Origin of the sequence: Thalassotalea sp. G20_0 (assembly GCF_017744175.1) — a bacterium.
Lineage (GTDB): Bacteria > Pseudomonadota > Gammaproteobacteria > Pseudomonadales > Endozoicomonadaceae > Endozoicomonas.
This window is the reverse complement of record NZ_JAGHQV010000024.1, coordinates 1-57,671: the sequence shown is the minus strand read 5'-3', so window position 1 is coordinate 57,671 and position 57,671 is coordinate 1. Positions and strand designations below refer to the sequence as shown.

Sequence of the window (57,671 nt, the reverse complement as noted above, 5' to 3'; positions counted from 1 at the left end):
GAATCTGGCTCTTTAACCATTGCCTGCAAAATAATCAGTACCCTGCTTTGCCTGGTAATTGGTCCTTCAACCTATGCGTCGGGACTTCCAGCGTATCCTAATGCCCGTATTGAGCTTGCCATCGATGAGAATCGACAGAACCACCCGATCATTACCAACCGGATGAAGCGGGTCAACGGCGTTGTTACCTCGGATGGCGCTCAGTGGCTTGACGGACACCTGATCAGGGACCTCTACTTTCTGCCGCCCGGGCACAGCAGCAATCAAGGCTATGAATTTTATGTCAGCCTGTTGCAAGGGGAGGGTATTGAGACGCTGTTTGAATGCCGCAGTTTTTCCTGTGGTGCCAGTAATTTCTGGGCTAACGATGTCTTCGATATTTCCACGCTCTATGGTCAGGATAAGGAACAAGCGTTTTATATTGGGAAAAAGCTGAACACTTTCTATACGATCTACGCGGTGCGCCGGGGCAATGGACGCATTTATACATTGGTGGATATCTTTAAGCCCCATGACTATGAGATGGAGCGTACAATCGAACAGGATGCTGGCAACAATGTCTTCAGGCTGGAATCCGGTAAATCCGGGATTGAAAAAAGTTCTGATCTGGCCTCATTTGTTACAAATATGAACATTGACTCATCAATGAATGCACTGCTTATCATTCACAGCACGGTACCCGAGACCCTGGCAGAGCTGGATACATGGCAGAACAAAATGGAAGTACTGCAAGAGAATATTGTTCAGCATTTAAATGAGCAGGGGATCAGCGAGTCACGACTACGCTTCAATATTTCCATTGGCACTGAAGATAATTCGCTGGATCCGGGAACAACGCCATCTTTCGGGCTTGAAATTGTGCCTTTAAATTAAAGGTTGATTGCCATTTTCTTCAAATTGGGCTTATGTTCACGGACTTATCCGCACCAGATGGTCTTTATCCGGAACTATGAGTGATTTTACAGGTCAAACGTGTCGAAGCAGTGAAATTGCTGCTGATAATCAGCGATTTTAAAATAACTATCGTTAACTACTTTCGGATTGACTCAAAATGCAAAGCTTGCCTGCTACACCATCAGGAGCGAATGGTTACATTAATAATCCTGGCTGTACTTTCGAAAATGATAATTGCCGTTCAACATGCCTCGGCTTCATCTGGGGCGGTGCAACTTCTATCGGTGGGGTGGTTGGTTCGTGCTTACCCTTAGAAGGCACCATGGTAGCTAAAGTTTGCTTCGGTGCTATGGCTGGTTCGGGTGTCGGTATTCTCGCAATGATTGGAATAAGTGCCTATTTCGATGCTAAATATGGTGGCTGCTGCGGTATAAAGTCTCGGGAGGCTGCTCCTGTTCACACGGATCTTTCAATTAGCAGAGCAGCCCAGCAACCAGGGAGAGAGTCCATCGTGGCGGTTCAGCCCTTGCCTATGCACAACGATTCAAAGCATATAGATTCAGACCAGACATTGACGGTTATCAACCAGGAGTCTGAGCATTTGTTGCCAGAACCACCGCCATCCTACGTGACGGTTATAAGCTCGCAGTTAGAGCTTCAGCCTCCACCTCCATCTTACAGTGAGATTTTTCCAGCTAAACCATGAAGCATTAACCCGGAAATCGCTGTGTGATCTCGGTGGCAATGCTATCGGTAGCATTGCCAACAGTTATCTGCTGATCTTGTATAATACAGTGAAGTTTCATGGTTTTACCAATCAACCTGACCAGTTCATTACCCTCAGCAGGGATTCGATAAATGTACAAATTATCAAATCGCTCTACTTTACCCTGATATTGTTGCCACCAGATATCAGAATGGCGTCCGCCATAGTTATAGATATAAACCTTCTTTGCCCGGCCACAGGCCTTTCTTAGCCGCTTTTCATCCGGTTGACCAAGCTCTATCCAGGTGTCAATTTCACCACTGAGATTCTTTTGCCAGATATCAGGCTCGTCATCAGTGCTGATACCTTTGGTAAACTGAAGTTCCCCTGAAGCATGGAGTGACCAGACCATCAGTCTCAACATTGCCCTTTCGTCATTTTCCGATGGATGGCGGGCAATGGTTACATCATGGTCTGCATAATAGTGGCGGTTCATGTCCGCTATATTAATACTTGCTTTGTAGATCGTTGCTTTCAGGGCCATGGATCATTAACTCGATAAAAAGTTGAGTTTACCCTGAAGCAATCAGGAGTTTATGCAAAGGGTGATGTAATATTGATTCAGGTCAATATGTCAGAAAAAAACAATACGTATTATGGCTTACGCCTGAAGGGGAAAAGAGATGGGGGGGATTTCTCCAGAAAAGGCCTTTACGTCGCGGGGGAGGTGACGCAAAGGCCACGAAGATGAGACAGGCAACAACAATAAAATTTTGAAACCGGTTCTTGTGACCGGTTTTTTGTTTCTGCTCAGAAAAACTCAGAATAAAAAAAACCGTAATCGGGCTTTTCTCAATGACAATGGCAGTTGCAACCTATGTATTGAATACCTTCACTGGTTTCAATCAACTTACCTTTCCCAACAAACTGATCAACCAGTTCTGCTGCAGTCAGTTCCTGTGCGGAGCACGTGTGGTATCGGGCTTCTTCACCAAACTCTGCTGACATTGCTGTTAGGAGCGCCTCTTTGCTCAGCGCGACTTCCTGTTCTCTGATCATATTCAGTACATTATGACCGTGTACGGATTCCATGGGCTTATTCTCATATCAATAGTGGGGACTTCAGCCAACAATACGCTGACTAATGCAATTAAACAGTCGTATATATTCGTATCAGGTTGGTGTCACCATTATGAATGCCTCTGTGTGAAACGGCAGCGAATGCACTGCGGTGGTCGCTAAATTCAGCTATGTTCATGGGGTGTATATGGTTTGCAATGCGTGCTTGCTATGAATTCGACATCTACCATCAGATCATACCCTTCAAACATTGATAAACTGAGCCGGGTAAAGGGTGGGGTGGCTGGCCTGCTCATTGGTGATGCCCTGGGCGTCGGCACCCATTGGTATTATGACCTGGATCAACTGGCACAGGATTATGGCCCCTGGATTGATACTTATCAGGACCCTGCAGTTAATGGCAGCCATGGTTTTGCCAATATCAGCCACTTCCGTTATCAGCAGGGGGTCAGGGCAGGCGACGTTTCCCAGACCGGCCAGGTGATCGTATTGCTGCTTGAGTCTCTGGCCAATTGTGATGGCTTTGTACTGACAGATTTCCTTGCCCGGCTTGATGATTTCTTCGCGCCATTGTCCGGTGAGTCCTTTTCCGGGCGCTATACGGATGAATTGATGGTGGACCTGATCAGGGCACGCCGCACGGGGTTACATTGGGGTGATCCCGGGATTGCTTCGGGTTGTGACACAACCGAGGGAGCACAGTTTGTATCCCTGCTGGCCCTGGCGATTGATGACCCGGTTGAGCTGGTAGATGCTGCTGGTCAACTGCTGCAGACATTCTACAGGGAGCCTTTTATACGGCAGAATACACTGGTATTTGCCCTGGTTGTTCAGGCCATGGTCAACAGCGTTCCTCTGACCGAATTACCGGGCTGTTTAGCGGCTATGGCAAAACGCTCAGACGTGATGTCGGCAATACAGCGTTACGACCATCTACTGACTCCGGGAAATGGGCGGGTGGCCTGGCAACCGGACACCGTTCGTATAGAACCTGCCCTGCATATCAGTCAGGTCTATGGTATGGATTGCCAGCTTGTTCACGTGCTTCCCTGTGCTTACTACCTGATGCACCGCTACCCTGATCAATTTGAACAGGGTGTATTGTCTGCCATTAACGGGGGCGGTAATAATATGGCCAGGGCCGCTTTAACCGGTGTTCTTCTGGGGGCCATGAATGGGCTGGAGGCGATACCGGACCGTTTAGTTAATGGACTCCATGACAGTCACCGCTATTTGAAGCTGGCAGACATGATTGTCGTTTAATATTTAATCTGAAAGTAATCTGGGGTTTTCCAAATTCAGCAGGAACGTCAAAAGTTCTGGTAGTTAACAGCCGACCTTATGGAACCGACCATCAATACATTTGCTTCTGGTGTACCGGTATACAGTAATTGCTTTGATGACGGTGCATCGGTTGTCAGCAATCGAAAAATAGTACCTGTTCTGCGTCGTCACCATTTATCCCCGGCGGGACTTTCCAATGGCCTGATCAGCAGCCGTTGAATCAGCGCATCTGTCAACCGTATCAACAACTGGCTTTACCATTGTTGCCCGGGAGCGAAATAGCATGCAGTGATGACCGTCGTTCTTGCCAGCCTCATTGTGAAGCTCTGCCACTGCAAGTTTGTCGTTCCGGAAATACGGAAGAGTTCCGACGGTTACTGGCAGCCAATTCGGGAATTGCCCAACAATGGTTCCGTTTGGCGGTCACCGGTTGTGATGTCACCTTGCTGCACATCGCTGCCCGAACTGGCCACAAACAGATCTTACAGGCTCTGCTTGAGGCCGGTGCTGACTGCCACGCCACCTGCCGGGACATGACGGCTCTTTTTCTGGCGGTGAGCGAAGGGCACGTGGCGTGTTGCCAGGCTCTGCTTAGTGCCGGAGCGGATCCCAACACCCCTCGAAAGACCGGCGTCACGCCTCTTTTCTGCGCTGCCCTGCAAGGCAATCAGGTAGCCGTGGAGGCTCTTGTCAAAGCCGGGGCAAATTTACATTTAACCTTTATGGATGGTTTGACAGCCCTGCATATATCCGTCTTGCAAGATGACAATGTGCAGGTGGCACAAACGCTGATCAATGCCGGGGCTGATTACAATGCAACCGATGATGACGGTGAAACGCCACTGTTCATCGCCATACGCGAAGGTAGCGTGAGATGCGCCCAAATGTTGATCAAAAACGGTGCGAGCCTGAATCTTGCCAGTGAGGATGGAACGACGCCTCTGTATCTCGCTACTAAAACAGACTGTGTGGAGATTGTGCAGGCGTTGCTCAGGGCGGGGGCAACAGCGAATCCGGTTTCCTTCTGGGACGGCACAACGCCTCTGCATATTGCAGTAGTTAACGGCAATAAGAAAATTACCAAAGCCCTGATCAACAGTGGAGCTGCCCTTGATGTTGCTGATAGCGTGGGCACAACCCCCCTTTACATCGCTGCCCGGGAGGGTCACGAGAAATGTCTCAAAGCTTTGCTCAAAGCCGGTGCAAACGCTGACGTTGTCCGTTTTCTGGATGGCGCGACACCTCTGTCTATCGCTGCCGCAAATCATCAACTGACCAGCGTGCGATTGCTGCTTGGTGCCGGGGTGAAGAAAAGGTGACCTGTGGTAGTTTATCCACTACTACTGAATCCGCGCCTGCTTTTGCCTTATTTCCCGACAAACCGGGCAATCATTACCGTCGGACTCAGTACACCCACAATAGCTTCGAGAGATACCAGACCCTGTGCCAGAGGGCTGAGGGGCAGAATGTCGCCATAACCCAGCGTGGTCAGGGTGACAAAACTGAAATAGAGATAATCCGGCCAGCTGGAAATCCCCTGGATGGCAAGATCAAATGCCCCGGGGGTAACCAGGTTCACCAGTAGATAAAGATAACTGAACGTGATGCCCGTCAGTAAATAGAAGTTAATCGCCGCCAATAGTTTCTCGGCCTGGGGCTTAACGCTGAACAGGTGCCCGATAAGCATCAGCATCATGCCCAGATGAAACAGCATGCTGGCTATTAAGGTGAAGAAGGGGAGCCAGTTTGGCGGGTTTGGGAACTCAACCACCGCCCTGAGTATAACGATAGTTGTGCCGGTGATCTCTAACCAGAGACGGATTTTTGGACTGTTTTCCGTCAGCGATCCGAGGGTCAGAATCAGACTGGCAATCATCAGACAGGAAAACAGGGTGACCCCAATGGATTGGTACTCCATGACAATAGGAGAGAACAGGATGCTGCAGGTCAGGGTGATCAACAATAGACCCATTGAAACAGCCGGGTTGCGGCTCATTCGCTGTGAGAAGTCAAGAAAGGATGGTCGTAACATGGGTGATTGGCCTTAAGGGCGCTATCTGATAAGAAACAGCGCTCTAAAATACCCTGCAAGCAGATCCGGGGCTACAAAAACTGTTCATCTTTACGCCATCGGTCGATGTTTGATCTTTGTATAAGAAAGGATGCAGGATTGTCCGCAGTTAAGGGCTCGTGTTATCTTCTCGGGTTAAACTACTGTGTTTATAATCAGTTATCTCAGGGAGCCGAATGGCAGGGTCCGCAAGCAAAAAGAGTCATCAGCCGGATAAGAGTCATCAGCCGGATAAGAGTCATCAGCCGGATAAGAGTCACCAGCCGGATAAGAGTCACCAGCCGGATAGTGATCAGTCACAAGAGCCTGTTTCCATACGACGGCGCAAGCGTACAATCCGGGGGGAAGCAGCGACAGAAACGCTTTCATCACGAGTGCGTGAGGGCATTATGTTTGGCTGGCTGGTTCTGGCCGCTTTTCTGGCATTGGCACTGGCCAGTTATGATATGGTCGATCCCGGCTGGTCTCACGTTGGCCCGGTCAAAGATATTGCCAACAGTGCTGGCAGAATCGGCGCATGGTCAGCGGATTTGCTGCTAACCCTGTTTGGATTTCTGGCCTGGATGGTGCCGGTTATTCTGGTGATCAAGGCGATCCGGGTTTTTCGCTACCGCCATGAACCGGATGAATGGAATTCCTGGTTACTGCTGATTCGCAGTATGGGTTTTATTCTGTCCATTGCTTCAGGGGCTGCCCTGGCTTCACTCCATTATCATGGGTTGAGTGAACTGTTTCCCTCATCCAGCGGCGGGATTATTGGCGAGCTGCTTATTCAGCTGTTCCTGCCAGCCTTTAATGTCACCGGCAGCACACTGCTGCTGATGGCACTGTTTCTCCTCGGTGTGACGCTTTATACCGATCTTTCCTGGTTTCGTTTGATGGACAGTGTCGGCTATTGGAGCCTGCGCTTCGCCGTTTACTGCAAAGAAAAGTTGCTTGCACTTTATTTTGCGTTGCAAGAGAAGCTGGCCGCCAGAAAGAAGAGTGAACCTGAGCAAAGCGACCTGTCACCGGTGAAAAGGCAGGAGCCTGCATTAAAGCTGCAGAAAGACTCTATGTCATCGGCTACAACGGTGGTTGAGAAGAGACCCGATAAGCCAAAGCCGGTTATTGTCCCTCCGCCAGCGAGGGAGAAAGCGCCACCTCTGGTGGAACATACCCCGCTTGGCAGTTTACCAACCGCCTCGTTGCTCGATGAAGCCCGCCCCTCCGGCAAGGCCATGAGTCCAGAGTCTCTGGATGCCATGTCCCGCTTGCTGGAACTGAAGTTGAAAGACTTCAGTGTCGATGTCGAAGTGGTTGCCGTCCATCCCGGGCCGGTTATTACCCGTTTTGAGATTCAACCGGCACCCGGTACCAAGGCCAGTAAAATTACCAACCTTGCCAGCGACCTGGCCCGTTCTCTGGCGGTGGTCAGTGTCCGGGTGGTGGAAGTGATTCCCGGAAAGTCGGTGATGGGGATTGAGATTCCCAATGATGACCGTGAAACTGTTTTCTATAGCGAAATTATTTCATCCAGGGCGTTTGATGACGCACAGTCCCCGGTCAGCCTTGCCTTGGGGCATGATATTTCCGGTCAGCCGGTGATTGTGGATCTGGCTAAAATGCCACACCTTCTGGTGGCCGGTACTACGGGTTCCGGTAAGTCCGTGGGTATCAATGCCATGATCTTATCCATGTTGTTCAAGTCCAGCCCGGAAGATGTGCGGTTGATCATGATTGACCCGAAAATGCTGGAGTTGTCCATCTATGATGGCATTCCGCATCTTCTGGCACCGGTAGTGACGGACATGAAAGAGGCGGCCAATGCCTTGCGCTGGTGTGTTGCCGAGATGGAGCGTCGTTACAAGCTGATGGCATATCTGGGGGTTCGTAACATTGCCGGCTATAACCGCAAGGTGAAAGATGCCCTGGAAAAGGGTGAGCCGCACAGGGATCCTTTCTACCAGCCTGTGTCAGCAGAAGATGTGGCACCAGAGTTAGGCACGCTGCCCTTTATCGTGGTAGTGGTTGATGAATTTGCCGACATGATGATGATTGTTGGTAAAAAGGTTGAAGAGCTGATTGCCCGTATTGCCCAAAAGGCCCGGGCAGCCGGTATTCATCTGATTCTGGCCACACAACGTCCATCCGTGGATGTTATTACCGGTCTGATTAAGGCCAACGTTCCTACTCGCATCAGTTTCCAGGTGTCCAGCAAAATTGACTCCCGAACCATTATTGACCAGGGCGGCGCTGAGCAGTTACTGGGCCACGGAGACATGCTCTATCTACCCCCGGGAACCAGCGTTCCTGTCCGAATTCACGGGGCTTTCGTTGCTGACGATGAAGTGCATCGGGTGGTGGCTGACTGGCAGCTGCGGGGAACGCCGGATTTTGTGGAAGAGATTCTCAATGGTGTCAGTGAGAGTTCTGAAGGCAGTGCATTTTCCGGCGGGCTGGATAACAATGAGCAGGACCCTCTTTACGATGAAGCCGTGGCTTTTGTTACCGAGTCGCGCAGGGCGTCCATTTCTTCGGTTCAAAGGCAGCTGAAGGTAGGTTATAACCGGGCAGCCCGAATGATTGAAGCCATGGAGGCGGCAGGTGTTGTCAGCCCGGCATTGACTAACGGCAATCGTGAAGTGATTGCTCCACCACCGCCCAAGCATTAATTTTCCAGATTAAGTTCTTATTTATGATCAAGAAAGCGCCGTTATTGACTGTTTTACCACTGGTTTTTGCCATCAGCATGCCAGTCTGGCCTGCTGAGCAGACATCAACTCATGCATCCATGCTGGCCAGGGCGGAAAGCAGTACGCCTGCCAGTATAAAACATGATCAGAAAGCCGCTGATGCGCTGGCTAAAAAGCTGCAGGCCATGAATACTGTCAGTGCCAATTTTTCTCAAAGTACCATTGATAAAAGCGGTCGCTCCAAAGTTGAGAAGGGGAGTATGCAACTTAAGCGGCCAAATCAGTTCCGCTGGAATATCACTTCACCGTTTAACCAGGAGATTATTGCTAAAGATGGAAAACTCTGGATGCTCGATCCTGACTTTAAGCAGGTGGTGATTAAAAAAATGGACAATCAGTCAGGACCAACCGCCGTGCAGCTACTGAGCGGCGATGCCAGTGAGTTTCTGATGGAGTACGCGGTGACTCGCATGAACTATGGCCCGGAGGTGGTTTATACCCTGAGACCCGGTAACGTGTCAGATCTTTTTGAAAGGCTGGAGATCCATTTTTCCAGGGAGGAGATTTCAGCCATCACGATTGTGGACTCTCTCGGTGGTAAGCGACGAATTGACTTTACCCGGGTGAACCTCAATCAGCCGGTGGACAATACACTGTTTGAACCTGACCTGCAGACATTAGAGAAGGCCGGTTTTGATATTATTGATGAGAGCAGGGTATGACCTCACTCTTTGATGCCCCTGCTTCTGATCGCTATGAACCCCTGGCGGCAAGGATGCGCCCCAGAGTCCTTGATGAATACCTGGGCCAGGAACATATTCTTGCCAGAGGCAAGCCCCTGCGGGAAGCACTGGAGCAGGGTATTCTCCATTCCATGATTTTCTGGGGACCGCCTGGCGTTGGCAAGACGACGCTGGCAAGGCTGATTGCGACAAAAACCGATGCGCATTTTGAAACCCTGTCTGCCGTGCTTTCCGGGGTTAAAGACATACGGGAAGCGGTAGCAAGGGCAAAGGATGAGCAGCGTTTTTACCAGCGGAAAACGGTACTGTTTGTGGATGAGGTTCACCGGTTTAACAAGTCGCAACAGGATGCATTCCTGCCTCATATAGAAGACGGTACCGTTATTTTTATCGGGGCCACCACAGAAAACCCATCGTTTGAACTCAATAATGCATTACTCTCAAGGGCCAGAGTCTATGTACTTAAGTCGCTGGGGGAAGAGGCCATTGGCCAACTTGTTGACCAGGCTTTGACCAATGAAGAAAGAGGCCTGGGTGGCAAGGGTATTCAGCTGGAGCAGAGTGCCAGGGATATTCTGATTCGCTATTCTGACGGCGATGGTCGCAAGGCGCTCAATACTCTGGAAGTTGCATCGGATCTGGCTGAGAACGGCATTATCACGTCTGAGGCGGTTCAGGCCATTCTTGCCGATACCGGGCGACGTTTCGATAAAGGCGGTGACGCGTTTTACGATACCATTTCAGCTTTTCATAAGTCCGTTCGCGGCTCCAATCCGGATGCAGCACTCTACTGGGCCGCTCGAATTGTTGATGGGGGAGGGGATCCTCTCTACGTGATTCGTCGGCTGGTGGCTATTGCCAGTGAGGATATTGGCAATGCAGACCCAAGAGCGCTGGAGATTGTCATTAATGCCTGGCAGGCATTTGAGCGGTTGGGGGCACCGGAAGGACTGTTGGCCATGGCCCATGCAACGGTCTATTGCGCCTGTGCACCAAAAAGTAATGCAGTTTATAAAGCCTGGAAAGCGGCATGGGACGATGTAAAAAGTCATCCATCCTATGAGGTGCCTCATCATCTGCGGAATGCGCCGACCCAATTAATGGGAAGTCTTGGCTATGGTGCTGGTTATCGCTATGCCCATGATGAGCCCAATGCCTATGCCGCAGGGGAACGCTATTTTCCGGAAGAGATGGATGTGCCGGACTATTACCAGCCGAATGATCGCGGATTGGAGATTAAAATCAAGGAAAAGCTGGCCTGGCTGAAACGGCTTGATGAAGAGAGCACAGTAAAGAGATAGTATTTGTTATATTATCCAATCATATATTGTAATTTCAACTACACTACACACCCTGAGCCAAATCACTGGTTGATCACGGGGTATGTTTTTAGCTTGCCTGGCCTTTTGATATAGTTAGAACCGTTTCATGGCTATAAATTCAAAATTCTCTATCTCTCATCTGAAAGGAAGCCCTGATGCAATACCCGTACTTGCTGAACTACCTTGCTGTAGCAGCCGGGGGAGCCCTTGGGGCACTGGCACGTTCTCTGGTTTATGAGTGGTATGCAAAATCCGGAAATGATCAGTTGTTTCCACTGCCGACCTTAACAGTCAATATTATTGGTTCGTTTCTTATGGGGATTGGCTGGTACTGCCTGGTAGAGAAAAGTCTGCTTCCCGCAATCTGGAAAGATTTTGCCACCGTAGGCTTTCTGGGAGCATTAACCACCTTTTCTACTTTCTCACTGGATATTTTCCGGCTTTTTCAAACCGACCGATTGCTTGAGGCAATCGCTTATATGCTGGCCAGTGTGACTCTGTGTCTGGTTGGTACCTGGCTGGGTTATCAGGGCATTCGGGTGATCCTGAATGGTTAGCTGCTTATTATCTTTATCGAATGTCGCCGAGTCATGGTGTATCATCAGCAGGTTATCCGTGACGAGAATGGTAAAACGTTTGAAGCGTCTGCCCGGATAAGAAAACCATCGTCCAATCAGTTAATTTGGTAGGAATATGCTAGACCCCAAAATCGTTCGCAGCCATCCTGAAGCTGTGGCGGAACAGCTGTTGAAGAAGCACTACAAACTGGATGTTGAGCGTCTGGTTTCTCTGGAGGAGCGTCGCAAGTCGCTTCAGGTTAAAACTGAGCAGCTGCAGAGCGAACGTAAGTCGGGTTCCAGGGAATTTGGCAAGATCAAGGCCCGGGGCGGTGATGTTTCAGCGCTTAAAGAGCGTATGGATCAGGTGAATGCCGAACTCAAGGAAAATGAGCAGGCCCTGACCGAACTGCAGGAAGCATTGAATAACCTGCTGCTGGAAGTGCCTAACCTGCCAGACAGCTCCGTGCCGGAAGGTAAAGACGAGATCGACAACGTACTGGTTCGTACCTGGGGTGAGCCACGGAAGTTTGAGTTTGGCGTCAAAGATCACGTTGATCTGGGTGAAGTTCTTGGCCTTGATTTCGAAGCAGCTGCCCATATTTCCGGCTCCCGATTTGCCATGCTGCGCGGCAAAATTGCCCGCCTGCATCGGGCGCTGGCTCAGTTTATGCTGGATGTTCAGACCACTGAGCACGGCTATGAAGAAGTTATCACCCCGCTGCTGGTTCATGATAAAGCCCTGTATGGCACTGGCCAGTTGCCCAAATTCGGTGAAGACCTGTTCAAAACCGCCTGTGATGATGATTCCGGTGCTGAACAGAAGCAGTTTTTCCTGATTCCTACGGCAGAAGTTACCCTGACCAACCTGGTGCGTGAACAGATTGTTGAAGCTGATCAACTGCCCATTCGTCTGACGGCTCACACGTCCTGTTTCCGAAGCGAAGCGGGCAGTTATGGCCGTGATACCCGTGGCCTGATTCGTCAGCACCAGTTTGAAAAGGTTGAGATGGTGCAGATCGTCCATCCTGATAAATCCTATGAGGCGCTGGAAGAGATGACAGGGCATGCAGAAGCCATTCTCCAGAAGCTGGGGCTGCCTTATCGCGTTGTGGCACTGTGCGGTGGCGATATGGGCTTTGGGGCCGCCAAGACCTATGACCTTGAAGTCTGGCTGCCCGCTCAGAATCAGTACCGTGAAATCTCTTCCGTCAGTAACTGTGTTGATTTCCAGGCACGTCGAATGATGGCGCGTTTCCGCAATGAATCAGGCAAGCCGGAGCTGGTTCATACGCTGAATGGTTCAGGTCTTGCCGTGGGTCGTACTCTGGTGGCGGTACTGGAGAATTACCAGGATAAGGATGGGCGTATCCGTATTCCCGAAGCACTTCAGAGCTATATGGGAGGAATCAGTATTCTTTAACGACATCAACCACAGGGTGAATTGTGTGATTTCACCCCCTGTTAGTTTGACTAACCATTTTTGAAAACTGTGTTTTAAATCTAAAGTATTATCATCAATCAACCTTGTTCACATCATGGACAGTAGGAGTATGTGGTGAATAATCTTTCAGCGAGGGTCCCTGTAGAGACTACTATTGACTCGGGCAGCAACAATGAACCTGAGGTTTATAATGCTCGTTCGTCGACTGCTGGTTCGAGATATCACTCATACGTTGTCAGGCCAATTGCTGGTAGGCCAGATAATTATCTATCGGGTAACCAGCAGCCTGTTGCTAATACTGATTCCTCTGGTCGTGAATATGACCTTCCTTCAGGTTTTCAGAGTCACCAGAATCAGGCAGTGAGTTCTTATCAATTTATCATTAATGGCCAGACTAAAACATTTAAGTCGCTACGGTTACTGCTCCAGATTCAGCCTTTTATGGATAACTTCAGGGCGAGTACCGGAAGATATCTTTCTGATGTCCATATCCCGCGTGAGGATAGCGCACTCAAAACATTGATTCTTGAGAATGCTCGTGTTCAGCAAGTATTCTTGTTGGTGAATGACATAGAAACAATAAATGTATTCACATCATCGGATCAAACACAGTTGACGGAACAGGCGTCAGCCAGTGGATACAGGTCAGATGACTATCGTTTACCGGCAACACTAAGTGGCTTACAGCGAATGGTTGCCCGTGAAAACCGTCTGTTGAATTCAATCGGTGGTCAGAGATCACCAGTGCAGTATTGCCAGCCTGCACTATCTTCGGAAAGCTCAAATCCTGCTTCTGACGTTAACAGCACTACCCGGTATTTCTGCCATATTCATGGAGAAGATAAACAATTTGATTCGATTGCTGCGTTATTATCGGATCGGAAACTGCTACGAAACTTTCGTGATAATGCTGAGTTATACGATGTAAGTTCAGATATTCCTTCTAACAATACTGAACTGAAACACTTTATTATCAATAGACAGGATCGGTTCAATGCATTCCTGTTAATTAATGATATTACCGCGATATCAACCACTGATGCTGGTTATGGTGCTGATCATGCCGCAGCCTCTGATGCGGGGCTGACTTCTACAATCTTTAACCCATATATGGTAAACAGTAACGATCGCAGAAACTCTATCGTTCGACATGGTGCAGTCAGGCAAATGAGATTCATACGTGATTTTCCTGCTGGCAATAAGAATGCTTTTAAAATATCAGATGCTGGATTTTATTTGTCACTTGTGGAAAAAAGGCTGTTATGTTTCACCTGCGGAGGTTCAATTAAAGAGTGGCAAGAGGAGTGGGGCGTGCGCTCCCTTGATGAGGTTCATGCAAGACTTTATCCTGAGTGCTCTTTTTTGCGGGAAAAAAAAGGTGAAGGGTTTATCGAATTCTGTCAACAACAATTAACACAAGCACAACAACGTGTGTTAGCCCGATCTTTGGAAAGTTATCCACATTTGTATCGCTCACCTTTGGATGAGTATCAATGGCAGCAAGAACAGATAGAAGTGGATTATTATAAATTTCTATCCGACTGGCGTGAAGGGCGAGCACGATTGGATGGAATGACGTTACATGAATTTGTACGGGCGCAAAATCAAGCTGGCCAACACATTAGTGACAGACAGAGCCAGGCAGATACCACTTATTCTATCGAAAGCAATGTTCGAAGATGTCTGCAGGCATTTCACCGTAGTTTTCTTCCTGGTTCAGCGCTTCACAATGCAATGGACAGGTTGCATCGGAAAGTTAATGCTGCTCAGAACCAAAGCAATGAGCTTAAATTAAACTTATTGCAAATCCTGCAAAATCTATTGGCACTTCGAGAAGATCAGTCGGAAGATGCAGGTGCTGAAATTGCTTCGATTATTGACGCTGCTTACGATCGGGATTGTCAGGATCATACAACAGAAATCATTGATCAAATCAAGACTCGAATGGCTTTGATTAATATCAATCGGGAGCTGGAGTCTGATTCTGATGTTGTCCACATATTCAACCTGCTGAAGAAATTAAAATTATTTTACAATGAGTCGGTACTTTACAGTGTGTTGTCCACTACAAGGGGGATAGCTGATAAACCAGTTATTGCGGGCAGTGAATCCACTGAAACAAGAGGTTACATTAAGAATCTATTTTCCCAAAGTATCTGCCAATTCCCTGAGAATCAAATTCCACAGTGTTACGGCACTGTTGGCAGGCAGCCAGCAAATGTGATGGCTGAAATTAAAAGAAAATTTATCAGTGGTATTAATAATCTGGCGGATTTTCAAAATTATATTATGGACATGTTTAACACTGATCCGGCATTACTTAATCTTTTAATAACGAAAAATGCTGAGTTTTCAGTTTGGCATGGCAAGACAGAGAGTAGCGCTGAGTTATTGATGGAGCAGTACAGTCCCGATACACCAGGGCTCTCTGAGCAGGAGATTATTGAAGGTGCCGCTAACGTTGCAGATGCTCGTGCAAGGTTTATGCGTGAAGATCTTTACCAATTCATCAGCGAGAAGCTGGACATGTACTGGGATGAGATTATTCGGGAAACATCCCGATAATGTTTAACCCGGATATAGTGAGATGCTTCAATAGTGTATTGTCGGCACCCGGTAAAGCAGCAAAATCGCTTTAGACTCTTCCTCCATCAGAGAGACACCAGAACACTACGCTGACTATTTTCAAGGTATCATCCTGAAATTTTCCGGACATCATTAAAATGGTTAGTCAATCTAACCATTTTGATAGCTACATTTGAAATCTAAAACACTACTATTAATCAATTTTGTTCAAATATTTAACGGTCATAATGAACTCAAGGAGAATCATGATGGATCATATCACACCCGGGGAGCTTACACCGAGAACTGTTCATGAGAATGAGGCGAGTAGAAGTAATAATAGTAACCGTCCCAATACTGATGGTTCGAGGTATCGTCTATACGATGTAAGGTCGATTGGCAGCTCGAACAATTATTTATTATCTGATCAGGGGGCTGTTGGTGGTGCTGATTTCCCTGAGCGCTCATATCCAGGGGCTGCCGGTTTCCAGAGTCATCAACACCAGCCGGTAAGAACTTATGAAGTTACTATACATGGCTATACTCATGCATTTACTTCGCTAAGGGAATTGCTCCAGGTACAGTCTTTTATGGATAACTTCAGGGGTAGCGCCGAAGTGTATCTTCCTGGTATCGATATTCCCCATGAGGATGCTGAACTCAGGAAATTGATCCATGCGAATGAGTGTATTCAGCAAGTATTTTTGATGGCTAATGAAATAGAGACATTAAATGTATCCGCATCATCGGATCAAACGCAACTGATCGAACAAGCATCAGGCAACGACTATCATTTACCGGCACCATCAGGTAGCCGACAGCGAACTGTTTCCATTGATAATCATCAAATTAATGATATTGAAACGGTGCCCTCTGACGTGGAACCGGTTGCGATTTATAACCAACGTATGGCATGTGAGACAGAGCGAATGTACTCTTTCACTAAGCACTTTGCATCCAGGTGTGTAGCATTCCTGGATGAATTTCCTCGTGGTAATAGACATGCCATTAGGCTATCCGCTGCTGGATTTTATTTGTCACTGAATGAAAAAAAACTGTTCTGTTTCTCCTGTGGAGGCTCCATTGGAGAGTGGCAAGACGAGTGGGGAGTTAGTACCATCGATGAGGTTCATGCCAGACTTTACCCGAAATGCTCTTTTTTACAGGAACACAAGGGTGAACATTTTATTCAAACCTGCCAACAAAAGTTAAGACCCGAACAACAACAGAGGTTAGTCCAACCTTTGGAAAGTCATCCGCATTTGTATTCTTTACCCGTGAGTGATTATCAATGGCAACAAGAAGAGGCTGCAAGGTCCGAGAGTGAAGCGGTGTTTAACTTGCATAATGGAAGTACACTAGTAGATGGAATGACTGTACCTGAAATTCTGCGTCAAAACAGGGTTTATACTCAACTTGCCCAACAGAATCGCGGCTGGCGGAGTCAGTATCAGCCTGGTGTTACCTCTGCGATTGAAGGCAATATTCAAAGATGCCTGCAGGAATTTCACAGTAGCTTTCTCGTTGATTCTGAACTTCACCACGCAATAGACAGGCTGCATGAAAAAGTGAATGACGCCCGAGACCGAAACAATCAACTTAAATTGAGCTTATTACAAATCCTGGAACATCTGATGACACTCCCGGAAGATCAGCAGGCAGATACCGGAGCTGAAATTACTGAGATGATTAACGCTGCTGATGACCATGATTGTCAGGATCATACATCGGAAATCATCGATCAAATCAAAACGAGAATGGCTTTCATTAATATCAGGCGGGAACTGGAAGCGGAGCATGATGTTGTCCAGGTATCCAATCTGTTGAAGAAATTAAAATTATTTTTTAATGAGTCAGTACTCTACAAAGCCATGTCTACTACAAGCAAGAGTGATGGTACTCTACTTGTTGTTGCCAGAGAATCCACTGAGATAAGAGGGCGTATCAAGAATCAATTTTCCCGAAGTATTTGCCAATTTCCGGAGAATCATGTTTTTCAGCGTTTTGGGGATGTTGGCAGACTGCCGCCGGAAGTGATGGATGAACTTGAAAGTAAATTCAAAAGCGGCATCAGGAATAAAGCCGATTTTCAGAATTATATTATTGACATGTTTAAAACTGAGCCTCAATTACTTGATCTTTTAAGAAAGGGAAACCCTGAATTTTCGGTTTGGCATGGTAAGACAGAGAGTAACACCGAGTTATTGTTGGAACAGTACAGCCCGGATACCCCGGGACTCTCTGAGCAGGAGATTATTGAAGGTGCTGCTGGCGTTGCAGATTCTCGCAGAAGGTTCATGAATGAGGATCTTGAACAATTCATCAGCGAGAAGCTGGACTATTTTTGGACGGAGATTCTTCAACAAACATCCAGATAATGAGCAAGTCGCCCTTGCTGAATTAGCCTGGGCGATTGGTTTAGCATTCAACTGTGAGATTCTTCAACCAGTATTTTGCCAGCACCCGGTAAAGGACCAGAATCGCTTTAGTCACTTCTTCCATCAGAGCGCAGATAAACACCAGATGCAGTGGCCAATGCCAGATATTCACCGCTGCCCAGGTCAGCGGTACACCGACAAACCACATACCAATAATATTGATGGCTGCCGTGGCTTTCACATCGCCGCCGCTGCGCAGTACACCAACAATCCCGGTCAGGTTGATGACCCGGATGCATAGGGCAAAACCGGCAATAATCAGCACCTCACTGGCCATTTTCAAGGTGTCACCCTGAAATTTGCCGAACATTCTGACAATCGGCTCATTAAAGATCAGGGTAACAACGCCAATCACCAGGGCGGTTGCCGGAGCGGCCAGCATAAAATAACGGCTCTGTTTCCAGGCCAGCTCAAATTCTCCAGCGCCGAGCTCCTTCCCGAGTATGATCGAGGTGGCGATAGCGAACCCGATAAACAGGGAAATCAGCACGCCTTCTACGGAAGAGATGGCGCTCATCACCGCCAGTTCAACAACCCCCATCTGGGCAAACATCAGGTTGTAAAGCACCAGGCCAAATGACCAGAGGCCGTCCTGAATCAGCATGGGAACACAGATGCCAATATATTTAATCCAGTGTTTACGGCTTTTGCATTGCAACAGGTCAGCTTTTACCGGTTTGAGACCCGGGCGAACCTCAAGGATGTAATAGATAAGCAAGCCCACCTGAATCAACCGGGAAATGGTTGTTCCCCATGCAGAACCGGCAACCCCAAGGGCTGGAAAGCCAAAATGGCCATAGATAAGCAGATAATTAAACAGCACATTCATAAGAATGGTGATAAAACCGATTCGTGTCGGTGTTTTTGCGTCGTTATTGGTTCTCAGCAGGGCTTCCAGCGGGATGGTGACCGCTATGCAGAGAAAAGAGGGTGCCGTGATGAATAGATAGCTGCCGCCCAGAGCCTTCAGCGTGAGGTCTTCACTGATCAGGCCCATGATCTGTTCTGGAAAGAGCATGTAGACAATGGCAAATGGAGTGGTGATAGCCAGTGTGGCAATGATCGTCTGAACCAGCGTCCTGCGCAAGCCATCCATATTTTGGGCACCAATATACTGCGCGGCCAGTATGCTCATGCCACTGCCCAGGGCAGCGATCAGAATCAGGTTAAAGAAGAAAATCCGGTTGCCCATGCCTACCGCAGCAACTTCTGTTTCACCCAGCATGGAGACCATGAAGATATCAATCAACCCAAGCATAGAGAACATCATGGATTGCAGGGAGATAGGCAGTGCCAATTGCCAGAGATTGCGCAGGAAGTCCCTGTTTGGGGCTGGGTTTTCAATAGTTTGACTGGTCATAAAGCGACTAACAATGATTGGGGCCTGAAGCGCGTTTCAATCCGTGAAAGAGGGGAGTGGTCTCATTCGGATATAAACAGCCATGAACTGTATAGCATTCTCTTTATGGTTATGTCGGAGTGATGCAATAACAGCATAAAAAGCTATATCGTCATATTTAACATCAACTGTACTCTTATAGTCGTATAAGAGAGAAGTCGGATTTTTCCCTATCCCTGGTTCAGCTCCAGCTTTTTATAACTTTTAATAATAACAGATAAGAAAATATTGTTATCTTTGTTCTGTCGTATGCTGGTAAACTCGCCCTATCCATGGTTCGGTCAGCCGGACCACAGGCTTACATGATTTGTGCCTGCAACCTTATGTCAACAGAGCTTTATCAATAACGAGAAGAACATGGATTATCTGCCATTATTTCTACAGGTACGCAACCAGCGTTGTCTGGTGGTGGGTGGTGGCGATATCGCCCTGCGCAAAATCAGGCTTCTCAAAGCTTCTGGTGCCAATATTCGAGTGGTGGCCAGAGAGATATCAGTAGAAATTCGCGAGTTTCTTGCCAGCGGCAATCACCAATTGCTGGAAAAAACCTTTGATAACCATGACCTGAACGATGTCTGTCTGGTTATTGCAGCAACCGATGATGAGGGTGTTAACCGGCAGGTAGCGAGGTTGGCGCAGCAGCGACAGCTGTTTGTTAATGTGGTGGATGATGCCGATGCCAGCAATGCCGTAATGCCGGCGATTGTTGATCGCTCTCCGGTGGTGGTTGCCTTTTCCACCGGTGGTAAAGCTCCGGTTCTGGCCCGTCTCCTGCGACAGAAACTGGAGACACTGTTGCCCCGGGGGTATGGCCGTCTGGCGGCACTGGCAGGTGAATGCCGGGATATGGTCAAGGCCAGGTTCAGTGAGATCAATGACCGACGGTATTTCTGGGAGAACGTGTTGGCAGGTCCTGCTGCGGAAAAGGCGTTGGCAGGTGACCTTCAGGGTGCCCGGAATTTGATTGAACAGACCCTGGCAAATACATCGGAGCAGAAAACCGGCGAAGTATATCTGGTGGGCGGAGGCCCGGGCGACCCGGACCTGCTGACATTTAAAGCGCTGCGGTTAATGCAGCAGGCCGATGTTGTGCTGCATGATCGGCTGGTTTCTGAAGATGTTCTGGCACTTTGTCGCCGGGATGCGGATTACATCTACGTTGGTAAAAAGCGGGATCGACACACACGCCCCCAGGAAGAAATCAATGCCCTGTTGGTCGAATTGGCCAAAGAGGGTAAGCGGGTTCTGCGATTAAAGGGTGGCGACCCCTTTATCTTTGGCCGTGGTGGTGAAGAGATCGAAACACTGGCCAGTGAGGGTATCCCTTTCCAGGTGGTGCCTGGTATTACTGCCGCTTCCGGCTGTGCCAGTTATGCTGGTATTCCCCTGACCCATCGGGATCACGCTCAGTCTGTCCGCTTTGTCACGGGGCACTTGAAAGATGGAAGCTATGCGCTGAACTGGAAGGAAATGCTGGATCCCGGTCAAACGCTGGTGTTTTATATGGGATTACTGGGGCTTCCCCGTATCTGCCAGGCGTTAATTGATCATGGAAGGGATGCACAGACGCCCATTGCCTTGATCCAACAGGGTACAACCCGGAATCAACAGGTCTTTACCGGAACCCTGGCCACTATTAAGGCAATTATTGAGTCCGAAAGGGTAAAGGCTCCAACATTAATCATTATTGGTGGTGTGGTTAGCCTTAGAGACAAATTAAGATGGTGTTGATTTGTTTTTTGAAAGCTTGTATTGAACATGAAATTCCGGTGATGAAAAATCTCTGCATAGTTCGTATGGCCGGGCTGAAGGTCTGATTATATAATTGACCCCGTTTATGGTTGTGAAGAATTTATAGTCATTTTTTTCGATCTCCTCCTGATTCTCTGATTTACAGCCATGATCCTGGTTTTCTCTATTGGTTGCAAAACGATGTCTGGTGGCATAACGATAAATGGGTAGACGGGATTTAGCTTCAGGATTTTCTCCAATAAAATCATGCTTGATATATTCACCCTGTAACTTAGCTGACATTGGCCTTGGTATCATCTTATACCTACTGATTTCATCACGGCTAAAAGGCACGTGTAGCTTTGTTAGCAAGGTGTAATCATAAGGGGTAACTTTTCTGATTATTTCTGGCGACTTAATCAATGTATAACCAAATTGGGTTTCTGGTGCGGATATGATATAAAGGCAGTTTTCTATATGGCATTTGTCCTGTCTTATATCTTCTTTTACTGTATTCTTGAACGTTGGATATCGATGGTCTAGAAAAGTGGAAAAGGGGCTGTTTTTTCTCAGAGACAGGATATTTACATTTGGTTTAATGAATACGGCCAGTATGGTGACTGGATTTCCTTTATTATAACTTTTATCAAGGTAACCCTTGGCTGCAGCAATGCTTGGAGTGCTGTAGAGGCCAATACCATAGGCTTGCCCCTCTTTGTTAATTGTTTGAGGATCAAAAATTCTCTCTTTCAGGATAGAATTTCTGCACCGGCCCATTTCGTCATTGACACAAGTAAATTTGCCTGCACGGAAAAAAATATTCCTACCTGCTGTTTTTGGGCAAAATTCACTATGTATAAAGCTTTTTATTGCCATTTCGGTGGTTATATTAAATTCCGTAAAAAGTGAAATTGTCCGTAAGTCCTCATTAATATCTCTGAAACAAGTACTCTGAAATTGGCGTAGTAGATAAGAGGATCTCACTTTAAAGCGATCAAAAATAAAAGTGGATATATCTTCCTGGCTGAGAAAATATATTTCATGGCTTCTGAGGGTTTTGCATTCATTATTTATAATATCGAGCAGGATATTCACTGCCTGTTCACTTGCGTCAGGTTTAAGAAAAGACCTTATTTTCTCAAGTATTATACTGCGTTGCGACAGATTACAGCAAAGTGGAGTTTCGCTGGTGTCCATAGGTTCAATTTTCATTTCAGGTAGATCAGAACCTGAGCAAGGTGTAACCTGGCGATTGTCAAAGCATGAAAATTGATTACTGGTTGTTGTGTTGCTGGTACTGAGGGAAGTGGGTACTGGGTTAGAATTGAAAGACAAAGGGTTCATTGGGTAACACTCGTCTAAATGGTTTTTGGTATATTCCATTCACTTAACCCGGATATTTCATAAACATGCTCCCGTTCTCGCTTGTCCTTTGCCCCTCTAAGGGAGTTTTGTTTCCCCGGTACGGCGCTCCCTGACAAAATCCCTTAGAGCGACAAAGTCCTCGGCTTTGGCATCCTGCGTCGCCCTACCTCCCACATCCATGTGGTCGTGCGCGAGATTCGGGGCAGTTTATGAAATATCCGGGTTAAGGAATATATCATGTCAATTAATTGATCTAATTAGACAATGCTGTTAGGGGATCTGGATAAACAAACTGATAGTTTAGCGCTTTCTTCAATTTATCGCAGTTCACAAGGCGATAGGGCATGGGTTTATCGATAAAGATGGGCGGCTCAATACCCATGATTTCGCAGGACCGGGTGTAGAGCTGACGACGGGTAGGGTGCTCATCCGCTGAGGCGTTGAAGACTTCCCCAAACAGGTTTTTGGCAATGATCTGCCCAATGATTTGCAGGCAGTCTTCCCGGTGTATCATATTCACCGGATCGTCAGCGCCACCCAGCTCTTTGCCGGAAAAGTAGCGGCCCGGCTGATATTCACCGCCAATAAGGCCTGAGAAGCGAAGCACCGTGGTTTTCAGATCGTCATGGTCAGTGAACAGCTGCTCAATATCCAGCCAGGCAGTATCAGAGAAGGGGGACTCAATACGAACGGCATCGTCTTCCGTTACTTCAACGTTATTTTGCGGGTAAACGGAGGTAGCACTGATCAGAATAATCTTTTTAACCCGGGCTTGCTCAATACGGTTAAGCAGAGCCTTCATCTGGCGAAGGTAAAAGTGGGGTTGACCATCGCCTTTTCCCGGTGGAATGTTGATAAAGAGAATATCGGTATCAAGAAACGAGTCAATATCACCCTCAGGCTCTGGTGAAAGTCCGATTATATAAGGCTTCATGCCAACCGCAGAAATAGCTGCCAGCTTTTCCTCCCGGGTGGTTGACCCCTTGACTGGATAGCCATCTTTCACCAGTCGTTCGCCCAATGGCATGCCCAGCCAGCCACAACCCAGAATGCTGATGGTTTCTTTCATTATCGGTCTCTTGCTTGTCGAGGAAAAGGACGATGAATTGCAAATGCGAACTATTCTCGCTGATTGTTGCCATAAATGAAACAGTTTAGAATAACCGAGTTACCCGGTAGGGATTCTCTGAAGCGCCCCAATGACATAGAATAGCCATGAAGTTAATAGAGGAAGTGTTGCGTTGAACATTACATTCACTGAAGCCGCACAGAAGTATCTTGCCCAATTATTAGAAAAACAGGGGGTTGAGGGGATTGGTGTACGATTGTTTGTCAGTAACCCCGGCACGCCTCATGCGGAAACCTGCCTGGCCTATTGTAAGCCGGGGGAAGAGAAAGAGGGTGATCTGACGCTGGAGCTTGAGTATTTCAACTGTCATGTTGAAGGCACCAGTGAGCCTTTTCTGGAAGAAGCGGTGGTCGATTTTGCCGAAGACAAGCTGGGTGGTCAGCTGACCATCAAGGCACCCAACGCCAAGATGCCCAACGTTAATGAAGACAGTCCTCTGGATATGAAAATCAACTATTTCCTGCAAATGGAAGTGAACCCGGGGCTGGCTTCCCACGGTGGCATGGTATCTCTGGTGGAGCTGGATGATGGCATTGCTGTTCTACAGTTTGGCGGTGGTTGCCAGGGGTGCGCTGCGGTTGATATGACCCTCAAGGATGGTGTTGAAAAAACGCTGATGGAGCGTATTCCGGAACTGAAAGGCGTTCGTGATGTGACGGATCACAGTAATACTGAGAATGCTTTTTACAAATAAAGCAGATCAATCCTAAGAGGGAAGTGGGGTCCACTTCCTTTCTCCGTTTTTTCAATGTTATGTCGATTTTACCGTTAGTGTTCGGTGTCACCCTATGACGTCCCCCCTTATTACCCGTGCCGGAAAAGAAAAGCTTGAGCAGGAGCTTCAGTATCTGTGGCGAATTAAGCGCCCTGAAGTCACGCAGGCTGTTTCTGAGGCTGCAGCGCTTGGGGATCGCAGTGAGAATGCGGAATATAAAGAGGGAAAGCGACAGCTCCGGGAAATTGACCGACGCATACGCTATCTGACTAAACGGCTTGAAATCCTGAAAGTTGTCGATTATTCGCCAGAGCAGGAAGGCAAGGCTTTTTTCGGTGCCTGGGTTGAGCTGGAAAGTGAAGAAGGTGAAATACTTCATTGTCGTATAGTGGGTGCCGATGAGATTGATGTAAAAAACAACCACATTACCATCGATTCCCCCATGGCCAGGGCAATGGTTGGGCGTCAGGTAGATGATGAAATCGTGGTCAATGCACCGGGTGGACGCAAGATCTGGTTGATCAATAAAATACAATATGACCCTTTTTCTGATGATAAATAGGTAAAGCTATGGTTTTTCAGGCTTTACTAATGGTATTTTTAACCCCTTTTGAAAAAAAGGGTAAAGATACCGGTATAACTCTCTGAAATAATGGTGTATCTTCTCCCGCCTTTTTGAAATCCCAAGCTCATTTACTCACCCGGTAGTCCGACGGAACTGTGAAGCGTTATAAACAGGCCATTTTATCCAATTTTTTTGTCACCGAAGATGGCAGTGCTGTGCGCCATCTGGTTGAGGCAAATCTGGATATTGAGTCAAGAAGTGACCGTACGCTCTGTACCGAAGTCCTGAACAGTGACTGTCGCTACGAAGTGCTGGTGAATGGCCATCTATCCACTATCTGCATGATCTGCTCAGCGATTCTTGATCGAAGAATCAGCAATATGCCGGTGGAACGTAAAGTCAGTTATGGCAAAAAGCAGACGATGGAGATCTTTACACCACCGGATACCCAGTTATCGCTTCCGGGTGTGGTTGAGCCTGTTCAGGTTGAAGAGGGTAAAATGATCACTTCAAAAGAAGAACAGCCCGAACAAATCGAGCTGTTTATGTGAGTTAAAATCAGTTCTGCCTAGCGACGTCCCGGCAGAACATCTTTCAATTTATCCCTGATGTTGCGCAGCGTCTTCTCCGTTGTTTTCCAGTCAATACAGGCATCAGTAATAGAAACACCGTATTGCAGATCGTCCAGGTTATCAGTCATTTTCTGATTGCCCCAGCCAATATTGCTTTCCACCATCAGACCCACGATAGATTGATTGCCTTCAATGATCTGGTTGGTCACATTCTCCATAACCAGTGGCTGCAGGGCAGGATCCTTATTTGAGTTGGCGTGGGAACAATCCACCATAATATTTGGCGTGATGCCGGCTTTTTCAAGCGCCTTTTCACACAGTGCAACACTGACAGAATCGTAGTTTGGCTTGCCATTACCACCACGCAGTACAATATGGCCGTAAGGATTACCTTTGGTATGGGTAACAGCCACTTGCCCCTGGCCGTTCAGCCCGAGAAAACGGTGTGGACTGGAAACAGACTGCAGGGCATTGATCGCCACTTCCAGTCCGCCATCGGTGCCATTTTTAAAGCCAACGGCCGAGGACAGACCGCTGGCCATTTCGCGGTGAGTCTGCGACTCAGTGGTTCTGGCTCCTATTGCAGACCAGGCAACCAGGTCCTGAAGATATTGAGGCGAAATTGGGTCCAGCGCTTCTGTAGAAGCAGGAATGCCCATTTCGGCAACATCCATTAACAGGCGGCGACCGATATGCAGGCCTTCTTCAATTTTAAATGAGTCATTCAAATGCGGGTCATTGATCAGGCCTTTCCAGCCCACCGTGGTTCTTGGCTTTTCAAAATAGACACGCATCACCAGATACAATGTGTCTTTCAGCTCTTCACTGAGGGCTTTCAGCCGTTGGGCATAATCTTTCGCCGCAGCAACATCGTGGATTGAGCAGGGGCCTATGACTACAAACAGGCGATGGTCTTTGCCATCAAGAATATTCCTGATCACTTCACGGCTTTCAGAAACCGTTTTTGCTGCTGCTTCAGTCATCGGAATCACAGCCTTAAGGCGTTCCGGACTCAACAGAACTTCCTGAGATTGAATATTCAGGTCTTCAATGGGTAAAACAGCCATGTGCGCGGTCCCGTTCTTTTAATAAGACTTGTTTAAAATCTCCTGATCAGTGGCCTGACGCCCCTGATGCCAGATGAAAATATGGCACCCATACTGACAGATTGTCACCTCACCCTGTATAAAGCCCTGGTAATTATGAGTTTTCCATTGGCCAGGTGAGGGTTTTCCACTTTATTCAAACTGACACAGGGCTGCAACCCTGGATAGGGTTAAAAAAGGTATTTCAGGCCCAGTCCGAGCAAAATAATGGCCAATATGATGCGCATGAAGGTATCCGGTAGCTTCATGCCGACACGGGTTCCCACATAAATAGCAGGGATAGAGCCAATCAACAGGCTGCCTAACAGCACAAAATCAACATTACCCAGCCAGATATGGCCAAAGCCTGCCAGTAACGTTAACGGTACCGCATGAGCCAGGTCGCTACCCACTACCTTGACGGGTTTCAGCAGCGGATAGAGCAGGATAATAGCGGCAGTGCCCAGTGCTCCGGCACCCACCGATGAAAGTGTGACCAGAACCCCGAGGAAGATACCGGCAATAAAGGTTAATGTTGTCTGATATTGCTGTGGAATCATCGAGACACCAGAGAGCTGTCTTCTTTTCAAAAAAGGACTCATAAATAGCGACAGCGCAGTGAGGGTTAACATTATCCCAAGGCATAGTGTTAGGATCGGGCTATAATCAGCGCTTCTGTCAAAAAAAAACTTGAGCAGCACAATTGTCAGGATTGTGGCAGGAAGGCTGCCAGCACAGAGCGTTTTGACCAGTGTCCAGTCAATACTTTTCTGGCGATGATGGACAATGACTCCGGTTGACTTGGTAATGGCTGCATACATCAGATCCGTTCCAATGGCGATATGAGCCGGAAAGCCAAACATTAACAGCAGTGGTGTCATCAATGAACCACCGCCGATACCTGTCAGGCCAACCGCAAAACCAACGCCGGCACCGGTGGCAATATATGTTAGAAAATCCATAAGCATCCCAAAATCTATGGTCTAAAGTTATAACTAGCCAAGGCGATGTTTGAAAATATTGACTAAAAATTGATGATTCGCTGGTAACTATATTGACTGGCTTGTATTCTGGAAAAGAATTTAATGTCATTCTTTTATGCTTTATAGAACTAACGGATCCTGTTTCAATCTATTCATTTTTGTCAGCACAACCTGCCCGACCGGAGGCCATCAATGAAGCTGCAACAACTGCGCTATATCTGGGAGGTCGCCCACCACGATCTCAACGTATCAGCTACAGCGCAGAGTCTATACACTTCTCAGCCCGGTATAAGCAAACAAATCCGGCTTTTGGAAGATGAACTTGGCGTTGAGGTTTTTGCCCGAAGTGGCAAGCATCTCACCCGCATTACCCCGGCCGGTGAGAAAATCATTGATACAGCCGGTGAGATCCTTAGAAAAGTTGAGTCGATCAAGCAGGTTGCCCAGGAATTCAGTGACGAGCGAAAGGGCAGTCTGTCCATTGCCACAACCCACACGCAGGCTCGCTATGCCTTGCCGGGCATTATCCGGCAGTTCATTGGGCAGTATCCCGATGTTGCTCTTCATATGCATCAGGGCACTCCCATCCAAATTGCCGAAATGGCAGCAGACGGTTCCGTTGACTTTGCTATCGCAACGGAAGCACTGGATTTGTTCAATGATCTGGTGATGATGCCATGCTATCGCTGGAATCGCTGTGTTCTTGTACCCAGGGACCATCCTCTGACCCAGGTATCTGAATTGAGCCTGAAAGATATTGCCCGACATGCCCTGGTCACCTATGTTTTCGGATTTACTGGTCGCTCCAAGCTGGATGAAGCCTTTATGAATGAAGGGTTGTCACCCAGGGTAGTGTTTACTGCCACCGACGCCGACGTGATCAAAACCTATGTGCGCCTGGGACTGGGCGTCGGGATCATTGCCAAAATGGCTTACGACCCTGAACTGGATTCAGACCTTGTACCCCTGAATGCTGATCACCTGTTTGAGCCAAGCATTACCAAGATCGGGTTCCGGCGTGGTACTTTCCTGCGTGGATTTATGTACGACTTTATTGAAGAGTTTGCCCCTCACCTGACCAAAGATGTGGTTCAGGAAGCAATCCTTCGTCATAACAAGGCGGAAGTGGATGAACTCTTTTCACATGTTCAGCTACCAAACCAGTAACTACCTTATACCAATTCCGCCTTCTAAATATGAGATCGAGCAAGTCATTTTGGACAGCTGGGCAAGGCGGAATGACGAGTAATAGCAGGGCTATTGTGAGGAATTCCAACGAAGATCCAGCTGTTCAAAATGGCTGCGCAGTTCATATTTAGAAGGTGGAATTGGTATTACAAGCGGCTTGGTTCAAGCCGCTTTTTCCAGTACTTCCTTTACCAGCTTAAAATAGATGGTGTAAATCGCTGGCTCGCTGCCTTCTTCTTCAACAATAAAAAAAGGTGCTTTGTCTACCTGGTATAAATTTGCCAGTAAAGTACCTGTGCTGTCCGGGTCGCCATCAACGGCGGTGACGAATTGGTCAATGCGATTGATATGACCTGAACTCTCCAGTCTTTCCTGCACTTCCTGGCATTTTTTGCAGAGGTTGCCATCGGCCATTATCTTTTTGACCATGGTGATTTTCATAATCCAGTTCTCCCGGGGGATGGTGTTCATTTGCCGGTGGTTGTTTATTGTAGCAGTGGCTATTTAGTCAATAATAGAATCAATATCTATATTTATAGGTGTTTATGCTATATTCTCATCCAGCCTGTCAGGCCGCAATAAGTCTAACCATCAAAGAGAGAATAACCAATGGATGTCGTCTGTCTTGATCTTGAAGGTGTACTGATTCCGGAAATCTGGATTGAATTTGCTACCCATACCGGTATTGACGAACTCAGGGCAACGACACGTGATATTCCCGATTACGATGAGCTGATGACCATGCGCTTATCCATACTGGATAAACATAAACTCGGGTTGAATGAAATCCGGGCAGTGATTTCCGGGATGAAGCCACTGGAAGGCGCTGTGGATTTTGTCAACTGGCTGCGCAGTGAATTCCAGCTAATTATCCTGTCGGATACCTTTTATGAGTTTGCCGACCCATTTATGGTTCAGCTGGGTCGTCCGACACTGTTCTGCCATCGCCTGGAGGTAGCAGAATCAGGTAAGGTAACCGGCTATAAGTTAAGACAGAAAGACCCGAAGCGCGCGTCGGTAAAAGCACTGAAAAGCCTCAATTACCGGGTTCTTGCCGCGGGTGACTCCTACAATGACACCACCATGCTCTCTGAAGCAGATGCCGGTTTTCTGTTCAAGGCACCCGATAACGTGATTGCTGAGTTTCCTCAATACCCCTCAATTACCAACTACGATGATCTGCGTACAGTTTTGCGTGCGGCACGGGGTTGAGGCATGGAGCGCACAGTTCTGTGCGCTACTCTGACAAACTGTTTGCATTGATATAAATTGATGGAAATTAACTTTTCCATGCAGTTATTGTCTCAATGAATAAAATAACGGCAATAAAAATAGCAATGTGGTTCTGGCTCTGTTTGATCGCAGGATGCGTCGGTCAGCAAAGTATGCCTGAAGTCTATCCCGGAGACTTGCGGCAGCCATTAAATGTTGTCGTTTATGATCAGACTTACTGGCCAATTTATACCTGGGCACCGGAAAAATCAGTCACTCGAACCCTTAGAATTTATATTGAAGGGGATGGTCGTGCCTGGTTAAGGTCCAACCGTCCGTCAATGGATCCAACTCCGGTTAACAGACTTGTTCATCATTTGATGCTGAAGGATAAATCACCGGATCTTGCTTATATTGCCCAGCCCTGCCAGTACGTTATGAATGAGAATTGCAGCAGACAGGTATGGACGTTTAAACGTTACAGTCCGAAAGTACTTGTGGCTATGAATACTGCTGTGGAATCTCTGAAAGCGAGTGGGCAGTATGAAAAACTGGAATTGGTCGGTTATTCTGGTGGTGGAGCGCTGGCTCTGTTAATTGCCGCACACAGAAATGATGTTACAAGTGTTCGTACGGTAGCGGGCAATCTCTCTCCTGAGTTTTTAAACCGCCTCCATGGTGTATCCGAAATGCCTGCGGCACTGAATCCGGTGGATTTTGGTGCTCAATTATCGTCGATAGCGCAAATGCACTTTTTGGGAGCCCGGGATTCCGTAGTCCCGCTGCAGGTCAGCCAGCATTATCTTGAAGCATTTGAAGATACTTCCTGCATAAATATAGATAGAGTCAATGCAGATCATCAATCGGGTTGGATTGAGCAGTGGCCATTATTATTAGCAAGGCCACTGACATGTGGCCAGTGACGATCAATGTTTCTATAAGCAGGTTTCCAACGTATTCATCAGGTTTTTTACTTTAGTAATGGACTCCTGGTATTCCGATTCACAATCAGAGTCAGCAACAATCGCCCCACCTCCCCAGCAATGCAATTCACCATCTTTTGCCAGAATCGTCCGTATGGTGATACTGGTATCCATATTGCCATCACAGCTGATATAGCCGATGGAGCCACAGTAGACAGTACGGGCTACCGGTTCCAGCTCCCTGATAATCTCCATGGATCGTATTTTTGGTGCTCCGGTAATCGAACCGCCGGGGAATGTGCTCCTTAGCAGGTCAAATGCATCATAATCCTCCATCAGTTGGCCCTTCACAGTACTGACCAGGTGATGCACGTTGGCATAACTTTCCAGGGCAAATAACCGGGGTACAGACACGGTACCTGTCTTGCAGACTTTACCAAGATCATTTCTCAGCAGATCGACAATCATCAGGTTTTCCGATTGATCCTTCTGGCTATGTTGTAACTCTTCAGCAATGGCAAGGTCTTCTTCAGGAGAACGGCCTCTGGGACGGGTACCCTTGATAGGCCTGGTGGAAACATGACCGTTTTCCAGTCGGATAAACTGCTCCGGGGAATGACTGAGAATGCTCAGGTCAGGACGTGAAATAAACGCAGAGTAGGGCGCTTTAGTGACGGTTCTGAGTTTTTTAAATGCTTCCCAGGAATCGCCAATATAGGGTGCAGTAAAACGCTGGGTAAGATTTACCTCATAGCAATCTCCCGCCACGATATAGTCCTGAATTTGCTGAAATGCGCACTGGTATTCCGCCGGGGTCTGTGTCGGGGTAAATCTGTCGAGCAGTTTGAATGGTGAGCGGTCTGACTTCCTGACTTTATGGTCAATAGCTTTCAGAATTTCAGTTTTCAATGATTCGGGCATATCAGGATGAAACACCAGACAGGCCCGTCGTTCCTTATGATCACAGATCAGCGCCCACTGATAGAGTCCGACGGACATCAGCGGTGTTGAACTGTCTCGATGGGCTATTCGGTCCGGCTCAAGGTGTTCACAGAGTTCATATCCCCAGTAACCAACCATACCGCCAACAAAAGGCAATCCGGCATTGTCGACTTTGCTCATGGCACTAAGCCATTTAGACAATTGAGAAAAAGGTTCAGTTCCAGAAAAAGTTTCTGTTTTTTGTTGGATGAGATCTTCAATCATCAAATCACCTTCTGAGGTGAAGGTGAAGTGCATTTCGGGGGCGGCAGTCATGATGTCATAACGGCTGGAATGATCTTTATAGGCTGCCTGTTTGCCATCAAATACCGAGCTATCCAGAAAACAGGGATAAGGGAGGTGAATAAAATGTTCAAAGTAGAGACTGGTATCGTCTTTATATTCCAGTTCCAGAATTGTCAGCGTCTTCATACAGGTGTCCGAACAAAACAGTCGGCATTTTAACTGGAGCCGGGGCACTATGCCATCGTCTACAAAACACGAACCAGCCATCAAGTGCTAATTATCATCAGAAATTGCGATGGTTAGCTGTATAACTTCCCTGTGAACAATTGCACTTAAAACCGTACGATAGTCTCTTCACTAATAAAGTAACCACCACCCCCCACCCCCCCGAAGCCTTGATGCAGAAGCAGTAAGCCAAGGGGGTGAGCATGCACACCTTATAGACAGATAGTAACATCAAAGCTGATGGGGGCATCATCTCTAGTCTGAACCGGTATCGTTATATGAAGAACTGAATGGCGACGCTTGTGAAGACGCGGATGAGGGTGGATCAATTTTTGCGGTGGTAGAGGTGGGAGTTGTAATAGAGGATGTAACCATCGATGACATTAGCGAGGAAGAGTGGGAAGCGAGTGAAGAACTTACTCCGGGTGTAGAACTGGTTGTTGTGCTGTTGGCGTTGCTGGAAGCCCCAGATGTTGATGAATCACCAGTGGTTGTTGCCGCCATATTTGATGAATTTTGCCAGGAAGAGAATGTATGAGTTACTGAGGGTTCAGGAGCTGTTGTTAAACTGGAAATTATAAGTTCTTGGGTGGAAGTGGAAATGGTACTGATGACAGTTGTTATACCTCTACCCGTACGGTCTTCGAAACCCTGAGTATTTGCAAGTCTTGGCAAGGGAGAAGTTGTATTACCAGGTGACTGAGTTGGAGTTGACTTGGTCACAGCACCACTTAATAATCCAAGACCACCCAAAAGCGCCAATGCCGCGCCTCCGATAAAGACCACACCGACACCAATAGCAACGCACCTTGCTTTTCCATTGCTGGTTCTGAAAGATCCTTCTGTATTTTCACTTGAAGTTTTTGGATCCTCATTTTTAGATTGCAAAGGTATTGATGTATAAGATGCATTTCTTATCGTCGTTTCCAAGATATGACTCCTTAACATTTATTAGAGTTAACTTCAGTTCCATACGATTAACAGGGAACACGGGCCGAGCATTCAAACAGTTTTCAGCCTGACTCACTGTTACCAAACGTCAAGAGCAGAGTGAATTAAAAATGCTCTTGCACAGCAAGCTTAGCCTTTCAGCTCAACGCAATGCAGCTTTTCTGAGATGTTTTTTGAATAAGCAATTGTGATCTATATGATGTTACTGATTTGGTTATATGTTGTTTTCAATGCAGGTAGAAGTGCTGATAAAAGTTAGGTATAAATATCCCAGTTTAAAATATTGTCAACCATGTTCTATGGTGTCTATGACGTCGACAGGGCCCACAAGATAATGCTGCTGTTAACACTCTTTATATCAAGAATTAAGAACCAGAGGTAATGCCATGAATCAAAAGAATAATGCCTTGAGTCGATTGATCGCTGCGCAGGGCATTGTCACCGCTCCCGGTGTTTACGATGGTATTTCGGCCCGGCTCGGTGAAGAAGCCGGTTTCTCAGCGCTATACGCCAGTGGTGGAGCCATTGCCCGCAGCACCGGTGTGCCTGATATTGGTCTGCTGACACTGACGGAAGTGGTCGAACGGGTTCGTCAGATCGTGGCCGCCACCTCTCTGCCAGTGATTGCTGATGCTGACACCGGTTTTGGCAACGAGGTAAATGTCAAACGCACCGTGGAGCTTTTTGCCAATGCGGGCGTCAGTGCTTTTCACCTGGAAGACCAGGAGTTTCCCAAGCGCTGCGGGCATTTGGACGGCAAGTCTCTGGTATCTGTTGACGAAATGTGTATGAAAGTCTCGGTGGCCAGAAAGTATGCCGGTGACGTCACCGTGATTGCCCGTACCGATGCCATTGCCGTTACCGGTTTTGACGATGCTTTAGATCGTGCCGGGGCTTATGTCGAAGCAGGGGCTGATATGCTGTTTGTTGAGGCACCGCAGACCATTGGGCAGATTGAAGCAATTGCCAAACAGGCTCCCGGTCCCAAGCTGATTAACATGTTCTACAGTGGTAAAACGCCACTGGTACCTACTGCAGACCTGAAAGCGATGGGCTATCAGCTGATTATTATTCCTTCTGATCTGCAACGGGCTGCAGTGACCGCGATGCGGGAAGTACTGGAGGTGATCAGGCGTGACGGTAATAGTGGCGCTATCGCCGACGGCATGATGACCTTCCAGGAGCGTGAACAGCTGGTGAAAACCAGGGAGTTCCTGAACCCATAAACTGTCTGCTGCTGAGGCGTGATTAACCGATGCCCGGCAGTTTTATCGTCAATTTGAGGGAAGTCTTTTTTCAGGCAATAACAATAATGACCGGGTACCTGTCTGGTACCCTGATCATCAATAAGTGCACGAAATAAAAAAACGGAGAAGTATTATGTCGACGAACTCTGGGACAGAAAAAAAATTAAGCGGTGCCGGTTTGCGTGGTCAGTCAGCCGGTGAAACCGCGCTCTGTACCGTTGGCAAAACCGGTTCGGGCCTCACTTACCGTGGTTACGATATCAAAGAGCTGGCCGATAAGGCCCAGTTTGAAGAAGTCGCGTACCTTCTGCTTTATGGCAAACTGCCAAACCAGGCTGAACTGGACGCCTACAAAACCAGGCTGAAAGGCCTTCGCTATCTGCCCGATGCCCTGAAAACGGTACTCGAACAGATTCCCGCTGATGCTCACCCAATGGATGTAATGCGTACCGGTTGTTCAATGCTGGGTAACCTGGAAACCGAACAGGATTTCTCACAGCAGAACGATCATATTGACCGCATGCTGGCCATTTTCCCCGGCATGATCAACTACTGGTACAACTTCAGCCACAACGGTGTTCGGGTCGATGTTGATACCGATGCTGACTCTATCGCCGAGCAGTTTCTCTGGACTCTGCACAACAAAAAGCCAGAGCCACTCCATGTGCAGGTCATGCACGCTTCCCTGGTGCTTTATGCTGAGCATGAGTTCAATGCTTCAACCTTTACCGGTCGTGTTTGTGCTTCCACCCTTTCTGATATTCACAGCTGTGTGACCGGTGCCATCGGCTCACTGCGTGGCCCTCTCCACGGTGGCGCTAACGAAGCGGCTATGGCAATGATTGAGAACTGGCGCTCACCTGAGGAGGCCGAAGAGAAGATCATGGCCATGCTGGCACGCAAAGATAAGATTATGGGCTTTGGCCATGCCATTTATCGCGAGTCTGATCCCCGTAATGCCATCATCAAAGAGTGGTCCAGGAAGTTGTCTGAGCAGGCGGGCGATCAGTATCTGTATGCCGTTTCCGAGCGTGTTGAGGCGGTCATGTGGCGGGAGAAGAAGCTGTTCTGTAATGCTGACTTCTTCCACGCTTCTGCCTACAACTTTATGGGCATTCCTACCAAGTTGTTTACCCCGATCTTTGTTTGTTCACGGGTAGTCGGCTGGACTGCTCACGTTATGGAGCAGCGTGCTAACAACCGCATTATCCGACCATCTGCCGACTATACCGGACCGGAAAGCGCAGAATGGGTCGCTATTGAAGATCGCGATTAACCACAAAGACCACCAGGTGCACAGAGAAAAAAACATCTTTGTGTTCTTTGTGGCCTTCGTGGTTTATAACAATAAATTACTTGCCCGGTGGACGTTCGACGTATGAACACTGATTTTCGTAAACCCTTACCCGGCACCCAGCTGGACTATTATGACACCCGTGCAGCCGTGGAAGCGATTCAGCCGGGCACCTATAACACCTTACCCTATACCTCCAGAGTGCTGGCCGAGCAGCTGGTTCGCCGCTGTGATCCGGCTACTCTGACCGATTCCCTGAAGCAGATCATTGAGCGTAAGCGTGACCTGGACTTCCCCTGGTATCCGGCCCGTGTTGTCTGTCATGACATTCTTGGCCAGACCGCCCTGGTGGATCTTGCCGGATTGCGAGATGCTATCGCCGGGCAGGGCGGTGATCCTGCCAGGGTTAACCCGGTTGTGCCAACCCAGTTGATTGTTGACCACTCGCTGGCCGTTGAATACGGCGGCTTTGATCCGGATGCATTTGCAAAGAACCGGGCTATTGAAGATCGTCGCAATGAAGACCGTTTCCACTTTATCGAGTGGAGCAAAACTGCCTTTGAGAATGTTGATGTGATTCCCGCAGGTAATGGCATCATGCACCAGATCAACCTGGAGAAAATGTCTCCGGTTATCCAGGCCCGTGATGGTGTCGCCTATCCGGATACCTGTGTCGGTACCGACAGCCATACGCCCCATGTCGATGCCCTTGGCGTTATCGCTATTGGTGTTGGTGGCCTGGAAGCGGAAACGGTGATGCTGGGCCGTCCTTCCATGATGCGACTTCCTGATATTGTCGGTGTTGAGTTGACAGGGCAGCGTCAGCCTGGGATTACGGCCACCGACATCGTGTTGGCCCTGACTGAATTTCTCAGAAATGAGCGTGTGGTTTCATCTTACCTGGAGTTCTTTGGCGAAGGGGCTGCCAATCTTACCATTGGTGATCGTGCCACCATTGCCAATATGACCCCGGAGTTTGGTGCTTCCGCCGGGATGTTCTACATCGATGAACAGACCATTGATTATCTTAAGTTGACCGGTCGTGAGCCTGAACAGGTGGCCCTGGTGGAAAATTACGCCAAAACCACCGGACTGTGGGCTGATGATCTGAAAACCGCTGACTATGAGCGGGTGCTGACCTTTGATCTCTCTGCGGTTTGCCGGAATATGGCAGGGCCATCCAACCCACACCGTCGTTTGCCGACCTCTGAGCTGGCAAGCCGTGGCGTTGCAGGGCCTTATAAAAAAGAAGATGAACAAGAAGGTTTAATGCCTGATGGTGCCATCATCATTGCGGCTATCACCAGCTGTACCAATACCAGTAATCCTCGTAACGTGGTTGCCGCCGGTCTGGTGGCCCGAAAAGCTAACGAGCTGGGGCTGGTGCGGAAACCCTGGGTGAAATCATCTTTCGCACCAGGTTCCAAAGTTGCCAGGCTCTATCTTGAGGAAGCAGGTCTTCTTTCTGAAATGGAAAAACTGGGCTTTGGCATTGTCGCCTATGCCTGTACCACCTGTAATGGTATGAGTGGGGCACTGGATCCGGAAATTCAGCAGGAAGTCATAGATCGGGATCTTTATGCAACAGCCGTTCTCTCTGGCAATCGTAACTTTGATGGACGGATTCATCCCTACGCCAAACAGGCCTTCCTTGCCTCGCCACCGCTGGTGGTGGCTTATGCTATTGCCGGTACGGTGCGCTTTGATATTGAAAAGGATGCATTGGGTACTGATCAGGATGGTAATCCCATCACGTTGAAAGACATCTGGCCCAGCGATGAAGAGATTGACGCAATTGTTGCTGAATCCGTAAAACCAGAGCAGTTTAACCAGGTTTATATTCCCATGTTTGATCTGGGCAAGGCGGAGCAGGCCGAAAGTCCCCTCTACGACTGGCGCTCCATGAGTACCTACATCCGCCGTCCTCCCTATTGGGAGGGCGCTCTGGCTGGTGAGCGCACCCTGAAAGGCATGCGCCCTCTGGCGATTCTGGGTGATAACATCACCACCGATCACCTGTCGCCTTCCAATGCGATCCTGGCCAGCAGTGCGGCAGGTGAATATCTGGCGAAAATGGGGCTGCCGGAAGAAGATTTTAACTCCTACGCCACACACCGTGGTGACCATCTGACGGCGCAACGGGCGACCTTTGCCAACCCAAAGCTGCTCAATGAGATGTGTCTGGATGCTAATGGTGCAGTCAGGCAGGGTTCTCTGGCCAGAATTGAGCCCGAAGGCAAAGAAACACGGATGTGGGAAGCCATCGAGACCTATATGGAGCGTCGCCAGCCACTGATTATTGTAGCCGGTGCGGACTATGGTCAGGGGTCATCCCGTGACTGGGCTGCCAAAGGGGTTCGACTTGCCGGTGTTGAGGCCATTGTGGCAGAAGGGTTTGAGCGTATTCACCGGACCAACCTGGTGGGTATGGGTGTGCTGCCTCTGGAATTCAAGGCTGGTACAACCCGTAAGACGTTAGGGCTTGATGGCAGCGAAACCTACGATGTTATCGGTGAGCGGACGCCGGGAGCAACACTGAGCCTGTTGATTCGCCGTACCAACGGAGAAACTGTTGAGGTCCCGGTAACCTGTCGCCTGGATACCGCTGAAGAAGTATCCGTATACGATGCCGGTGGTGTTCTGCAGCGTTTTGCCAGGGACTTCCTGGAATCCGATGCCGCTGCCTGAGAGCTCTCACGCTGGCCCCTGATCAGGGCCAGCATAACAATCCTATACAGAAGGAGCTGTTCCCCATGGCTCATCCTCCACAAATCAAGGTTCCTGCGACTTATATGCGAGGCGGAACCAGCAAGGGTGTTTTTTTCAATCTCACCGATCTTCCACCAGCTGCACAGGTTCCGGGTAAGGCCCGTGATGCGCTACTTCTTCGAGTGATTGGCAGTCCGGACCCCTACGGTAAGCAGATTGACGGTATGGGGGGGGGCACGTCCAGTACCAGCAAAACGGTGATCCTGTCGAAAAGCAGTCAGCCTGATCATGATGTCGATTATCTCTTTGGTCAGGTAGCCATTGATCAACCTGTCGTGGACTGGAGTGGTAACTGCGGCAACCTGACTGCAGCTGTCGGGGCGTTTGCCATCAGCAACGGTCTGGTTGATAAGCAACGGATACCCGACAATGGCATCGCAACGGTACGGATCTGGCAGGCCAATATCAAAAAAACCATTATTGCCCATGTGCCAATGACCAATGGTGCCGTACAGGAAACGGGGGATTTTGTCCTGGACGGTGTGACTTTCCCGGCGGCCGAGGTTCAGGTTGAGTTTCTCGATCCTGCCGATGGTGAAGGTGCCATGTTCCCGACTGGCCATCTGGTGGATGATCTTGAAGTACCCGGTGTTGGGACTTTAAAGGCAACCCTGATCAATGCCGGCATTCCCACCATTTTTATCAATGCTGCTGACATTGGTTACCAGGGAACTGAACTACAGGAAGTGATCAACGGCGATGAGCAGGCACTGGCCATGTTTGAGAACATTCGGGCTTATGGCGCACTGCAGATGGGGTTGATCAGCAGCCTGGAAGAAGCCGCAACCCGACAGCATACGCCGAAAGTCGCTTTTGTTGCTGAACCGAAAAGTTACCTCTCATCCAGCGGCAAGAAGGTCTCTGAAGATGAGATCGACCTGCTGGTCAGGGCCCTATCCATGGGTAAACTTCATCATGCCATGATGGGCACCGCTGCCGTGGCTATTGGTACGGCGGCTGCCATTCCGGGCACCCTGGTTAACCTGGCTGCCGGCGGTGGTGAACGAAACCCGGTCCGCTTTGGTCACCCCTCGGGTACCTTGAAAGTGGGGGCAGAAGCAGTGCTGAATAATGGGCAATGGTCCGTGACCAAGGCCATTATGAGCCGCAGTGCCAGGGTTTTGATGGAGGGTTGGGTTTGCTTGCCCGTTGAATGAAACTGCGGGGAAATCAGTTCCAGGAGGCTGACCGAGAAAGTTAACATTGATCCGGGACGATCCTCCAGAAAGAAAAAAAACTTTGTATTCTGACACCATCGCCACCGCGGTCACTTTCGATCTGTATTCTGCGGCTGCATTGGCTAAAGCAAAATGTATGAATCCTGTTTTCTGATGGCAACCGGGCCTTTTCCTGCCAGATCCCGTCTGCGTTCACCCCCAGCAAAATCAGGTGGTCGGTTTCGGTTTCAAGGGGTGGGACAACGGCAAGCAGGCAACTCTCATTGTTAAAACACCCATCCCTGATGGAAAATTCGATACGTTGACTGATCCACTCGCCGGAGGGTCGGCGTTGGTGGATATCGGTATGGCCTGACGGTTCATTACAGACAATGGTGTCACCGTCAGGACTGACTCTGGTCAGAGATCCAGCCGAAAATGTTTGGGATTTGCCCCAGATTCCGGACGCCGCCTTGCGCCAGACAGATATTCTACGCCCGTTTATGATGATAAATTCGTCCGGGTGCTCAGAAAAATAAACAGTGCCTTTACCGCAATGGGGCTGCTCCTGAGCAGCGGGAAGCCATTGATCCTCACTGTTTAATTCCCAGATTTCAACACCGTCATCGGTGGTGATAATCAGAAGCCGACCATCGGGACCAAAAGCAGGTTCCAGGGGATAATACGTCGCCGGAGGCTCACAGGTTTTGACAATTCTCTGCTTTTCACTCCATTTTCCATTCGGACCAAGGGCCGCGATAACGACAAAGAAATTATCTCGATGAGTGTCAACGCCAGCATTATCAAACCATGTGACAAAATGCTTATTATCCGGGCTGAATAGTACCTCGAGTTCAAACTTATCACCAGACTCAGTACCAGCACCGGTTATGAAGTTCATGTGAATATCAGTGTCTGAAACAATGATTTTACCTGTTTCTGACCAGGCCCCATCGGCTGACTTGCCCATCAGCGTGATGAATGAACCATCCCAAAGCGCGACATGACGGCTGTCATCACTGAACAACAAATTACGAATACGGGTTGTAATGCTGCCTTTATTAACCCACTGACCTTCCGCTTCCCGACCCAGAATGGTAACTTCACGCCGCTTGTACTTACAGACCAGTGCGCTGGCATCCGGTGACAGATAGAAGTCATTCATATGATACAGATAAGCGTCATTGTTCAATCTTGTCCTGATTTGAGGAAACACCTCACCGATGGTCAATTGCTGTTGCTCAACCCAGGAATCATCGTGACATTCATAAACGGACAATAAGTGGCCTTTGACGATGTGTTTGTAGTGCGATGGTTCTCCTACCAGGCTCCTCGACACCTTTTGTGGGATAAATAAAATATGGTTAGAACGCTGCTGATGAAAATAGCAAATTTCATTGCATGTGATTTCAGCCGACCTGCACCAGTGACCATGACGATCCGGAGTCAGAATATCAATGCCTCCCTTCACCTTGGTTGCGACAATCATGCACAGCTTAAGATCATGATAATGCCAGCTATAGCTGTCCATATTCAGGCTCCCAGCGGGTTTCAGGGTAAGTGCCGTTGCATCAATAATCTGCTGGCGCGCATGCCGGGCGTAACAGGCATAAAAGGCCGGGCTCAGCTGCACAGGGAAGTGGCGCCTGGAAAATATCGATAACGTCCTGAGGTACTGAAGGAGTTGCCGGTCAGAATGAATGATTGTCTGACACGAATTCTGTTTGTCTTGCGACAAGGAAAGGAAGTAGCGGACTTCTTCCAGTCCGCAGGTCACCAATCGGCTGGCCACTGCCTTGCATGTTTGGGCGAACGCGCTTATATCTTCAATTGATAAATAGCTGGTGATGTTATCGAACGGTAACGTCGGTAAGGTAACCCACCAGCGATGGAAATAAACAGGATCCCGGGCTATTTCAGGCCTGATTTCGTTACCCACTGCCTGAGTAACAGCCGTGTCGGTATTTAACGGTTTGGCAAGCGGCAAACAATTCCCCCCATATCCGGGCAAGAGGCTGTATTTACACTGGTGCATATTGCCCGTTTAGAAGCCTGGTCCGCAAGAGATGATAAATGTCAGATCATGAGAGATTGAACTCACAAAGAGGTCAGGGCTCCCAATGCCAGTAGCTTGACAATCAATGCGTTCAGCGTAACCAATGGATTGACGCCAAAAGTAACGCCAAGGTTTGGCTGATTATCCCGTGTAACAAAACCAATGCCGGGAATCAGCTCACGGGGCTCCAGAGTACTGAAATCTACGATATTAGTAGCTTCAGAACAGTCCGGGTAGGTAGATTCTGGAATAATATTTTGTTTGATGTGGTTAACGAATCTGGCGTCATGACCACACCAGTAGATAACCTCTCTAACCGCCTGTGACAGCAGCTCATCTTCTTCCATTGCCTGAACCACACGCTCTTCTGTGAATCGGGGAAATGCCTTGTGAAACAGCGTCGTCAGAATTTCCTGTATTTTACGCTCATGATTCAGCGTGGACTCCCTATTGTCACAGTTAAACTGTTTTTGAAAGCAGAGAGCATATTGCAATATCAGTCCCTGGGCATTTTTTGCCAGTTCTGAAAATGCCACCCTGGCTCGATCCTCTGATTTTTCAAAATCAAGAAATTCCTGATATCTTTTGGAGAAAAAATAATCCTCACCCAGCTCAATCATACTTTTCGTATCACCGGAATCCCGCATGCCTACGGGCCCCACATTGGGATGTTCTGAAGCTTTCTTCCACTGAAGCATCCGCCCCTCGCTTGGGGCACCTACATAAGATGAGAGGATATGGTGTTTTCGTTTAGTTACTGAATCATGGTCAGCTGCAATGACCGCTGGAGCATATAATCCGCAACTGAATAAAACACCGGAATCATGGGCATATTTATGAAGTCCCTGGCAAATCTGATCCGCCTTTGTTACTGGGTCAAGATCGTAGGGATATAAATGATAAGGCGCATCTTTTGTCGATTTCAGATGAAGGCAATAACCTGCCTTGCCATCAATATAGCGGCACTTTTCCTCCAGTCTGGCCTTTTTGGCGGGAGGTGTAAATGTTGCCAAATCAATGTTCGCATTATCCCAACGATAGCTGCCGACAACCTGGGGAATTGAGCTTTTCAAGCCGTAGCGACTGGCTATATCTGCCATAAGGCGGATTTTATTGCCCTCTGTTGCCAGATCTTCCGGCTTTTCCTTATCACTGATAAATTTCAGGTAATCCCAGCCACCGTCCGAGCGTTGAATTGCCAGCGTACGTCCGTAGACTTCGACAGATTCAGATAATAATGATGCTAACGGGGGAGGCGCTGTCCACTGCTGCGGATTAACCGGTATTTGCCAATCATGATCAAACTGATTTTCCGGTGGCTGATAATCTTTATCCAGTGATAACAGCAACTGCCAAATGTTAGGGCATTCCATATTATTGAGTGGGTAAACAGGCTGGCGAAATAAGGTTTCCCGTTGTTTCGCACAATCAGGATTAGTCAGCCAGTTATTCAGCACATGGATTCGATGGCTGGAAGGGGCAAGGCGTAGAAATGATTCAATGATATCAAAATGTAATGTTGTGACGAGTTTGGTATAGGATACAAGTTGATCATGAGAGGCTGAAGATGTTGTTGAAACCTTACTATGTGGGTCCGGCCACAAATCCGGACGATAACTTTTTTGCCTGGCTGTAAAGGTTGCCTCTTTCTCACGGTATTCCGACTCCATTCGAACCAAAGACAGGCCCTCTATCAACAGCCAGTCCATGAATTTCATGAAATCACCGGGACGGGTAAGGCCATTGCAGCATTTAGCCTTGTTGATCAGGATATTCCATGTCTCACTGTACCTGGCATCTTCCTGTAAGAGACCCAAACTGTCTGCCGAAACAGCATCTTCCGTTACCGAAAAAATTTTTGCCGCCCACAGGCTTACATCTCCCAGAACCAATTCTTTTTGACAATTCGGGCCTGACCATTGTTGACTTTCCTTCTGGTAAATGGCCGCTTGTTCCATGACAAGATGGATAAACGACAGTACTTTATTATCTGGAAACAGGCTCCTCTGGTGCAAATGATCCCCATATTCATTGGGCAAAGTCCATAGAAACGGAGCTATCCGGTTGACTGTATTGGTAAATAATCGTTCATTGGTCAATCCTGCCTCTTTGGCCATAAAGAAAGCAGAATTTTTAAGATTAACGGATACTTCTTTAAACGCCTGTCTGGTGACGGTAATACCCATTTCATTCAATAATTCGCTGGATTGATGCAGTCCGCCCAATAAAGCTGTCATTGCAATCAGTTGCTGTTCATCCTGACAAAATGAGCGAATAAGAGTACGGGCTTCTCCCTGTGATTGCTGTGCAATGGCTTCAAGAACAAATACCATTATCACGCTGTTTTTGTATCTGTGAATCCCTTCAAGATTAGCAATTCGGTGATGCTCGTAGCTTTGCTTAACCAAGTCTTTAATCATGTTGCTGGCATTAGATTGACTACGAAGGTAATTAAAGAAAACCTTTAACCTGCTTTGTGAAGCGGCGGGTATTGATTGTGCAATCGCTTCCTGAAATAGCCCATCACTAATACGTCTGGATGTTAAAATCGTCTGGGTAAGAGCGTCAAAGCGAGGATCAGCATCAGCAAAAATAGCCTTGACGAATAACAGGTCCGGGCAATATGGGGTGCAGTTATCTATCAGCGTTGTCATTGTATCAAAAGGCAGGTAAGCGATAGATTCAGGATCATGATCAAACCAGTCAGAGCTTTGTTTGATGGGAAACCCTTGTTCAATAATATAGGTTAGTACTTTCAGATTGTTTGTTGTGGTCCCCGCCCAAATAGCGATATCCCTTGCTATTATTTGAATTCCATCCGCTATTGTTTTTCTTGATGGTGCACCATTTTTAGAATTGTATTCCCCCCCAACCAGGCGGTGAGGATCAATGTATTGCTCAATCTCTCTTTTCAGTTTGTTGACTTTATCCATTAAACTGACATTGACATGTAATTCATCAAATTGTTGAACAAGTTTCTCTAGTTCTTCTTTCACGCATTGCTTTTCAACCTCTCCTGAAGTGAGCATTGCCAGTAACTTCGTTTGCTTAAACTGGACCTGGCCGTAGCTGAAAGCCTCTTTCTGATGGCCTTCGGCACTTTTTTTACTTTTTTCACTTTTTTCACTTTCGATGGATTTCGGACTGCAAGATCTGGAATGACTCACTTTGCAGTCATTTAACGTAAACAAACTGTTAGAACAGGGTGAGTCAGTTCCAAATGTTCCGGTATTGTCAGATGCAAAATTACCAGCATGGAAGAGTACCTCTTTGTCTTCTGATGGTTGTACGGTCAGGTATTTATAATTGCCTGTCTCTTTGCCATAGCTGCGTTCGGATGTTGAGTCTGATCCAGTAACTGTGTCGTTTTTAAAGCCTGTCACATCCATCTGTTCGTCCCCTCATCAAAGATGCTTTTTGACAATGAGACGGGAAAAAAAATTCAACTCTCCGAGCTGCCGGGAGAAAATAAATAGTTTGCTGACAAATTGAAGGGCAGTCCTCAGGGTCTGTTGAATTATAAATTATGGTTATTTCAGTCTTCTTGTCAGATTGGCCTGATCCATGATCCGTGTTGCAATCTCTTCGACGGAAAATTCAGTGGTGTCGATATAGCTGATCTGCTCCTGGTTATAGATCTGTTCAACCATCTGTATTTCATATTGACACTGCCTGACCGATGAGTATCGGCTGTTTGGACGGCGCTCATTTCTGATACCTGAGAGCCGGGCCGGATTGATGGTCAAACCAAAAAGACGTTCTTTGTGCGGGCGAAGAAAATCAGGCAGCTTGATGCCCTTATCAAAATCATCCTCGGTAATTGGGTAATTGGCGGCATAGATACCAAACTGTAAGCCAAGATAGATGCAGGTGGGTGTTTTGCCCGAACGGGAGGCACCCAGCACGATAATATCGGCCTTTTCATAGTGCCGGATGCGGGCACCATCATCATTATCAAGGGCAAACTGCACCGCTTCGATGCGACGGTGATAGCTGGCACTGCTGGTTGTGGAACGCTTCTTGCCAACGGTATACAACGGGTGCGAGCCTAACTCCATCTCCAGGCCGGGAAGGAAGGTAGCAAAGAGGTCAATAATATAAGCCCCGCTGGTATGCAGCAGTTTGCTGACCTCTTCATTCAACACCGTCATAAAGAGGATAGGTTGCATCATTTCATGCTGATGAGTCTCTTTAATCAGGGTCAGTGCCCGAACGGCTTTTTCGGGGGTATCAATATAGGGCAGTGTGTGGTGACGGAATGTAGGCCCCGAGAACTGGGCAAGCAGACTTTGGCCAAAGGATTCAGCGGTAATGCCAGTACCATCAGAGATAAAAAATACCGATCGCTCCATTTTATCGACTCCAGAAGCATAAATTCAGAGGTTAATAGCTTGAGATCATCTGTTTCTGGTACAGATAGATCAAAATGATGTGATCCAAAGTAAAAAACTCTTCCAATCAATAACATTTTCTAACAAACTATACCGGAAATCTTCCCGGTGAGGTAACCGGTGTCGTCTTATTAGCAGTACTATGACAGCTTTATTTATGGACTGATAGCCTGGCAGAGTGGAACTCTGACAGCACAGTCGGTGAATTCTCAGCGGTGAAACCCATGGTAATCCTTTGCAGTACAGGCAGGAGAGTGGCTTGAACAGTTCATCTTTACCAGAGTTTGTCGTGGGCCTGGATGCCCTGGGCAATAGCGATGTAGAGCGGGTTGGTGGCAAGAACGCCTCGCTGGGAGAAATGCTCAGCCACCTTGGCAGGGCAGGGGTTCGTGTACCCGGTGGCTTTGCCACCACGGCAGAGGCTTATCGAGACTTTCTGGATGGCTCAGGGTTATATGATCGTATTCATACCCTGCTGGATGAACTGAATATTGATGATATTCAACAGCTCACCCGGGCGGGTGCCAATATTCGCCAATGGATTATGGATGAGCCATTTCGACCGGAATTTGAACAGGCCATTGTCAACAGCTACCGTGAACTCTGTGGTGATCAGGAGGATCTGGCTGTGGCAGTGCGGTCATCAGCGACGGCGGAAGACTTGCCCGATGCCTCCTTTGCCGGGCAGCAGGAAACCTTTCTGAATATTCGTGGTGCACAGAATGTTCTGCGAGCGGTTCGGGAAGTCTTTGCCTCTCTCTTTAACGATCGTGCCATTTCATACCGTGAGCATCAGGGCTTTGACCATCGGGATGTGGCGCTTTCAGCCGGAATTCAGCGGATGGTGCGCAGTGAAACGGGGGCTGCCGGGGTGATGTTTACTCTGGATACCGAGTCGGGTTTCCGCGATGCGGTATTTATCACTTCCTCCTATGGCCTGGGAGAGACCGTGGTTCAGGGAGCAGTAAACCCGGATGAATTTTATGTTTACAAGCCCGCACTTGAAGCAGGGCGCTCTGCCATCCTCAGGCGAAATATGGGCAGCAAGGCGATTCAGATGGTTTACGGTGATGCCCCAGAGACCGGGAGATCGGTGCAAACCGTGGACGTTGACCTTGAGAAGCGTCAGCAGTTCTCCATCAATGATGCCGATGTGCTGGAACTGGCCCGTCAGGCCATGGCCATTGAAGCCCATTACGGCCGACCCATGGATATCGAGTGGGCCAAAGATGGCGATGACCAGCAGTTGTATGTGGTTCAGGCCCGGCCTGAGACAGTACAAAGCCGAACTGAGTCCAGGACGCTGGAACGTTATCACCTGTTGCAACAGGGTAATGTTCTCGCAGAAGGCCGCAGTATTGGCCAGCGCATTGGTCAGGGGCGTGTCTGTCTGGTGGATGATCTGGCGGATATGGACCGGGTTCAGGATGGCGATGTGCTGGTTACCGATATGACCGATCCGGACTGGGAACCGGTTATGAAACGGGCTTCAGCCATTGTCACCAACCGGGGTGGGCGTACCTGTCATGCTGCTATTATCGCCCGAGAGCTGGGGATTCCAGCGGTGGTCGGGTGCGGTGACGCTACACGCCGACTGAAAGATGGTCAGGCGGTAACTGTTTCCTGTGCACAAGGGGATACCGGCTTTATTTATCAGGGTGAGTTGCCGTTTGAGCACCAAAAGAAAGATCTGGATCAGATGCCTGAGTTGCCCTTCAAGATCATGATGAATGTGGGGAATCCTGACCGGGCTTTCAGTTTCTCCCGACTGCCCAATGCGGGTGTGGGGCTTGCCCGGCTGGAATTCATAATTAACAAAATGATCGGTGTTCATCCCAAGGCTTTGCTGAACTATCAAACTAATCCGGACAGCGTACCCGATGCCGTCAGACAGCAGATTGATGAGCGAATGGCGGGCTATGGCAATCCTGTCGACTTTTACGTTGAAAAACTGGTTGAAGGCGTCGCTTCTGTTGCTGCCGCTTTTGCCCCGGAAAAGGTTATTGTCCGACTCTCAGACTTCAAGTCTAACGAATACGCCAACCTGATTGGCGGCAAGATCTATGAGCCCCATGAAGAGAACCCGATGCTGGGCTTTCGTGGCGCTTCCCGCTATATCTCGGAATCCTTCAGGGACTGTTTTGAACTTGAATGCCGGGCCATGAAGCGGGTCAGGGACGAGTTCGGCCTGACCAATGTTGAACTGATGGTGCCATTCGTCCGAACGCCGGATGAAGCCCGTCAGGTCATCAACATTATGTCTGACTTTGGACTTCGTCGTGGTGAAAATGGTCTGAAGATCATTATGATGTGTGAACTGCCATCCAATGCGCTGCTGGCTGATGAGTTCCTGGAATATTTTGATGGCTTCTCCATTGGTTCCAACGATATGACTCAGCTGGCCCTTGGGCTTGATCGGGATTCCGGCTTGATTGCCCACCTTTTTGATGAACGTAATGCTGCCGTCAAGCAGCTGTTGTCCATGGCGATTCAGGCCTGTCGCCGGCAGGGCAAATACATCGGTATTTGCGGCCAGGGGCCCAGTGATCATCCTGACTTTGCCCGCTGGTTGATGGAAGAGGGTATTGATACCGTTTCCCTCAACCCCGATTCGGTTCTGGAAACCTGGCTCTATCTGGCGGAATGACTCTTTGATAGTCCCTGTCAGGGGTTGTCCAAAGGTTGCCTTGGGAGGCTGGCAGGAATCTTCCAGAGAAGTACTGTGTCACCTTTGGGCACCCCCCCAGGGTTATTTTTGCAATGGATTATTAAATGATCACCATCGGGGCTAAAATCGGCCATTTTAACGGGATGATCCAGTTTTATCAGCTCTACTTCTGCCCATTTTCCATCATCACCGAGTCTCCAGAGTTGCACAAAGCCCGGCTTGTTATGATCTTTATAATCTTTGCCAAAGGTTAGAAAATGGTTTTCCAATTTATTAAATTGGGCGAATTTGATCAAACAGGTGCCAGGTTTTGTCAATGCCTGTTGTGTCCATTTGCCCTTATCGTCTCGTCCCATGATGCAGACGGTACTGTCCCGGCTAACGGAAAATGCAAGACGGCCTGATGGGGAGAATTGGGCAATTTCAATTGGATTTTGATGCTTAACCTCCAGCCGCTCCAGCCATTCACCATCTATGTCAAGCCCCTGAATTTTCACAGTGCAATCATGACCGACGGTCAGTACACTGTCTTCCTTAACATTGAAGTCAGCAACCATAACCCCCCCCTGATGACATACTCGTGCTTTCTGAATCAGGTTACCTTCCTCGTCATCACCCCAAATGCAAGCGTAATTCGTTTCATTGCCATAGCTCAGGAGCTGTTTTTCTGAGCGACTGAAGATGGCTCTGTCACTGCCTGTGTGCTCAAGGGTTTGGGGTTTGTCCAGATTGCCTGTAACACGGCAATTCCAGATTTTAAAGGAGCCACCACCGAAGTCGGCCAGGACTTTCCACCCGGAGCGGGTGAAGGAGGCATTATCACAACTCGGGATCTCTATTTTTTCTACCCAGTCATCATTAACGTCATAACCGGAAATTTTAGTTTTCCTGGCTAAATCGCGGGTAAGTGCAAATTGCCCTGAGGGATTTAAGGAGGCTGAGCAAATACGGTTGGGCACACTTACGCCCTGGCGAATTTCTGCGGGTTGCTCAGAATGATGGACCTCTCCGACCTGCGACCAGTTGCCGTCGGCATCGTGAGCCAGGAAGAAAACCCGGTTATCCAGGAGGACAAGGGCATGGCTCTCATCCCGACTCAACTGGCAATCAGAAATTACACGGTCGCATTCCTTGACAAATTCAGGAACAATACAGTTGCGCTGATCATTAAGGTGCCAGATGGTCGCTTTTTCAACATTTTGAGTCATTAAAAAAGTATTCGTGGGGACGAAATTCAGTGCTCTTGGCCCACTTTGTCTGATCTCTGTTGGCTGGTCTAGCAGAGTCCACCGGCTGCCATCCAATCGCAAAACGTTGATTCTGCCGGCGCGGTGATCGTAGGTCATAATCTTGTCCTGCACCGGGTTGAAGCTTGCCATCACTGGCTCGTAGCCACCTGCAAGTGGCATGTGCTCAAGCACCCGTGACTCCACCCAACGGCCATCACTATTGAGTGTACTCACCTTGACCTTGCCATCCTGGCTGCAGCAAGTCAGAAGCGTGTTTTCCGACCGATTAAGCTGGGGAATAATCTTCTGGGCCCCAACCCTGGTCCTGCTGTTCTCCGACCAGTTACCATTCGCGTCTTTTAGCCAGCTTACCAGGCTATGATCTTTCAAACTGTCGCAACCACTGATGAAGAGGTGCTTACCCGAAGGACTGAAATAGTTTTGAAGAATATAACAACCGAAGTGGGCCTTCATTTGGAACTTAAGATAATTGGTCTGGCATTGAAAAATTTCACTCGTCCCTGGGTCAATATTGCCCGGTTCAATACGACTATCGCACTGTATCGTGCTGATACCAGACTGTTGCGGTGTGGTGCCCGGGGATAAACGATTCGTGGAAAAATTCAGCCCGACAATTTCTTCCAGCTTTCGATTGACAAAACTGGTCTCTGTGCTGATCGTCCATCCGGGTGGTAAATGCTCTTTCAATCGTTTGAGTGATTTTTTCTGACCCATTTCAGGGGCTTCACTGATGCGTTTATTAAAGTTAGCTACTAACCCGGATATTGGCTTCAGACTGGTAATTAACGCCTCTTCGTCTTTTTTCAAACCGCTTCCATCTAGACTTCTGAGGCAACTCTGCGCTGCTGGTTGCATGATAACTCCTGTCTGATTGGCATATAGATGATTTATCTATACGACCATTGAGTTTGGCAAAAGTTCCTGCTCTTAATTTAGTCAAGCAGCTGTTGTTCATAGCGATTCAGGCCTGTCGCCGACAGGATTAATAGATCGCTATTTGCCAGGGAGCCAGCGACCATCCAGATTTTGCTCGCTGGCTGATGGAGGAGGGCATTGATACCGTTTCCCTGAATCCGGACTATGTTCTGGAAACCTGGCTCTATCTGGCGGAAAGACTCTGTCAGGGGCTGTTCAAAGGTTGCTTTGGGAAGCTGGCTGGAATCTTCCAGAGTAGCGCAGTAGCACCTTTGAGCGAGACGGTACCCCCACTATTATTCTTGCAGTGGATAAGTAAATGATCACCATCGGGGCTAAATTCGGCCATTTCAACGGGATGATCCAGTGTTATCAGTTCTTTTTCTGCCCATTTGTCATCATCACCAATGCCCCAGAGTTGGACAAAGCCGGGCTTGCCATGATCTTTGAAACCGCTGCCAAAGATTAGAAAATGGTTTTCCAATTTATTAAATTGAACGAATTGGATCAGATAGTCATCAAGCCTTGTCACGACTTGTTGCGTCCATTCTCTATTATCGTCACGTCCCAGAATGCAGGCGGTGTTGCCCTTAACGATAATGGCAAAGCTACCTGAGGGGGAAAAACCGGACAATTCGACTCTTCCTTGCTGCTCAACCACCAGCGGCTCCCGTCGTTTGCCATCGCTGTCGAGCCCCTGAATTTTCACAAAGTAATCAAGGCCGACGCTCAGGACACTATCCTCCTGATTATTGATGCGAGCGTCGAAAATCCCCCCCTGATGACATACCCGTGCTTTCTCAACCAGGTTACCTTCTTCGTCATCACCCCAAATGCAAACGTAATTCGTCAGAACCCCATAACTCAGGAGCAGATTCTCTGAGGGACTGAAGATGACTCTGTCACTGCCGATGTGCTCAAGGGGTTGCCCTTTGTCCAGACTGTTACCGATGCTATTGCAATCCCAGACTTTAAAGGAGCCACTGCCGAAACTGGCCAGCACTTTACGCCCGGAGTGGCTGAAGATGGCATAATCACAACTCGGAATCTCTCTTTTTTCTACCCAGGCACCATGATCGTCATAACCGGAAATGATAGATTTATTTGCTAAATCGCGGGTGAGTGCATATAGCCCGGAGTGATTGAGGGAGGCTTTGCAAATACGATTGCGAACATGCTCGTTGTGGTGATTGACTATTTGCTCAGAATGACGGACCTCTCCGACCTCTGACCAGTTGCCGTCGACATCACGAGCCAGGAAAAAAACCTGGTTGCCCCGGGGGAGGATAAGGGCATGCTGCTCATCATAACTCATCTGGCAATCTTCAATTGGACTGTCGTAATCTTTATCAAATTTATTCTCAAGACAGTTGCTTTGATCACTACAGCCCCAGATGGTCGCTTTTGTGCCATTGCAAGTCAGTAAATAATTATTCGCGGCCATGAACTCCAGTGCTGATAGCCCAATTTGCCTGATCTTTGATGGCTGGTTTAGCCGGGTCCACCCATTGTTACCATCCACTCGAAATACATTGATTATGCCGTCGCGGTGATCGTAGGTCATAATCTTGTCCTGCAACGGGCTGAAGTTTGCCGATACCGGCTCATCGCCATCTTTAAGTGGCAGGTGGCCAAGAACCAGCAATTTTTCCCAACGGCCATCACTATCAAGAGTTCTCACCTTGACCCTGCCATCTGAGCAGGTACTCAAGAGTGTATTTTCCAACCGGTTGAACTGGAAAAAAATCTCATTGGAAACTTTGGCATTATGCCTGTTATTCTCCGACCAGTTGCCATCGACACCTTGTCGCCAGGTTACCAGGCTATGATCCATCAAACTGTCGCTACCACTGATCAAGAGATCCTTTCCTGATGGGCTGAAACAGGTAGTATGAATATCACGACCGAAGCAGGCTTGCACTTGGAGTTCAAGACCATTGGTCTTACATTGAAAAATTTCAAGCTTCGCTGGGTCAATATTGCCTGACTCAATAGGACTATCGCAATGTATCGTCTCGATATCAGGCTCTTGAGACGTTGTGCCCGGGGATAAATGATTCGTGGAAAAATTGAATTCAACTATTTCCAGCTTACGATGATCAATATTGGTATCTGTGCTGATCGTCCATCCGGGTGGTAAATGCTGTTTCAATCGTTTGAACGATTGATTCTGATTCGGTTCTGAGGCTTCTTTGATACTTTTATTAAAGTTAGCCACTAACCCGGATATAGGCTTCAGGCCATTAATTAACGCCTCTTCGTCTTTTTTCAAACCGCTTCCATCTATACTTCTGAGACTACTCTGCGCTATTGGTTGCATGATAACTCCTGCCTGACTAGCTCATAGATAGTTTATTTATACGACCATTGATCAGTAGCACCTTTTGAATCTTTGTCCCATCCTGCTAATAAGTAGTTAACTGTCTTAGCATTCAGGAACTGAACTGTAGATTGCTGAGTTTGGCAAAAGTTCCTGCTCTGAGTTTTTAGTTCAGTTTGAAAAAACCACAGGGAAAATGCCGAACGCTAGCGGGCATTGCACGTTTATGGTATGGCATTTAATTGTGCAGAGATTAATACCAGTTTCACAGAGGAAAAGCTTTTCTCCGTGATTTTTTTGTTATCATGCCAGTCTGAATTGTCATGGGAGAATAATAATGAGTTTTACCACCCCCGATTTGTGTGATGACTTTCCCGGTAACCTTCAGGTAGTTGATCCGGGTTTTAACAGCTTTGGTGGAAGAGATATGTTTGGTGGCGAAATTGTCACCATTAAATGCCATGAAGATAATTCCAGGGTTCGGGAGCAGGTGTTCAGTAACGGTCACGGTAAGGTGCTGGTTGTTGATGGCGGCGGTTCTCTGAGAAGGGCTTTGCTGGGCGATATGCTGGCAGAACAGGCCGTAAGTAATGGTTGGCAGGGTATTATTGTTTATGGCTGTATTCGTGATGTTGAAGTTATTTCACAACTGCCGCTGGGGGTACAGGCGCTTGCTGCCCACCCGATGAAAACGGATAAAAAAGGCTTGGGAGATGTCGATATTGCTGTTCGATTTCATGGAGTGGATTTCATTCCCGGTCATTTCCTGTATGCCGATTTGAACGGGATTGTCGTTTCTGCTGACCGACTGGTTTAATGTCTCGATAGCCCTGTTTCTTTCGATACTGGCATTGTTGCAACAGGGCAATCCCAGACCTTCATAAATAACGAATCTTTCTATAATAAGTCACTGTTTCACAAGCATTTTCATAAGTTATTATCGTTGGTGATTAATTAACCGATGTTTCGGAAAATACTGATCTAAAACAACGGATTTATTGTAAAAAGGCCAAGGTTTTCTTTCGTTTTTGCGGTAGTATCCGCACCCACCAAAGTGTCGGGACTTCGTATACCTGACCGTCAATCACACTGGGAGCCTGTCGGCATAAGCCCTGCAGGCTCCCGGAAATCCCCTATGACGGAGAAAACTCCAGTGAGAAAGACTAAGATCGTCTGTACCATCGGCCCAAAGTCTGAATCCCATGAGATGCTGACCAAACTGGTCGACAATGGCATGAATGTGATGCGACTGAATTTCTCTCATGGTGACTTTGACGAGCATGGTGCCCGTATTGCCCGTCTGCGAGAAGTCATGGCTGAAACCGGTAAACGTGTTGCCATTCTTCTGGACACTAAAGGCCCTGAAATCCGAACTGTTAAACTGCACAATGGCGATGACGTCATGCTGACAGCAGGACAGGAATTTACTCTGACTACCGACACGTCTGTTATTGGTGACAGCACGCGTGTAGCGGTTACCTATGCCGGACTGACCGCTGACCTGAAGCCGGGTAACACGGTTTTGCTGGATGATGGCCTGATTGAACTGACGGTAAAAGAAGTCAAGGCTCAGGAAATCGTCTGTGAAGTTAAGAACAACGGTGAGCTGGGTGAAAACAAAGGCGTAAACCTGCCCGGTGTTAAAGTTAACCTGCCAGCCCTGTCAGAAAAAGATAAGGCTGACCTGGTCTTTGGTTGTGAGCAGGGCGTTGATTTTGTAGCGGCTTCCTTTATTCGTAAAGCCAGCGACGTTAACGAGATCCGTGAACTGCTGGATGCCAACGGTGGTCAGGAAATCCAGATCATTTCCAAGATCGAGAACCAGGAAGGCGTTGATAACTTCGACGACATTCTGGCTGTTTCTGATGCCATCATGGTGGCCCGTGGTGACCTCGGGGTAGAAATCCCGGTTGATCAGGTGATCTTTGCCCAGAAGATGATGATCAACAAGTGTAACCATGCCCGTAAGCCGGTTATCACGGCTACCCAGATGCTGGATTCCATGATCAAGAATCCCCGCCCAACCCGTGCAGAAGCCGGTGACGTAGCTAACGCTATTCTGGATGGCACCGATGCCGTTATGCTCTCCGGTGAGAGCGCCAAAGGTAAGTACCCGGCAGAATCTGTGGCGGTCATGGCAACCATCTGTAACAGCACGGATGGCAGCATGGAACTGCGTGTTGAAGAGTTCGATGCCGAGATCGACAATTATCGCAGTATCACGCAAGCGGTCTGCCGTGGTGCGGTCAAGACGGCAGATATTCTGGCTGCCAAGCTGATTATCGTTGCCACTGAGCAGGGTAAGTCAGCACGTTCTTTGCGTAAGTTCTTCCCTAAAGCCCAGATTCTGGCGCTGACTTCTTCCGAGAAGACCGCTAACCAACTCAGTCTGAGCAAAGGGGTGACCACCAGCCTGGTACCACAGCAGGAAAACACTGATGCCTTCTACAAGCTGGGTAAAGAGCTGGCGGTAAAGCACAACTTTGTTCAGTCTGGTGACCTGGTTGTCATGGTTTCCGGTGCCCTGGTTGAGTCCGGTACTACCAATACTGCTTCTGTGCACGTGATCGATTAATATCCGAGTTCTTTCTGGTTACACCCTCTTGCCTGTCCTTCCCGCTGCGGGGGAGGGCTGGCAAGCATTGCTACAGATTGGATATATCTCCACCAGTTATGCCTGCCCAACGACCAGCCGGTCAATCGAATACTCAGACAGCCTCTAATATTGCAGCGTACTTATCCGGATCAACGTTACCGCCACTGCCAATCGCTACTACGGTTTTATTTTCAAACAGTGCCGGGTTATCCATAATCGCGGCAATGGCCACCGCACCGCTGGGTTCCAGCACCAGGTTCATCTCCTGAAAACCGCGCCTGATGGCATCATGGGATTTTTGAGGGTTGACTGTTATACCTCTGACACCGGTTTGCAGAACGATGTCCAGGTTAGCAATGCCAGGCTCAAGGGCCATTAAAGCATCACAGTCACACAGGATATGACCTTTGGCTCGAGAGCGTCTGCCGTTTTCAAGGGAAATACCCATGCCCTGGTAACCATCCACTTCAACGGCCCATACCTGGGTGTTGCTGCCAAACACCAGGCTTGATCCTGCCACCAGGCTGCCACCACCAACGGGGCAGAGAATGTGATCACAGGATTTCCCGAACATCGCCAACTGCTCCTGAAGCTCCAGCGCTACAGATGCCTGGCCAATAATGATCTCATGATCATCGAAAGGGTGTAGCAGCACTGCGCCGTGGTCTCTGGCTATTTGCCTGGCCATAGCACTGGCAGCTTCCTCCCTGGAAGGTTTATTGCATTGGCAGAGAATGACCTCTGCGCAGTAACGCCTGGCATTATTTACTTTTGATTTGGGGGCGTCATGGGGCATTACCAGCCTGACCGGTATGTCCAGAAGTTGCCCGGCGGCTGACAGGCCTGCTGCAAAATTTCCTGAAGAATAAGCTGTAACACCTTGTTTTTTCTGACTCTCCGTTAAATTTAACAGTCGGTAGAACGCACCCCGGAATTTAAAGGCTCCGGTAATTTGCAGAGACTCGGCTTTGATCAGCACTTCCCCTCTGATCAGTTCACTCAAGGCATCTGATTTTAACAGCGGGGTGGTGCGTACATTGTTTCTTATTTGCTGGTTAGCTTTCTGTGCGTCTACGTGGGGCAATAGCGCGGCCAAGGCCTCTTTGAGCTCTGGTGTCTGCTCCTGCCCGTCGTCCACCAGTTTCGCCATGGCCCACAGCAGGTTGGCGATTCCCTGGGCATCAATATCCCTGGCTTCAGGTTTTTGGTTGCAGTTAAATATTATTGCATCAAGTAGCGTTGACAATAAGGCAGCTTGAGTAAGCTTAACACGCTCATTGAATTGGCATATTGACTGTGATTTCTCCCATCATAGCGATGACCGAAACGATCCGATTTACTCAGCAGACCATCCATTATTTCCTGTTTGATGAGAGCATTAAAATCCTGAGCAAGGTTTACTGAACGGCACTGTAGATGTTGAGAAGAGCATGCGCCAGAAGAATGGTAAAATTCATTATGCCCCGGGGTAGTGCGGGGGGGATTTTCCCGTTGTCTGACTGTGGCATGTCTATATCGCCCACGTCTTGAAGATGAAGTATGGTCATCCGGTTGGTTGTAATCATTACCTGATCTTGCGTATTTACCACTGATACCAGCAGTGTTTCTATCCATAAATATATTTCATTAATTCATGAGAATATAAAAAGCAGACTGCGGTTCTGTTCAGAAGTTCATTTTGCTGAAATGTCTATAAACGTAAGCGGTTGAGGAAACACATCTACATCTACTCCTGTTCCACCAATCCGCTATTTTCAAATCATCCGGGGCAAGATTCATGCGCAACAGGTGTTCAACGCTGGCACTCCTTCCCTTGAATGTGAAAACGGTTCTTGAGTCATGATGGAAGGGAGGAGATTACTGGCTGTTTTTTCTCTTCCTTTTTCTGCTTTTTGGTTTGCCTGTTTGATCTTCTACATATTTTTCGACGGTTTAGTAACAGTGATCTGAGGGTTGCGA

The 57,671-nt window shown here is 48.2% G+C and carries 44 protein-coding genes (1 of these 44 running past the window's edge); 26 read left to right on the top strand and 18 right to left on the bottom strand.

Going from position 1 to position 57,671, the window contains the following annotated elements:
• Together J7438_RS15275 and J7438_RS15270 are read left to right on the top strand one after the other, a co-directional pair.
• Positions 1–873, top strand: partial view of a DUF4892 domain-containing protein gene (locus J7438_RS15275; protein ID WP_209277222.1) — the 3' portion only. 45 nt of this gene lie to the left of the window's left edge; only the last 873 of its 918 coding nucleotides appear in the window; its start codon lies off the left edge, out of view; it ends in the stop codon at positions 871–873.
• A gap of 178 nt (positions 874–1,051) precedes the next feature.
• Positions 1,052–1,600, top strand: a complete 549-nt coding sequence (locus tag J7438_RS15270; RefSeq protein ID WP_209277221.1) for a hypothetical protein — start codon at positions 1,052–1,054, stop codon at positions 1,598–1,600.
• A 4-nt stretch (positions 1,601–1,604) separates the two neighbouring features.
• Here J7438_RS15270 and J7438_RS15265 read toward each other — a convergent pair whose 3' ends face one another.
• Both J7438_RS15265 and J7438_RS15260 read right to left on the bottom strand, forming a co-directional pair.
• Positions 1,605–2,144 carry a YaeQ family protein gene (locus J7438_RS15265; RefSeq protein WP_209277220.1) on the bottom strand — a complete coding sequence of 180 codons (540 nt, stop codon included), beginning with the start codon at positions 2,142–2,144 and terminating at the stop codon, positions 1,605–1,607.
• Between the two features lie 308 nt (positions 2,145–2,452).
• Positions 2,453–2,692: a YecH family metal-binding protein gene (locus J7438_RS15260; protein ID WP_209277219.1), complete on the bottom strand. Its 240-nt coding sequence runs from the start codon at positions 2,690–2,692 to the stop codon at positions 2,453–2,455.
• A 198-nt stretch (positions 2,693–2,890) separates the two neighbouring features.
• Between J7438_RS15260 and J7438_RS15255 the strand changes: the two genes are divergently transcribed.
• The 3 genes from J7438_RS15255 (at position 2,891) to J7438_RS15245 (ending at position 5,283) form a co-directional block, all read left to right on the top strand.
• Positions 2,891–3,943, top strand: coding sequence for an ADP-ribosylglycohydrolase family protein (locus J7438_RS15255; RefSeq protein ID WP_209277218.1), 1,053 nt, complete (start codon positions 2,891–2,893; stop codon positions 3,941–3,943).
• Positions 3,944–4,021: 78 nt separating this feature from the next.
• Positions 4,022–4,183, top strand: a complete 162-nt coding sequence (locus tag J7438_RS15250) for a hypothetical protein (RefSeq protein WP_209277217.1) — start codon at positions 4,022–4,024, stop codon at positions 4,181–4,183.
• Complete coding sequence (locus J7438_RS15245) at positions 4,180–5,283, top strand: ankyrin repeat domain-containing protein (RefSeq protein ID WP_209277216.1); 1,104 nt, start codon at positions 4,180–4,182, stop codon at positions 5,281–5,283. Before J7438_RS15250 ends, J7438_RS15245 begins: the two co-directional genes overlap by 4 nt.
• Before the next feature lie 47 nt (positions 5,284–5,330).
• Here J7438_RS15245 and J7438_RS15240 read toward each other — a convergent pair whose 3' ends face one another.
• The gene (locus J7438_RS15240; RefSeq protein ID WP_209277215.1) at positions 5,331–5,996 is read right to left on the bottom strand and encodes a potassium channel family protein; all 666 of its coding nucleotides are present in this window, start codon (positions 5,994–5,996) and stop codon (positions 5,331–5,333) included.
• A 215-nt stretch (positions 5,997–6,211) separates the two neighbouring features.
• Between J7438_RS15240 and J7438_RS15235 the strand changes: the two genes are divergently transcribed.
• The 7 genes from J7438_RS15235 to J7438_RS15205 all read left to right on the top strand — a co-directional run bounded on the left by J7438_RS15235 (position 6,212) and on the right by J7438_RS15205 (position 17,719).
• Positions 6,212–8,689 carry a DNA translocase FtsK gene (locus tag J7438_RS15235; protein ID WP_209277214.1) on the top strand — a complete coding sequence of 826 codons (2,478 nt, stop codon included), beginning with the start codon at positions 6,212–6,214 and terminating at the stop codon, positions 8,687–8,689.
• Between the two features lie 23 nt (positions 8,690–8,712).
• The gene (gene lolA / locus J7438_RS15230) at positions 8,713–9,432 is read left to right on the top strand and encodes an outer membrane lipoprotein periplasmic chaperone LolA (protein WP_209201633.1); all 720 of its coding nucleotides are present in this window, start codon (positions 8,713–8,715) and stop codon (positions 9,430–9,432) included.
• Positions 9,429–10,754, top strand: coding sequence for a replication-associated recombination protein A (locus J7438_RS15225; RefSeq protein ID WP_209277213.1), 1,326 nt, complete (start codon positions 9,429–9,431; stop codon positions 10,752–10,754). The genes lolA and J7438_RS15225 overlap by 4 nt, the downstream gene beginning before the upstream one ends.
• Before the next feature lie 176 nt (positions 10,755–10,930).
• A complete protein-coding gene (gene crcB / locus J7438_RS15220) occupies positions 10,931–11,332 on the top strand; it encodes a fluoride efflux transporter CrcB (protein WP_209277212.1) in 402 nt (133 codons plus the stop codon).
• A gap of 136 nt (positions 11,333–11,468) precedes the next feature.
• Complete coding sequence (gene serS, locus J7438_RS15215) at positions 11,469–12,755, top strand: serine--tRNA ligase (RefSeq protein ID WP_209277211.1); 1,287 nt, start codon at positions 11,469–11,471, stop codon at positions 12,753–12,755.
• 135 nt (positions 12,756–12,890) lie between these two features.
• Positions 12,891–15,341, top strand: coding sequence for a baculoviral IAP repeat-containing protein (locus tag J7438_RS28350; RefSeq protein WP_209277210.1), 2,451 nt, complete (start codon positions 12,891–12,893; stop codon positions 15,339–15,341).
• A gap of 266 nt (positions 15,342–15,607) precedes the next feature.
• The gene (locus J7438_RS15205; protein ID WP_209277209.1) at positions 15,608–17,719 is read left to right on the top strand and encodes a baculoviral IAP repeat-containing protein; all 2,112 of its coding nucleotides are present in this window, start codon (positions 15,608–15,610) and stop codon (positions 17,717–17,719) included.
• A 40-nt stretch (positions 17,720–17,759) separates the two neighbouring features.
• Here J7438_RS15205 and J7438_RS15200 read toward each other — a convergent pair whose 3' ends face one another.
• Positions 17,760–19,139, bottom strand: a complete 1,380-nt coding sequence (locus J7438_RS15200) for an MATE family efflux transporter (RefSeq protein ID WP_209277208.1) — start codon at positions 19,137–19,139, stop codon at positions 17,760–17,762.
• A gap of 396 nt (positions 19,140–19,535) precedes the next feature.
• On the opposite strand from J7438_RS15200, the gene cysG reads away from it, so the two are divergent.
• On the top strand, positions 19,536–20,909 hold the full coding sequence (gene cysG, locus J7438_RS15195; RefSeq protein WP_209277247.1) for a siroheme synthase CysG: 1,374 nt from the start codon (positions 19,536–19,538) through the stop codon (positions 20,907–20,909).
• On the opposite strand, the gene J7438_RS15190 is transcribed toward cysG, so the two are convergent.
• Both J7438_RS15190 and J7438_RS15185 read right to left on the bottom strand, forming a co-directional pair.
• Positions 20,895–22,292 carry a hypothetical protein gene (locus J7438_RS15190; RefSeq protein ID WP_209277207.1) on the bottom strand — a complete coding sequence of 466 codons (1,398 nt, stop codon included), beginning with the start codon at positions 22,290–22,292 and terminating at the stop codon, positions 20,895–20,897. The genes cysG and J7438_RS15190 overlap by 15 nt on opposite strands.
• A gap of 235 nt (positions 22,293–22,527) precedes the next feature.
• A complete protein-coding gene (locus J7438_RS15185) occupies positions 22,528–23,343 on the bottom strand; it encodes a Rossmann-fold NAD(P)-binding domain-containing protein (RefSeq protein WP_209201641.1) in 816 nt (271 codons plus the stop codon).
• Positions 23,344–23,515: 172 nt separating this feature from the next.
• On the opposite strand from J7438_RS15185, the gene nfuA reads away from it, so the two are divergent.
• The 3 genes from nfuA (at position 23,516) to J7438_RS15170 (ending at position 25,234) form a co-directional block, all read left to right on the top strand.
• Positions 23,516–24,097, top strand: coding sequence for a Fe-S biogenesis protein NfuA (gene nfuA, locus J7438_RS15180; protein ID WP_209277206.1), 582 nt, complete (start codon positions 23,516–23,518; stop codon positions 24,095–24,097).
• Positions 24,098–24,191: 94 nt separating this feature from the next.
• The gene (greB, locus tag J7438_RS15175) at positions 24,192–24,680 is read left to right on the top strand and encodes a transcription elongation factor GreB (protein ID WP_209201642.1); all 489 of its coding nucleotides are present in this window, start codon (positions 24,192–24,194) and stop codon (positions 24,678–24,680) included.
• Positions 24,681–24,838: 158 nt separating this feature from the next.
• Complete coding sequence (locus tag J7438_RS15170) at positions 24,839–25,234, top strand: hypothetical protein (protein ID WP_209201643.1); 396 nt, start codon at positions 24,839–24,841, stop codon at positions 25,232–25,234.
• 17 nt (positions 25,235–25,251) lie between these two features.
• Here the strand turns inward: J7438_RS15170 and J7438_RS15165 are convergent, their stop codons facing one another.
• Together J7438_RS15165 and J7438_RS15160 are read right to left on the bottom strand one after the other, a co-directional pair.
• A complete protein-coding gene (locus tag J7438_RS15165) occupies positions 25,252–26,322 on the bottom strand; it encodes a 3-deoxy-7-phosphoheptulonate synthase (RefSeq protein ID WP_209201644.1) in 1,071 nt (356 codons plus the stop codon).
• A 209-nt stretch (positions 26,323–26,531) separates the two neighbouring features.
• Entirely contained in the window at positions 26,532–27,302 is a 771-nt protein-coding gene (locus tag J7438_RS15160; RefSeq protein WP_209201645.1) for a sulfite exporter TauE/SafE family protein, read from the bottom strand.
• Positions 27,303–27,515: 213 nt separating this feature from the next.
• Here J7438_RS15160 and cysB point away from each other — a divergent pair, with 213 nt between their 5' ends.
• Positions 27,516–28,490 carry an HTH-type transcriptional regulator CysB gene (gene cysB, locus J7438_RS15155; protein ID WP_209277205.1) on the top strand — a complete coding sequence of 325 codons (975 nt, stop codon included), beginning with the start codon at positions 27,516–27,518 and terminating at the stop codon, positions 28,488–28,490.
• 183 nt (positions 28,491–28,673) lie between these two features.
• On the opposite strand, the gene J7438_RS15150 is transcribed toward cysB, so the two are convergent.
• On the bottom strand, positions 28,674–28,982 hold the full coding sequence (locus tag J7438_RS15150) for a hypothetical protein (protein ID WP_209201646.1): 309 nt from the start codon (positions 28,980–28,982) through the stop codon (positions 28,674–28,676).
• A 138-nt stretch (positions 28,983–29,120) separates the two neighbouring features.
• Between J7438_RS15150 and thrH the strand changes: the two genes are divergently transcribed.
• Positions 29,121–29,723, top strand: coding sequence for a bifunctional phosphoserine phosphatase/homoserine phosphotransferase ThrH (gene thrH, locus J7438_RS15145; protein WP_209277204.1), 603 nt, complete (start codon positions 29,121–29,123; stop codon positions 29,721–29,723).
• Positions 29,724–29,818: 95 nt separating this feature from the next.
• Positions 29,819–30,646 carry an alpha/beta fold hydrolase gene (locus tag J7438_RS15140; protein ID WP_209277203.1) on the top strand — a complete coding sequence of 276 codons (828 nt, stop codon included), beginning with the start codon at positions 29,819–29,821 and terminating at the stop codon, positions 30,644–30,646.
• Positions 30,647–30,658: 12 nt separating this feature from the next.
• Here J7438_RS15140 and pabB read toward each other — a convergent pair whose 3' ends face one another.
• Together pabB and J7438_RS15130 are read right to left on the bottom strand one after the other, a co-directional pair.
• The gene (gene pabB, locus J7438_RS15135) at positions 30,659–32,059 is read right to left on the bottom strand and encodes an aminodeoxychorismate synthase component I (RefSeq protein WP_209277202.1); all 1,401 of its coding nucleotides are present in this window, start codon (positions 32,057–32,059) and stop codon (positions 30,659–30,661) included.
• A 294-nt stretch (positions 32,060–32,353) separates the two neighbouring features.
• Entirely contained in the window at positions 32,354–33,028 is a 675-nt protein-coding gene (locus tag J7438_RS15130; RefSeq protein WP_209277201.1) for a hypothetical protein, read from the bottom strand.
• 407 nt (positions 33,029–33,435) lie between these two features.
• Here J7438_RS15130 and J7438_RS15125 point away from each other — a divergent pair, with 407 nt between their 5' ends.
• From J7438_RS15125 to prpF, 4 genes are all read left to right on the top strand, one after another.
• Complete coding sequence (locus J7438_RS15125) at positions 33,436–34,275, top strand: isocitrate lyase/PEP mutase family protein (RefSeq protein ID WP_209277200.1); 840 nt, start codon at positions 33,436–33,438, stop codon at positions 34,273–34,275.
• A gap of 154 nt (positions 34,276–34,429) precedes the next feature.
• Complete coding sequence (gene prpC, locus J7438_RS15120) at positions 34,430–35,572, top strand: bifunctional 2-methylcitrate synthase/citrate synthase (RefSeq protein WP_209277199.1); 1,143 nt, start codon at positions 34,430–34,432, stop codon at positions 35,570–35,572.
• Between the two features lie 102 nt (positions 35,573–35,674).
• Positions 35,675–38,278 carry a Fe/S-dependent 2-methylisocitrate dehydratase AcnD gene (gene acnD / locus J7438_RS15115; protein ID WP_209277198.1) on the top strand — a complete coding sequence of 868 codons (2,604 nt, stop codon included), beginning with the start codon at positions 35,675–35,677 and terminating at the stop codon, positions 38,276–38,278.
• Positions 38,279–38,343: 65 nt separating this feature from the next.
• Positions 38,344–39,516, top strand: coding sequence for a 2-methylaconitate cis-trans isomerase PrpF (prpF, locus tag J7438_RS15110; RefSeq protein ID WP_209277197.1), 1,173 nt, complete (start codon positions 38,344–38,346; stop codon positions 39,514–39,516).
• Between the two features lie 40 nt (positions 39,517–39,556).
• Here the strand turns inward: prpF and J7438_RS15105 are convergent, their stop codons facing one another.
• The 3 genes from J7438_RS15105 to ppsR all read right to left on the bottom strand — a co-directional run bounded on the left by J7438_RS15105 (position 39,557) and on the right by ppsR (position 45,924).
• Positions 39,557–41,503 (bottom strand): WD40 repeat domain-containing protein, encoded by a 1,947-nt coding sequence (locus tag J7438_RS15105; RefSeq protein ID WP_209277196.1) that lies wholly within the window; start codon positions 41,501–41,503, stop codon positions 39,557–39,559.
• A 110-nt stretch (positions 41,504–41,613) separates the two neighbouring features.
• Positions 41,614–44,961: a hypothetical protein gene (locus tag J7438_RS15100; RefSeq protein ID WP_209277195.1), complete on the bottom strand. Its 3,348-nt coding sequence runs from the start codon at positions 44,959–44,961 to the stop codon at positions 41,614–41,616.
• Positions 44,962–45,102: 141 nt separating this feature from the next.
• The gene (ppsR, locus tag J7438_RS15095; RefSeq protein ID WP_209201657.1) at positions 45,103–45,924 is read right to left on the bottom strand and encodes a posphoenolpyruvate synthetase regulatory kinase/phosphorylase PpsR; all 822 of its coding nucleotides are present in this window, start codon (positions 45,922–45,924) and stop codon (positions 45,103–45,105) included.
• 298 nt (positions 45,925–46,222) lie between these two features.
• Here ppsR and ppsA point away from each other — a divergent pair, with 298 nt between their 5' ends.
• Positions 46,223–48,610 (top strand): phosphoenolpyruvate synthase, encoded by a 2,388-nt coding sequence (ppsA, locus tag J7438_RS15090; RefSeq protein WP_286196610.1) that lies wholly within the window; start codon positions 46,223–46,225, stop codon positions 48,608–48,610.
• A gap of 17 nt (positions 48,611–48,627) precedes the next feature.
• On the opposite strand, the gene J7438_RS15085 is transcribed toward ppsA, so the two are convergent.
• Both J7438_RS15085 and J7438_RS15080 read right to left on the bottom strand, forming a co-directional pair.
• Positions 48,628–50,736 (bottom strand): WD40 repeat domain-containing protein, encoded by a 2,109-nt coding sequence (locus J7438_RS15085; RefSeq protein WP_209277194.1) that lies wholly within the window; start codon positions 50,734–50,736, stop codon positions 48,628–48,630.
• Between the two features lie 265 nt (positions 50,737–51,001).
• Positions 51,002–53,116 (bottom strand): WD40 repeat domain-containing protein, encoded by a 2,115-nt coding sequence (locus J7438_RS15080; protein WP_209277193.1) that lies wholly within the window; start codon positions 53,114–53,116, stop codon positions 51,002–51,004.
• A 337-nt stretch (positions 53,117–53,453) separates the two neighbouring features.
• Between J7438_RS15080 and rraA the strand changes: the two genes are divergently transcribed.
• Together rraA and pykF are read left to right on the top strand one after the other, a co-directional pair.
• Entirely contained in the window at positions 53,454–53,933 is a 480-nt protein-coding gene (rraA, locus tag J7438_RS15075; protein ID WP_209277192.1) for a ribonuclease E activity regulator RraA, read from the top strand.
• A gap of 336 nt (positions 53,934–54,269) precedes the next feature.
• The gene (gene pykF / locus J7438_RS15070) at positions 54,270–55,691 is read left to right on the top strand and encodes a pyruvate kinase PykF (protein ID WP_209277191.1); all 1,422 of its coding nucleotides are present in this window, start codon (positions 54,270–54,272) and stop codon (positions 55,689–55,691) included.
• A gap of 133 nt (positions 55,692–55,824) precedes the next feature.
• Here the strand turns inward: pykF and J7438_RS15065 are convergent, their stop codons facing one another.
• Entirely contained in the window at positions 55,825–56,958 is a 1,134-nt protein-coding gene (locus J7438_RS15065; RefSeq protein ID WP_209277190.1) for a threonine ammonia-lyase, read from the bottom strand.
• Positions 56,934–57,326 (bottom strand): hypothetical protein, encoded by a 393-nt coding sequence (locus J7438_RS15060; protein ID WP_209201663.1) that lies wholly within the window; start codon positions 57,324–57,326, stop codon positions 56,934–56,936. The genes J7438_RS15065 and J7438_RS15060 overlap by 25 nt, the downstream gene beginning before the upstream one ends.
• Positions 57,327–57,671 lie beyond the last annotated feature (345 nt).

Bases quoted from the DNA above. Each gene is read 5' to 3' on its own strand.
- J7438_RS15080 (WP_209277193.1), bottom strand. From the start codon at position 53,116: ATGCAACCAATAGCGCAGAGTAGTCTCAGAAGTATAGATGGAAGCGGT.
- J7438_RS15255 (WP_209277218.1), top strand. From the start codon at position 2,891: ATGAATTCGACATCTACCATCAGATCATACCCTTCAAACATTGATAAA.
- J7438_RS15200 (WP_209277208.1), bottom strand. From the start codon at position 19,139: ATGACCAGTCAAACTATTGAAAACCCAGCCCCAAACAGGGACTTCCTG.
- acnD (WP_209277198.1), top strand. From the start codon at position 35,675: ATGAACACTGATTTTCGTAAACCCTTACCCGGCACCCAGCTGGACTAT.
- greB (WP_209201642.1), top strand. From the start codon at position 24,192: ATGACGTCCCCCCTTATTACCCGTGCCGGAAAAGAAAAGCTTGAGCAG.
- J7438_RS15125 (WP_209277200.1), top strand. From the start codon at position 33,436: ATGAATCAAAAGAATAATGCCTTGAGTCGATTGATCGCTGCGCAGGGC.
- J7438_RS15085 (WP_209277194.1), bottom strand. From the start codon at position 50,736: ATGCAACCAGCAGCGCAGAGTTGCCTCAGAAGTCTAGATGGAAGCGGT.
- J7438_RS15270 (WP_209277221.1), top strand. From the start codon at position 1,052: ATGCAAAGCTTGCCTGCTACACCATCAGGAGCGAATGGTTACATTAAT.
- cysB (WP_209277205.1), top strand. From the start codon at position 27,516: ATGAAGCTGCAACAACTGCGCTATATCTGGGAGGTCGCCCACCACGAT.
- J7438_RS15100 (WP_209277195.1), bottom strand. From the start codon at position 44,961: ATGGATGTGACAGGCTTTAAAAACGACACAGTTACTGGATCAGACTCA.
- J7438_RS15150 (WP_209201646.1), bottom strand. From the start codon at position 28,982: ATGAACACCATCCCCCGGGAGAACTGGATTATGAAAATCACCATGGTC.
- J7438_RS15240 (WP_209277215.1), bottom strand. From the start codon at position 5,996: ATGTTACGACCATCCTTTCTTGACTTCTCACAGCGAATGAGCCGCAAC.
- J7438_RS15235 (WP_209277214.1), top strand. From the start codon at position 6,212: ATGGCAGGGTCCGCAAGCAAAAAGAGTCATCAGCCGGATAAGAGTCAT.
- J7438_RS15140 (WP_209277203.1), top strand. From the start codon at position 29,819: ATGAATAAAATAACGGCAATAAAAATAGCAATGTGGTTCTGGCTCTGT.
- pabB (WP_209277202.1), bottom strand. From the start codon at position 32,059: ATGAAGACGCTGACAATTCTGGAACTGGAATATAAAGACGATACCAGT.
- J7438_RS15185 (WP_209201641.1), bottom strand. From the start codon at position 23,343: ATGAAAGAAACCATCAGCATTCTGGGTTGTGGCTGGCTGGGCATGCCA.
- J7438_RS15265 (WP_209277220.1), bottom strand. From the start codon at position 2,144: ATGGCCCTGAAAGCAACGATCTACAAAGCAAGTATTAATATAGCGGAC.
- ppsR (WP_209201657.1), bottom strand. From the start codon at position 45,924: ATGGAGCGATCGGTATTTTTTATCTCTGATGGTACTGGCATTACCGCT.
- J7438_RS15060 (WP_209201663.1), bottom strand. From the start codon at position 57,326: ATGGATAGAAACACTGCTGGTATCAGTGGTAAATACGCAAGATCAGGT.
- J7438_RS15160 (WP_209201645.1), bottom strand. From the start codon at position 27,302: ATGGATTTTCTAACATATATTGCCACCGGTGCCGGCGTTGGTTTTGCG.
- crcB (WP_209277212.1), top strand. From the start codon at position 10,931: ATGCAATACCCGTACTTGCTGAACTACCTTGCTGTAGCAGCCGGGGGA.
- serS (WP_209277211.1), top strand. From the start codon at position 11,469: ATGCTAGACCCCAAAATCGTTCGCAGCCATCCTGAAGCTGTGGCGGAA.
- J7438_RS15165 (WP_209201644.1), bottom strand. From the start codon at position 26,322: ATGGCTGTTTTACCCATTGAAGACCTGAATATTCAATCTCAGGAAGTT.
- J7438_RS15190 (WP_209277207.1), bottom strand. From the start codon at position 22,292: ATGGAATATACCAAAAACCATTTAGACGAGTGTTACCCAATGAACCCT.
- thrH (WP_209277204.1), top strand. From the start codon at position 29,121: ATGGATGTCGTCTGTCTTGATCTTGAAGGTGTACTGATTCCGGAAATC.
- lolA (WP_209201633.1), top strand. From the start codon at position 8,713: ATGATCAAGAAAGCGCCGTTATTGACTGTTTTACCACTGGTTTTTGCC.
- cysG (WP_209277247.1), top strand. From the start codon at position 19,536: ATGGATTATCTGCCATTATTTCTACAGGTACGCAACCAGCGTTGTCTG.
- prpF (WP_209277197.1), top strand. From the start codon at position 38,344: ATGGCTCATCCTCCACAAATCAAGGTTCCTGCGACTTATATGCGAGGC.
- J7438_RS15260 (WP_209277219.1), bottom strand. From the start codon at position 2,692: ATGGAATCCGTACACGGTCATAATGTACTGAATATGATCAGAGAACAG.
- rraA (WP_209277192.1), top strand. From the start codon at position 53,454: ATGAGTTTTACCACCCCCGATTTGTGTGATGACTTTCCCGGTAACCTT.
- J7438_RS15225 (WP_209277213.1), top strand. From the start codon at position 9,429: ATGACCTCACTCTTTGATGCCCCTGCTTCTGATCGCTATGAACCCCTG.
- J7438_RS15250 (WP_209277217.1), top strand. From the start codon at position 4,022: ATGGAACCGACCATCAATACATTTGCTTCTGGTGTACCGGTATACAGT.
- prpC (WP_209277199.1), top strand. From the start codon at position 34,430: ATGTCGACGAACTCTGGGACAGAAAAAAAATTAAGCGGTGCCGGTTTG.
- J7438_RS15205 (WP_209277209.1), top strand. From the start codon at position 15,608: ATGATGGATCATATCACACCCGGGGAGCTTACACCGAGAACTGTTCAT.